Raw genomic sequence first — 42,515 nt, 5'->3', positions numbered from 1 at the left:
GGTCAGCACCGCGTAAATAAGGTACGCGATCGAGAGACCGATCAGGATCAGCAGCCGCTGCGCCATCCCGCGCGCGAACACCGCGACGCCGCCCACGCACAGCACGGTGACGAGCGCCATCCACGATTCGAAGCTGCTGCCCATCACGCCTTTCACCGCGATCGGCGCGAGATTCAGCCCGATCACGCAGACGATCGCGCCCGTCACGACCGGCGGCATCAGCGCTTCGATCCACTTCGTGCCGACCGCCGCAACGATCAATCCGATGATCGTGTAAGCCACGCCGCACGCAATGATCCCGCCGAGCGCCACCGGTATGTTCAGGTTCGGGCCGTGACCGCTGTATCCCGTCACCGCGATCACGAGACCGATGAACGCGAAGCTCGAACCGAGATAACTCGGCACGCGCCCGCCGACCAGCACGAAAAACAGCAAGGTGCCGATGCCCGACATGAAGATGCACAGATTGGGATCGAAGCCCATCAAGAGCGGCGCGAGCACGGTCGAGCCGAACATCGCGACGACGTGCTGAACGCCCATCGCGATCATCTGCGGCCAGGCGAGGCGCTGGTCGGGCCCGACGACGCGACCCTCCTGGGCGTCCGGCTGGACCGGCCAGCGCGGGAAATAGGAATCGGACATCGGCGGGGCTCCTTGGCGGCGGTGAGGCGCCGCTCCGTGCGGCGCGCTCGATCTGAAAAAATCAGGCGCGAGTGTACGGAGCGGGCTCTCGGGTGGCAAGCGAGCCGATATTACGACCGTTTGGCCGTCGCATGCCCGCGACGCGTCACACTTTTCCCGCGCCGGAGACGTCGCGCTCCAGCTCGAAAACCGCGACCGCGCTCTTCAATTGCTCGGCCTGATCGGCCATCGCGCCCGCCGCGGCGGCGGCCTGTTCGACGAGCGCCGCGTTCTGCTGCGTCACCTCGTCCATCTGCGCGACCGCACGATTCACCTGCTCGATGCCCGCGCTCTGCTCATGCGATGCCGACGAAATCTGCGCCATGATGTCCGTCACGCGCTGCACGGCCTGCGTGACTTCGGCCATCGTCGCGCCGGCACGCTCGGCGAGCGCCGCGCCGCTGTCCACGCGCGCCGTCGACGCTTCGATCAGCTCCTTGATTTCCTTCGCCGACGTCGCGCTCCGCTGCGCGAGCGAGCGCACTTCGCCCGCGACCACCGCGAAGCCGCGCCCTTCCTCGCCGGCGCGCGCCGCTTCCACGGCCGCGTTCAGCGCGAGTATGTTGGTCTGGAACGCGATGCCCTCGATCACCGCGATGATGTCCGTCATGCGCTTCGAGCCCGACGCCAGTTCGCGCATGTTGTCGACGACCTCGCCCACGAGCTCGCTGCCGCGCGCCGATACATCCGACGCGCCGCGCGCGAGCCCGCTCGCTTCGTCCGCGTTGCTCGCGTTCTGCCGCACGGTCTGCGTGAGCTGCTCCATGCTCGACGCCGTCTCTTCCAGCGATGCCGCCTGCTCTTCCGTGCGCTGCGACAGATCGGTGTTGCCCTGCGCGATTTCGCGCGATGCGTACAGGATCGAATCGCTCGAATGCCGAATCCCGCCGACGATGTCCGCGAGCTTCGCGCTCATGTTGCCGAGGCTCGCGAGCATGCTGCTGTCGTCGCCGGGACGCGTGGCGACGCGCGTCGCCAGATCGCCGCGCGCGATGCGGTCGGCGATATCCGCCGCGTACGCCGGCTCGCCGCCGAGTTGCGCCGACAGACGCCGCCCGATCAGCACCGCGAGCAACGCGCCCGCGACCATCGCGCCGAACACGAGCGCGAGCATCACGACGCGCATCGTTTCATACTCCGATGCCGCGCTGCTGCGCGCCTCGGTCGCGCGCTTGCGCTTGAAGTCGGCGAGACGCTCAAGCGATTCGCGCGCCTTCTCGCTCGCGGCGATCGCGCGCGCGATGAGGCCCATCTGATCGACGTCGACGGGCATCGCTTTCTTGCCCATCTGCATCAGCACGATGTCTTCCCACGCGGCGACGGACTTGCTGGCCGCATCGTAGAGCGCGAGGCTTTCTGCCGAGCGCATCGTCGGGCGCATGCGCTCGAACGCGCGGTGCATGCTGTCGAGCGATCCGGCCATGCCTTCCTTCAGCTTTTCCTTGCCGGCATCGTCGGCGAAAGTGAGGTTGGCGGCGGCGAGATCCGTGTTGAGCTTGTGCTTGTTGATTTCCTCGACCCAATAGAGGCCGTCCATGTGACGGTCGCCGATTTCCTCAATCAGGAAGTTCATCTTCGAGAGCGAAACCACGCCGGTGGCGCCCACGCACGCAGTGAACAGAATCACGACCGCGAAAGACAGCAAAAGCTTGCTGAGCACGGACAGGCGGTCAAACCATTTCATCGAAGTCTCCTCTTTCACGCCCCGCGGACGACGCCCGCGGACGGCGCGGCGCAAACTTCGGTTCGCGCACAGAGTGGCTTTACGGCGCTCGCTGCAAAATTCTTGAGCGCGTATGAAGGAGATAACGCCGGCGAAATGGACGCTGAAACGAGGACGAAAGAACTGCGAAAGCTCGTCCGAAAGAAATCCGCAAATTGCTGCTAAGTAGCAGACAACCTAAGCAAATTCCTAATTGGGAATTTTCTGATTTGGGCGCCCAACGCTGCAACGTATGCTTTGTCCATGCGTGTTCCATGTACGCGCATGTCGTTGCAACTCTCCGATTTCCGCCCTTGGCACCCGGCTTGGGCGGTTCTTTTTTTTGGGCGCCCGTTTTCGTCGATGCGATTTTCGAACGCATCGATATCGAACCGACGCCCGAGTTCCTCGGGCGTCATCCGCCTTACTGCCGCACCGGTTTCTTCGCCAATTTGCGCTGCAGCGTGCGCCGATGCATGTTGAGCGCGCGCGCCGTCGCGGAAATATTGCCGTTGTTCTCCGCCAGCGCGCGCTGGATGTGCTCCCATTCGAGCCGCGCGACCGAAAGCAGCGTCGGGTTCTCGATCGCCTCTTCGGCCGTCTGCTCGCTCGCCTGCTCGTGCAGCGCGGAAAGAATCGATTCGACGTTCGCCGGTTTCGCGAGATAGTTGTCCGCGCCGTCCTTCACCGCCTGCACGGCCGTCGCGATGCTCGCGTAGCCGGTCAGCACGAGAATGCGCGCGTCCGGTTGCAGGTCGCGCAGCGGCGCGACGAGGCGCAGGCCGGAATCGTTGCCCAAGTGAAGATCGACGGTGATCATGCCGAATTTGTGCTGGTTGGCGAGCTTCAGCGCTTCGTCCGCATTGTGTGCCTGATGCGGCGTGAAACCGCGCCGTGTCAGGCCGCGGGCGAGAATGCCGGCAAAGACTTCATCGTCGTCGATGATCAGGAAGTTGGTATCGCTCATGTGTTTCTTCTCCAAAATGCCGCTCGCGTGCGCCTGAGTTCGAGTTCAGGCCGCGCCGCTTCGTTCAGTTCTTGCCGTCTGCGCGGGCGCCGCCACCGCGCCGCGATTCGGCAGGCGCAACACGGCGCACGTGCCGCGCGGCTTGCCGTCGATCAGTTCGATCGAACCTGCGAGCCGCGCCGCCGCCGCGAACGCCAGATATAACCCGACGCCGTGTCCGCCCTGCGTGCTGTCCACCGGTCCGGCGCCCAGCGTGCCGCGCAGCGCGGCGGGAATGCCCGGACCGCGGTCGCACACGTCGAAGCGCACGTAATCCAGTTCGTCGACGGTTTCCGCCGACGCCTGCAGCGTCACCGATTCGCTGCTCGCGCGCGCGGCGTTGTCGAGCAGGATCGTCAAAATCTGTCCGACGGCGACGGCATCGTCGATCGATGCATCCGCGGGCGTCCGGTCGATTTGCGCGAATTTCACCTGCGGATGCCGCAGACGCCATTGCTCGATGAAACTCGACAGCCACTCGTCGAGCGCCTGGCGGCTCGACGGCCCGGTCGCGCGGCTGCGCAGGCGCGCGAGCGCGGACGTGCACAAAGCCATCTGCTGTTCGAGCAATTCGAAATCGGCCGCGTAGGGTGCGAGGTTCTTGTCGTGCGCGGCGGAATCGCGCAATTCCTCCGACAGCATCGCGATGGTCGAAAGCGGCGTGCCCATTTCGTGCGCGACGGTCGCCGCCTGCACGCCGAGCGCGACGGCCCGCTCATCGCGAAGATGACGCTGCTGCGCGTCGGCAAGCGCGGCGTCGCGCACGCGCAGCGCCCGCGACATGCGCGCGACGAACCAGCCGATCAGCACGACGCTCACCATGAAGTTGACCCACAGGCCCGTGCGGAAATAATCAAACAGATTGGCCGGATTCTCGATGTTGAGCGGCACATAGTTGTAACTAAGCAGCGCGTAACAGGTGACGGCGAAGAGCGCGAGGCAGGTCATCATCGTCCACGGCAGGACGGCGGCGGCGATCGCGAGCGACGGCAGATAAAGCGTGACGAACGGATTGGTCGCGCCGCCGGACAGGAACAGCAGCGCCGACAGCGCGCCGAGGTCGACGAGCATCTGCCCGAACAGTTCGAGATTGGTTTCCGGACGCGCCCGCGCGACGCGCATCCACGTGAGGCCGTTGAAGACCATTTCGAGCGCGATGACGAGCAGCATCGCGGGCAGCGGAAGCTTCGCGCCGAAGAATATCTGGACGACGGCGATGGTCGTCAGCTGGCCGATGATCGCGAGCGAGCGAAGCCAGAAAAGATGACCGAGATTGACCCGTCCGGTGTTGGTTATGCGATGCATCTGATTGAGTGCGTGTTAGCGCGTGCGCGCTCCGTGCGACATTATCCCGTTTGCATCCCGCCTGCTGCGACATCTGGCGCGATTTGTCGCACCTCGGCACGCGCTCTGCTAACTGGAAGTCGTGCCGCGCCCGGCTTCCGTTGTGAGACACGCGGGACACAGACAACGAATGCCGGGCCGCAATCGATCCAGCGGCAACGCGGGCAGCGACGCGCACCAGCAGGACGCATCGCCCGCGAGCGCGCCGCAGCGAAACGTCGCGCCGCAGCGTTCGCAAACCTGCGCGCCCGGCGCTTCGCGTTCGTTCGTTTCCGTGGATGGGTTCATCATCTTGTCATCAATCTGCCGAAACGATGATCGCACGCCGGAACGCCCGCCGGAAAACGTGGCGCGACCGCGGCAATTCGTCCTGCCGCGGAGCGTCGGTCCTGTACAATTCGGCGTGTTTAAACGCTCCTCGCCTCATTTGCCGCCATGTCCGAGCTACCCGACCTCACGCAAATCGCGCCGACCCTGAAGGCTGAAATCCTGGCCGAGGCGCTGCCCTACATCCGTCAGTATCACGGCAAGACGGTCGTGATCAAATACGGCGGCAATGCCATGACCGAAGAGCGCCTGAAGCAGGGCTTCGCGCGCGACGTCATTCTGCTGAAGCTCGTCGGCATCAATCCGGTGATCGTGCATGGCGGCGGCCCTCAGATCGATCAGGCGCTGAAGAAGATCGGCAAGCAGGGCACCTTCATTCAAGGCATGCGCGTCACCGACGAAGAGACGATGGAAGTCGTCGAGTGGGTGCTCGGCGGCGAAGTGCAGCAGGATATCGTCACGCTCATCAATCACTTCGGCGGCCACGCGGTCGGTCTGACCGGCAAGGACGGCGGCCTGATCCACGCGCGCAAGCTGATGATGCCGGACCGCGACAATCCGGGCCAGTTCATCGACATCGGTCAGGTCGGCGAGGTCGAGGCGATCAATCCGGCGGTCGTCAAGGCGCTGCAGGACGACGCGTTCATCCCGGTCATTTCACCGATCGGCTTCGGCGAAGACGGCCTCTCGTACAACATCAACGCGGACCTCGTCGCGGGCAAGCTCGCCGTCGTCCTGAACGCGGAGAAGCTCGTCATGATGACGAACATCCCCGGCGTGATGGACAAGGAAGGCAATCTGCTCACCGATCTTTCCGCGCGCGAGATCGACGCCCTCTTCGCCGACGGCACCATCTCCGGCGGCATGCTGCCGAAGATTTCGTCCGCGCTGGATGCCGCGAAGAGCGGCGTGCGCTCGGTGCACATCATCGATGGCCGCATCGAACATTCGGTGCTGCTCGAAATCCTGACCGAGCAGCCGTTCGGCACGATGATCCGCTCGCATTGAGCTCGTTCCCTTGCTAAAGACGCCCGCCTTCGCGCGGGCGTTCTTACGATAACGGCGCACGATGACCGCGCAACGCATTTCCCGCCGACGCCGCGTCAAGACGCGCGGCCCCGTCTGGCTCTTCGATCTCGACAACACGCTGCATCACGCGTCGCACGCGGTGTTTCCGGCGATCAATCGCGGCATGACGCAGTACATCATGGATCGCCTGAACGTCGACGTCGACGAGGCGAACCGGCTGCGCGTCGGCTATACCGTGCGTTACGGCGCGACGCTGCTCGGGCTCGTGCGGCATCACGGCGTCGATGCCGCCGACTTCCTGCACGAGGTGCACACGTTTCCCGATCTTGCGTCGATGCTGCGCGCCGAACGCGGCCTCACGCGCATGCTGCGCGCGCTGCCCGGACGCAAGATCGTGCTCACCAACGCGCCGACGCTCTACGCGCGCACGGTGCTCGCGGAACTGGGCATCGCGAAGTTGTTCGAGCGCGTGATTGCCATCGAAGACATGCGCAGCGGCCACCATTGGCGCGCCAAGCCGGATGCGCCGATGCTCCGCCACGCGATGCGCCGCGCGCACGTGCGTCTCGAGGACGCGATTCTCGTCGAGGACACGCGCGGGCATCTGAAGTCGTATCGGCGGCTCGGGATTCGCACCGTGTGGATCGTCGGACATCTGCCGGTCGCGAAAACGTCGAACGGCGGGCTGTCGATTCGCAAGCCCGGTTCCGGGCGGCCGCACTATGTGGATCGCACGGTGCGCTCGCTGCGCGCGCTGACGCAATCGCGCCGATTGCCGCTACATCCGAAATAAGCGGCGCGCGAGTATGTCTTCGAGGTCCGAGCGTGCATCGACGACGAGATGCACGTAAATCGTGTCGCCATCGACCTTGTAGATGATGCGGTTCGTGCCGCTCGGCACTTCGTAATAGCCCGACATGCGAAAGTCGACGAGCTCGGGCGGCGTCGAGCCGTTGCGCGGCGCGGCTTCGATCTCGGCAATGGTTTCCGCGAACTTGTTGCGCGTAGCGGCCCACGCCGTGCCGCCGAACTTGTTGATGACATAGCGCCGGAAATCCTGCAGATCCCGACGCACCGGATCCAGGAAAACGGTCTTCATTTGAAGCCTTCCTCGCGGTCCATGCGCTCGATCTCGGCGAAGACATCGCCGGCGCTCACGCAGTGGCCGGCTTCGATGGTCTTCTGTCCCATCGCGAGAATCTTCAGCAAGGCAAGCGTCTGATGCAGGTCTTCATAGGACTGCACATCCTGCACGACGACCCTGCCTTCACCGTTCTGCGTGATGAGCATCGGCTCGCGGCTCTCGACGATATTGCGGATCATCTCGGCCGCGCGGCTCTTCAGGTGACTGAGCGGTCTGACCCGGCTCGGTTTCATGTCCTTTCCTCGGGACGACGAGGCGATTAGACAATATAGACGCTAAAGCGGGCCGCATCCAAGGCGCGGCAGATGGCGGCATTATTGACGGCGTTATGACGTTTTCCGCTATACTTCCCCGCTAACGAGATTTTCTCGAACATGAACAGTGCGCCGATTTGCTGACTCGATTGCGGGCGCGCGAACCTCAGTGATCTTTCGCGGGGTTCACTATAAATGCGGCTAAAGAGGTCGTCAGCCGCGCTCGATTTCTCAGGCAGCGCATCGCCGACACCGTTTAGCCGCCAGGTCAAAGGCGGAATGAATGGAATCGATCGGCATCGTCACTCCCCAAACAATGCGCTTCACCGAGCCGCTGCGGATGCAGAACGGCTCGTCGCTCGGCGACTACGAACTCGTCGTCGAAACCTATGGCGAACTGAACGCCGCGCGCTCGAACGCCGTGCTCGTGTGCCATGCGCTGAACGCGTCGCATCACGTCGCCGGCATTCACGCCGATAACCCGAAGAACGTCGGCTGGTGGGACAACATGGTCGGCCCCGGCAAGCCGCTCGACACGAACCGCTTCTTCGTCATCGGCGTGAACAATCTCGGCTCGTGTTTCGGCTCGACCGGACCGATGAGCATCGACGGCGCAACCGGAAAACCGTATGGCGCGAGCTTTCCCGTCGTCACCGTCGAGGACTGGGTGAACGCGCAGGCGCGTCTCGCGGACCGCTTCGGTATCGAGCGCTTCGCGGCCGTGATGGGCGGCAGCTTGGGCGGCATGCAGGCGCTCGCGTGGAGCATGATGTATCCGGAGCGGCTCGCGCATTGCATCGTGGTGGCGTCGACGCCGAAGCTGTCCGCACAGAACATCGCGTTCAACGAGACGGCGCGCTCCGCGATCCTCTCGGACCCCGACTTCCACGGCGGCGATTACTACGCGCACGGCGTGAAGCCGCGCCGCGGCTTGCGCGTCGCGCGGATGATCGGCCACATCACGTATCTGTCGGACGACGACATGGCCGTGAAATTCGGCCGCGCGCTGCGCCGTGCCGAAGGCGCGCTCGACGCGTACAACTTCAATTTCGATGTCGAATTCGAAGTGGAGTCGTATCTGCGCTATCAGGCCGACAAGTTCGCCGAATACTTCGATGCGAACACGTATCTGCTCATCACGCGCGCGCTCGATTATTTCGATCCCGCGAAAGCCTTCGACGGCGATCTAACGAAAGCGCTCGCCAATACATCGGCGAAATATCTCATCACCAGCTTTACGACCGACTGGCGTTTCGCGCCGGCGCGCTCGCGCGAGATCGTGAAGGCGCTGCTCGACAACAAGCGCACGGTGAGCTACGCGGAAATCGACGCGCCGCACGGCCACGACGCCTTCCTGCTCGACGACGCGCGCTATCACAATCTGATGCGCGCCTACTACGAACGCATTGCCACGGAGATCGGCGCATGAACCAGCACACTCTCGATTCCCTCGCGCTGCGCTCGGACTTTCGCGCGATCGCCCGCTGGGTCGAACCGCGCTCGACGGTGCTCGATCTCGGCTGCGGCGACGGTTCGCTGCTGTCGCTGCTCGGTGAAGAACTGGAAGTGAAGGGCTACGGCATCGAAATCAACGATGCCGGCGTGCTCGCGTGCGCGCAAAAAGGCGTGAACGTGATCCAGCAGAATCTCGAAGACGGCTTGCGTCTCTTCGAAGACGACAGCTTCGACTTCGCGATCCTCTCGCAGACGCTGCAGACGATCCATCAGACCGCCGCGATCCTGCGCGAAACGGTGCGCGTCGGACGCGAATGCATTGTGTCGTTTCCGAATTTCGGTTACTGGCAGCATCGGCTTTCGGTGATTCAGGGACGCATGCCGGTGTCGAAATCGCTGCCTTATCAATGGCACAACACGCCGAACGTGCGCGTGCTCACGATCAAGGACTTCGAGGCGCTCGCGCCGGAAGTGGGCATCGAGATTCTGGATCGCGTGGTGCTGCACGGCGGGCAGTCGGTCCGTTGGGGCGCGAACTGGCGTGGTAGTCTTGCGGTCTATCGCGTGAAGCGCCGGTAACATCGACCGGCGGGTTCCCGCATCGACAACTGCCCGTTATCTGACATGCCCGATACGCCACACGAGGCGCCCGCTCTAACTGCTCACGAAGATCATCCCGGATGGCGCGCGTTCCTCAACAAGCGCATCCTCATTTGCGTCTTTCTCGGCTTTACGTCCGGATTGCCGCTCTTCACGCTTTATAGCCTGTTGCAGGCGTGGCTCACGACCGCGCACATCAACGTCAAGGAGATCGGTCTCTTCGCGCTGATCGGACTTCCGTACACGTGGAAATTCGTCTGGTCGCCGCTGATGGACCGTTTCATTCCGCGCTTTCCCGGCTGGAGTCCGGGCAGGCGGCGCGGCTGGATGTTCGTCACGCAAGTGCTCGTGATGATCGCGATCGGCTCGTTCGGCTTCTTCTCGCCCGAGCAGAATCTCTGGGCCGTCGCCGCGATCGCCGCGCTCGTCGCGTTCTTCAGCGCGAGTCAGGATATCGTCATCGATGCCTATCGCCGCGAGCTCCTCGCCGACACCGAACAAGGGCTCGGCAACGCGGTGCACGTCAACGCATATAAGGTCGCGGGACTCGTGCCCGGTTCGCTGTCGCTGATTCTCGCGACCGTCCTGCCGTGGAAAAGCGTCTTTCTGATCACGGCCGCGTTCATGCTGCCGGGACTCATCATGACGCTCGTCGTGAAGGAGCCGCAGATTCATGGCGCGCCGCCGAAAAATCTGCGCGAGGCGATCGTCGAGCCCTTTCACGAGTTCGTCACGCGTGACGGCTGGCGCGCGGCGCTGCTCGTGCTCAGTTTCATCTTCCTGTACAAGCTCGGCGATACGATGGCCACCGCGCTCGCGACGAAGTTCTTCATCGACGTCGGATTCTCGCTCGCGCAGATCGGCGTGATCGCGAAAGCGGTCGCGTTCTGGGCGAGCATCGCGGGCGGCTTGCTCGGCGGCATCGCGCTCGTGAAGATCGGCATTGCGCGCGGATTGTGGATCTTCGGCATTCTGCAGATCGTCGCGACGCTCGGCTTCGCATGGCTCGCGAAGATCGGGCCGTCGCCGTTCGCGCTCGGCGTGCTGTACGGCTTCGAAACCTTCGCGACGGGTCTCACGCTCGCGACCTTCACGGCGTATATCGCGAGCACGACCGACCCGCGCTACACCGCGACGCAATTCGCGCTCTTCACGAGCCTCGCGGCCGTGCCGCGCACCTTCGCGGCGGCGGGCAGCGGCTACATCGTGAATGAAACCGGCTGGTTTCCGTACTTCATGATCTGCGTCGCGCTGTCCATTCCGGGCATGTTACTGTTGCCCAAGATCGCGCCCTGGAGAATTCGACGATGACGGTTTCTTTCAAGCTTCGCGCCTTGGTTTGCGCATGGACATGGGCGTCGCTCGCGCCTTCGTCCGCGCATGCCCAGGACGAACAAAAGACGCCGCCGCCGTACTCCGCACCGAACAACCAGATCCGTTTCGGCAATACGGCGCTGTTTCGCAACTTGATTGCGCCCGCGACGCTCGAAGCGCAGGCCGCCGACGAATACGCGCAGGTCATCCACGATGCCGAGCGCAACAAGACGCTGCTCCCCGATACCAACCCGCTCGTCAAACGCGTGCGCGATATCGCGAATCACGAGATTCCGTTCGCGCTCAAGTGGAACGATCGCGCGAAGAGCTGGAAGTGGGAGATCAACGTCATCAAGTCGGCCGACGAGCGCATGGTCTGCCTGCCGGGCGGGAAGATCGTCGTGTACAGCGGGCTGATCGACAAGCTGCATCTGAACGACAACGAGATCGGCATGATGATCGGCCATGAAATCGCGCACGCGTTGCGCGAACATGCGCGCGAGCGGCTCGGGCGGCAGCAGGCGGCGCAGCTCTCGTCGAACGGCATGCCGCAGCTTTTCGGCTTTTCGAATTACGCGTCGCAGCAGCCCGATATCGGCGATGAACTGCTGACGATGCGCTATTCCCCCGCCGACGAAACCGAAGCCGACGTGATCGGCAGCGAGATCGCGTCGCGCGCGGGCTACGATCCGCGCGCGGCCGTCACGTTGTGGAACAAGATCGATTCGGGCACGCGCCGCGCGGACGATGGCTTCATCTGGCTGCATCCGTACGGGCCGGATCGCCGGCAGGATCTGCTCAAACGCATGCCGGACATGATGCCGCTCTATGCGAAGGCGGTCGGCAAGACCATCGATCAGTTGCCGAATTACGCGGGAATGGGGCGGTTCAAGAAGAGCGGGCGCTAGCTCACTTCTTCTTCGCGATCTTCCAGTCGTAATCGATCGTCAGCGGCGCGTGGTCGCTGAACTTGATATCCCGGAAAATCGACGTCTTCTTCGCGGTCGCGGCGACTTCCTTCGTCGCGATCTGATAATCGATACGCCACCCGACGTTCTTCGCATACGCCTGGCCGCGATTGCTCCACCACGTATATTGCTCGGGACGCTGATCGAGCGTGCGGAATACATCGACATAACCGACGTCGTCGAAAAGCTTCGTGAGCCACGCGCGTTCTTCGGGCAAACAACCGGAATTCTTCTGGTTGCTCTTCCAGTTCTTGATGTCGATTTCCTTGTGCACGATATTCACATCGCCGCACAGGATGACTTCGCGCTCCTTCGAAAGCGCGTCCAGATGCGGCATGAACTCGTCCATGAAGCGATACTTCGCCTGCTGACGCTCGTCGCCGCTCGAACCCGACGGCACATACACCGAAACGACCGACAACTTGCCGAAACGCGCTTCGACATAGCGCCCTTCCGGATCGAACTCTTCCGAACCGAAGCCGATGATCACGTCATCCGGTTCGTGGCGCGTGTACAGACCGGCGCCGCTGTAGCCCTTCTTCACCGCGTGCTGGAAATAGCCCTGGAAACCGTGCGGCGCGAGAAATTCCGGCGTCAGATCGTCCTGCGAGCATTTGATTTCCTGAACGCACACGACGTCGGATTTCTGCTCTCCGAACCAGTCGAAGAAACCTTTCTTGGCGGCCGAACGGATGCCGTTGAGATTGGCGGTTATCACGCGAAACATGTTCTTCCTTTTTGATCTTGATTATTCGACCTTCACGCCCTTCAGCGATTCTTTCGCCGGCGGGAATTCGAGCTTCATGTCCTGCATCGTGCGCAACAGCAGCTCTGCGACCATCACGTTGCGATGCGTCTTCGAATTGCCCGGAATGATGTACCAAGGCGCGTAATCCGTCGATGTCGCCGCGAGCGCGTCGGCGTATGCGGCCTGATAGTCGTCCCATTGCTTGCGCGCTTCGAGATCGGAGACGTCGAACTTCCAGTGTTTCGTCGGATCGTCGATGCGCGCCTGCAGTCGCTCGCGCTGCTCGTCCTTCGAAATGTGCAGGAAGCATTTGACGATGGTGGTGCCGCTGTCAGCGAGCAGCGCCTCGAATTCGCGAATATGCCGATAACGCCGTTCGCATTCGTCGGCATCGATCGACTTCAGCACGCGCGGCACGAGCACGTCTTCGTAGTGACTGCGGTTGAAGATCGCGAATTCGCCGGCCATCGGCGCCTGCGCGTGCACGCGCCACAGAAAATCGTGCGCGGCCTCGCGCTCGGACGGCGCGCGAAACGGCACGATGCGCAAGCCGAGCGGATCGACATCGTGAAACACCGCGCGCACCGTGCCGTCCTTGCCGCTCGTGTCCATGCCCTGCAGCACGAGCAGCACGCGCCGGCGGCGCTGCGCGTGCAGTTTCTCCTGAAGATCGTCGAGCTGCACGCCGATCGCCGTGAGACGCTCGCGGTCGATGTCCTTCGTGCCGCTGGAAAACGGCTTCGCGGACGGATCGATCGCGCTCAGGTCGAATGGCTTGCGCTTCTTGCCGGCGTCGAAGAAAGGCACACGGAAGTCGTCGAGTTCGGGTTTTTTTGCCATATTTTTGTGATCACCAAAAAGAAAGGCCGTCGCCTAGCTTAACCGGCAACGGCCCTGTCTTTCACGCACCGAAACAATCAGCCGAGTTTCTTCTTCAAAAGCTCGTTCACCTGCTGCGGATTCGCCTTGCCCTTGGTCGCCTTCATCGCCTGGCCGATCAGCGCGTTGAACGCCTTCTCCTTGCCCGCGCGGAATTCCTCGACCGACTTCTGGTTTGCCGCAAGCACCTCGTCGATGATCGCTTCGAGCGCGCCGGTGTCGGAAATCTGCTTCAAACCCTTCGCGTCGATGATGCGATCCGCGGCGGCCTCGTCGGTCGCCTTCTCTTCCCAGATCGTCTGGAAAATGTCCTTCGCGATCTTGTTGGAGATGGTGCCATCGGCGATGCGCTGAATGATGAGCGCGAGCTGCGCGGCCGATACCGGCGATTCGCTGATATCGAGCGATTCGCGATTCAGTTGCGCGGAGACGTCGCCCATCATCCAGTTCGCGGCGATCTTCGCCTGGGCCGCGCCCGCCTTCTGCACGAGCGCTTCGAAGTAGGACGCCATCGCCTTCGACGATGTCAGCACGCCCGCGTCATACGGCGTCAAACCGTACGTGTCGACGAAACGCTTCTGCATGTCCGCCGGCAGCTCGGGCATCTCGCCCTTCACGCGATCGATCCACGATGCATCGATCACGAGCGGCATCAGATCGGGATCGGGAAAATAGCGGTAATCGTGCGCGTCTTCCTTGCTGCGCATCGAACGCGTTTCGCGCTTGTCCGGGTCATAAAGACGCGTTTCCTGAACCACCGTGCCGCCGTCTTCGATCAGCTCGATCTGACGGCGCACTTCGTACTGGATCGCTTCTTCGAGAAAGCGGAACGAGTTCAAGTTCTTGATCTCGGCGCGCGTGCCGAATTCCTTTTGGCCGACCGGGCGCACCGAGACGTTCGCGTCGCAACGGAACGAGCCTTCCTGCATGTTGCCGTCGCAGATGCCGAGCCACACGACGAGACCGTGCAGTGCCTTCGCATACGCGACCGCTTCCGCGGCGCTGCGCATTTCCGGCTCAGTGACGATTTCGAGCAGCGGCGTGCCCGCGCGGTTCAGGTCGATGCCCGTCATGCCCGCGAAGTCTTCGTGCAGCGACTTGCCTGCGTCCTCTTCGAGGTGCGCGCGCGTCAGGTTGATGGTCTTCTCGTACGCTTCCTTGCCCGCCTTCTCGTTGGCCGGCACCTGAATCGTGATCTGCCCGCCCTGCACGACCGGAATCTCGTACTGGCTGATCTGATAGCCCTTCGGAAGATCCGGATAGAAGTAGTTCTTGCGCGCGAAGATGCTGCGCGGCGCGATGTGCGAACCGATCGCGAGACCGAAGCGGATCGCGCGCTCGACGGCGCCGCGGTTCATCACAGGCAACACGCCGGGCAACGCGAGATCGACGGGACTCGCCTGCGAATTCGGGCTCGCGCCGAACTGCGTGGGCGCGCCGGAAAAAATCTTGGAGACGGTGGAAAGCTGCGCGTGCGTTTCCAGACCGATGACGACTTCCCACTGCATGTTCACACTCCCGATGCCAATGCCGATGCAGGTGCCTTGCGGTGCCAGTCGGTCGCGCGCTGATAAGCGTCGGCGACCTGGAGCATCCGGGCTTCGTTGAAATAGTTGCCGATGATCTGCAGACCGACCGGCCGATTCGCATTCGCGCCCGCGCCGAAACCGCACGGCACGCTCATGCCGGGCAGGCCCGCGAGGCTCACGGAAAGCGTGTAGATATCGGCGAGATACATCTGCACGGGATCGTCGGCCTTCTCGCCGAGATTCCACGCGACCGACGGCGCGACCGGTCCCATGATGACGTCGCACTGCTTGAACGCTTCCTGGAAATCGCGCGCGATGATGCGGCGAATCTTCTGCGCCTGCAGGTAGTACGCGTCGTAATAACCGTGCGACAACACGTACGTGCCGACGAGAATCCGCCGCTTCACTTCCGGCCCGAAGCCTTCCGCGCGCGACTTCTTGTACATGTCGAGCAGATCGCGGTACTCGGCCGCGCGATGCCCGTAGCGCACGCCATCGAAGCGCGACAGATTCGACGATGCCTCCGCCGGCGCGATGATGTAGTACACGGGAATCGAAAGCTCGGTCTTCGGCAGCGACACTTCGACGAGCGTCGCGCCGAGCGCTTCGTATTGCTTCAATGCGGCGTCGATGGACGCGCGCACGTCGTCGGCGAGACCCGCGCCGAAATACTCCTTCGGCATGCCGATGCGCAGGCCCTTCAGCGGCTGGCCGGCATCATCGCTGCCGTTCCACGTCTTGCCGAGATAGCGCGTGTAGTCTTCGTTCTCGCGTTCAAGGCTCGTGGAATCGCGCTCGTCGAAGCCGCCCATCGCGTTCAGGAGCAGCGCGCAGTCGTGCGCCGTTTGCGCCATCGGGCCGCCCTGATCCAGCGACGACGCGAACGCGATCATTCCATAACGCGAAACGCGGCCATACGTCGGTTTGATGCCGGTGATGCCGGTGAACGAAGCGGGCTGGCGGATGGAGCCGCCGGTGTCCGTGCCGGTCGCGGCGGGCGCGAGACGCGCGGCCACGGCAGCAGCCGAACCGCCCGACGAACCGCCCGGCACGGCCTTCATATCCCACGGATTCTTCACCGCGCCGAAGTACGAATTCTCGTTGGACGAGCCCATCGCGAACTCGTCCATGTTGGTCTTGCCGAGCGTGACCATACCGGCGTTCGCGAGGCGATCGACGACGGTCGCATCGAACGGACTCGAATAGTTTTCGAGCATGTGCGAGCCGGCGGTCGATGTCCAGCCGCGCGTGACGAAGACGTCCTTGTGCGCGATCGGCAAGCCGGTGAGCGCGCCCGCGCGGCCTTCGCCGATGAGCGCGTCGGCGGCTTTCGCCTGTTCGAGCGTGAGCGCGGCGTCGACGCCGATGAACGCGTTCAGTTCCTTCGCGCCCTCGATGCGCCGCAGATACGACTGCGCCAGTTCGACCGCGGATACTTCCTTCGAGTCGAGCGCGGCGCGCAGTTCGGTCAAGCTTTTCTGATGCATTGCAGTTTCCTGATGAGCGCGGTCTGAATCACGCGCTGACGCTGAATGTTTGATGCTTATTCGATGACTTTGGGCACGAGATAGAGTCCGTCTTGCACGGCGGGCGCGCAACGCTGGAACTCTTCGCGTTCGACACGCTCTGAGACAGCGTCGTCACGCAGACGCAGCGCGACTTCCTCGATCTGCTCGATCGGGTGCGCGAGCGGTTCGATGCCGGTCGTGTCGACGGCCTGCATCTGCTCGACGAGACCGAAAAAATCGTTGAGCCGCGTGAGCGTGGGCTCGGCTTCGTGGTCGGGCAATTCGAGCCGCGCGAGGTGCGCGATGCGTTTTACGTCGGTCAGGGTCAAAGACATGGATTCACCGGAGAAAGCGTGGACAGCCTCAATCTCGAAAACTTTCGCTGCAGCAGCCAGTTGCGATCTTGAAAGGAGCCCTCGGAAACAGGTCTGGCGATGGCAAAAACTGCCATCCTTTTCCTATAGATACCCACAAATTATAAGGTATCATTACACGTTCGACTCACCTCTGGAACGGCTTGTCGGCGGCTTTCTCCCGCATTTGATGGATTCCGAGAAACGTTTGCGTCCAGCGTTCCGTTCTGCAGTAGATTTCTTCCCGGATTTGCCCTTCCCGGCGAGCGTTCGCCGCCCCGGCAAACCGTTATTTTTTCCGCTGCCGTCCCCGGCGCTCCTCGCGACGAACGGCCACCCAGCGAGACAGGATTTTTGAATGTTCGGTTTTTTGCGCAGCTATTTCTCCAACGACCTGGCGATTGACCTCGGCACCGCCAACACGCTGATCTACATGCGCGGCAAGGGCATCGTCCTCGACGAACCCTCGGTCGTTTCGATTCGCCAGGAAGGCGGCCCCAACGGCAAGAAGACCATTCAGGCGGTCGGCAAGGAAGCCAAGCAGATGCTCGGTAAAGTGCCGGGCAACATCGAGGCCATTCGCCCGATGAAGGACGGCGTGATCGCCGACTTCACCGTCACCGAGCAGATGATCAAGCAGTTCATCAAGACCGCTCACGAATCCCGCATGTTCTCGCCGTCGCCGCGCATCATCATCTGCGTGCCGTGCGGCTCCACTCAAGTCGAGCGCCGCGCGATCAAGGAAGCGGCACACGGCGCGGGCGCCTCGCAGGTCTATCTGATCGAAGAGCCGATGGCCGCGGCAATCGGCGCGGGCCTGCCGGTTTCGGAAGCAACGGGCTCGATGGTCGTCGACATCGGCGGCGGCACGACGGAAGTCGGCGTCATCTCGCTGGGCGGCATCGTGTACAAGGGCTCGGTGCGCGTCGGCGGCGACAAGTTCGACGAGGCCATCGTCAACTACATCCGCCGCAACTACGGCATGCTGATCGGCGAGCAAACAGCCGAAGCCATCAAGAAGGAAATCGGCTCGGCGTTCCCCGGCTCCGAAGTGAAGGAAATGGAAGTCAAGGGCCGCAATCTGTCGGAAGGCATTCCGCGCAGCTTCACCATTTCGAGCAATGAAATTCTCGAAGCGCTGACCGACCCGCTGAACCAGATCGTGTCGTCGGTGAAGATCGCGCTCGAACAGACGCCGCCGGAACTCGGCGCGGACATCGCGGAGCGCGGCATGATGCTGACGGGCGGCGGCGCGCTCCTGCGCGATCTCGACCGCCTGCTCGCGGAAGAAACCGGCCTGCCGGTGCTCGTCGCCGAAGATCCGCTGACTTGCGTGGTGCGTGGCTCGGGCATGGCGCTCGAGCGCATGGACAAGCTCGGCAGCATCTTCTCGTACGAGTGATCTGCTGCTTCGGGCGTCCGGATATCGACGCAACGCCGAAGCACGCTTGCAAGCACCCGCGTAACGCGACGCGCGCACGGCCCGGCCTCTGTCCGGGCCGTTGTCGGAACAGCGTAGGGCAGGTTTCGCCGCCGGCGAAGTGACCTGCAGCATCGATCCATCCGTTCACGCCCTCGGCGCCGACCATGGAATACAGTCCGCCGCCCCTTTTCAAGCAAGGCCCTTCCGCGCTCGCGCGCCTGATCTTCTTCGTGGTGCTCGCCATCGCGCTGCTCATCTCGGACGCTCGCTTCAGCACGCTGGAAATCGTTCGCGGGATGCTCGGCGCCGGGCTGTATCCGTTGCAGCGCGCGGCGCTGGTGCCGCGCGACATCTTCATGGGCGCCGCCGATCTCGCCGTGACCAGCGCGACGCTGCGCAGCGAAAACCGCAAGCTCAGCGACAAGAATCTGGAGCTTTCCGTCAAGGCGGGCGACGCGGCCCAACTCGCCATCGAGAACGCGCATCTGCGCGCGCTGCTGAATCTGCAATCGCGCGCAACGACCGAAGAAACGCCCGCCGAAATTCAATACGACACGCGCGATCCGTTCACGCAGAAAGTCGTGATCGGCAAGGGTTCGCAGCAGAATATCCAGGACGGCGCGCCCGTCGTCACCGAAGACGGCGTGATCGGTCAGGTGACGCGCGTGTTTCCGCTGCAATCCGAAGTCACGCTGCTCACCGATAAAGACCAGGCCGTGCCCGTCCAGATCTCGCGCACCGGCTTGCGCAGCGTGATTTACGGCACGCCGAAGGGCGACACGCTCGATCTTCGCTTCGTGCCGATCAGCGCCGACGTCCAAGCCGGCGACGAACTCGTGACGAGCGGCCTCGACGGCATCTATCCGCCGGGACTGCCGGTCGCGAAGGTGCTGCGCGTCGACAAGCAGGCGGATACGGCGTTCGCGCGCGTCGTCTGCGTGCCGATCGCGGCCGTGCGCGGCGCGCGCCAGTTGCTCGTGCTGCACTACAACTTGAATCAGCCGCCGAATCCGGTCGAAGTCGAAGCAGCCGCGGCCGCCAAGGAAGCGAAGGAAAACAAGGGCAAGAAGAAGCCCGCGCCGAAGGCTGCCGCCGCAGCGGGCGCGAGCGGCGCTTCCGCTCCGGTGCCGGGTTCTGCGCCAGCGGCTGCAACACCGGCAGCGCCCGCGCCCGCGAAGCCGTCGGAGAAGGTGGCCGAGCCGAAAGCTGCATCGGGCGCGGCGGCGAAACCGTCGAAGAAGGCGCATGCGCCGAAACCCGCATCATCGGGAGCCGCGCGATGAACCGCCCGCAATACATCCTGCAGCCGGTCAATCCGTACTTCATCACGTTCAGCCTGGCCGCCGCGTTCCTGCTGAACCTCATGCCGTGGGGACGGCTCATCGGCGTGCCGGATTTCGTCGCGCTCGTGCTGCTGTTCTGGAACGTGCATCAACCGCGCAAGGTCGGCATGGGCATCGCGTTCATGCTCGGCATCCTGATGGACGTGCACAACGCGAATCTCCTTGGCGAACACGCGCTGGCCTACACGCTGCTTTCGTACGGCGCGATCACGATTCATCGCCGCGTGCTGTGGATGACACTGCCCGTGCAGATGTTCGTCGTCGCGCCGCTGCTGGTGGGCGCGCATCTCGTGCCTTTCATCATCCGCCTGATGACGGGCGCCGCGTTCCCCGGCTGGAGCTATCTCATCAACGGATTCGTCGAAGCGCTGCTCTGGCCGATCGCGAGCTTCCTCCTGCTGATGCCGCAACGCCGCGCCGCCGACCCGGACGATACGCGTCCAATCTGAGTCTTGCCGCGCGGCGCCGGGTCGGCGAAAAAACCGCCGCGCGCGAACTACACTTGAATCGCGAGCACACCGCGAAAGCTGCATGACCGAAATCAAGAACACCGAGCAACAGTTGTCGAAGTTCCGCCTGCGCGTCGCGGCGGCGGGACTGTTCGTGTTCATCTGCTTCGGGCTGATCGGGCTGCGCTTCCTCTATCTGCAGGTCTGGCATTTCAGCAAATACTCGTTGCAGGCAAACGAGAACCGCATTTCGGTCGCGCCGATCGTGCCGAATCGCGGCATCATCACCGACCGCAACGGGGTCGTGCTGGCGAAGAACTATTCGGCGTACACGCTCGAAATCACGCGCTCCAAGATCAACGGCACGCTCGACGAAACCATCGACGAGCTGTCGCAAGTCATTCCGATCGACGCGCGCGACCGCCGCCGTTTCAAGAAGCTTCTCGAAGACTCGAAGAATTTCGAAAGCCTGCCGATTCGCACGCGTCTCACCGACGAGGAAGTGGCCAAGTTCACGGCGCAGCGTTTCCGCTTTCCCGGCGTCGAAGTGCGCGCGCGCCTGTTCCGCCAATATCCGCTCGGCACGACCGCAGCGCATGTGATCGGCTATATCGGGCGCATTTCGCAGCGCGATCAGGAGCGCATCGACGACGCGAGCGACGCCAACGACGAAAGCTCGGATCACTACGATCCGCGCCTCGACGCCAACAATTACAAGGGCACGGATTACGTCGGCAAGATCGGCGTCGAGCAGAGCTACGAAACGGAGCTGCACGGCCTGACCGGTTTCGAGGAAGTGGAAGTGACCGCGGGCGGCCGTCCGGTACGCACGATGTCGCGCACGCAGGCGACGCCGGGCAACAATTTGCAGTTGTCGCTGGATATCGGCTTGCAGCAGGTCGCGGAGCAGGCATTCGCGGGCAAGCGCGGCGCGCTCGTCGCGATCGAGCCATCGACCGGCGACGTGCTCGCATTCGTCTCCGCGCCGAGTTTCGATCCGAATTCGTTCGTCGACGGCATCGATCAGCAAACCTGGGACGCGCTCAACAATTCGCCGGATCATCCGCTCTTGAATCGTCCGCTGCACGGCACGTATCCGCCGGGCTCGACTTACAAGCCGTTCATGGCGCTCGCCGCGTTGTCGCTGCACAAGCGCACGCCGGGCTGGGGCTTCCAGGATCCGGGCTACTTCACGTTCGGCGGCCACACGTTCCGCAACGACGTGCGCTCGGGTCAGGGCTGGGTGGACATGAACCGCGCGATCGTCGTGTCGAACGACACGTACTTCTACATGCTCGCGCGCGATCTCGGCGTCAATGCGATGGCCGGCTTCATGAAGCCGTGGGGCTTCGGCCAGATCACCGGCATCGATATCGCGGGCGAGGCGAAGGGCATTCTTCCGTCGACGGAATGGAAGCGCAAGGCGTACCGCAAGCCCGAACAGCAGAAATGGTACGAAGGCGAAACGATCAGCCTCGGCATCGGACAGGGCTACAACTCGTTCACGATCCTGCAACTCGCGCACGCGACGGCGACGCTCGCGAATAACGGCGTCGTGATGAAGCCGCACCTCGTGCGCAACATCGAGAATCCGATCAACAAGGACCTGCGCGCGGTCGTGCGCGATCCGAGCAACAAGATTCCGGTGCAGCAGAAGGACATCGACGTCATCAAGCACGCAATGGAAGGCGTCGTGACGAACGGCACGGCAGCGAAGGTTTTCGCGGGTGCGCCCTATCTCGCGGCGGGCAAGACGGGCACGGCACAGGTTTATTCGCTGCAGGGCGCGAACTATCGGGGCCACGGCGGAACGGCCGAGCATCTGCGGGACCATGCGTTGTTCATCGCGTTCGCGCCGGCGGAGCAGCCGAAGATCGCGATCGCGCTGATCGTCGAAAACGGCGGCTGGGGCGCGGAGTCCGCCGGTCCGATCGCGCGCAAGGTGCTCGACTATTACCTCGTCGACCGTCTCAAGCCGGGCGCGGAAGCGGCGGCGGTCGCAGCGGCGGCTTCGGCCACGACCGAAGCGACCGTGCCGGTCATCGGCGGCACGCAACCGCCCGCCGCCGTCGCGCTGCCCGCGTCAGTCGCGAATTCGTCGCCGGCGTTTTCGCCGCAAGCGGCGTCGAATCCGGATGTCGCGAAGGCGGCGTCGGCGCCTGCGGCATCCGCTCCGAAAGTCTCGAAACCGCGCGCTGCGTCGGCGCCGCCCGCTGCGCCTGCGGCTGCGGTGCCTGCATCGACGCCCGGCCGATCGCCCGCGCCGAAGAAGCGCCCGAGCGAGCCGACGCCCACCATGGTGCGCAGCAACGAAAACGACGGGGTGCGCGTTCTCGCGCCGTCCGGCGGCATCGACGAGTAAAGGAAACCGCCATGCAACTGCACGTCCAATTCGACAAGCGCGAGCTGCTGGACCGCGCCAAGCGCATGTTCGCGGGCTTCGACAAGCCGCTCGCGCTGATCGTGTTCCTGCTGCTCGGCGTCGGAATCGTGACGCTCTATAGCGCCAGCCTCGACATGCCGGGCCGCGTCGAAGACCAGTTGCGCAACATCATGCTGACCTTCGGCCTGATGTGGATACTCGCCAACATTCCGCCGCAAACGCTGATGCGCTTCGCCGTGCCGCTCTATACGGTCGGCGTCGCGTTGCTGATCGCGGTCGCCGCGTTCGGCCTGACGCGCAAGGGCGCGAAGCGCTGGCTCAATGTCGGCGTGGTGATCCAGCCATCGGAAATCATGAAGATCGCGATGCCGCTGATGCTCGCGTGGTACTACCAGAAGCGCGAAAGCAACATTCGCTGGTGGGATTACATCGTCGGCTTTCTCATTCTGATGCTGCCCGTCGGCCTGATCGCGAAGCAGCCGGACCTCGGCACCGCCGTGCTCGTGTTCGCGGCGGGCATGTTCGTCATCTATTTCGCGGGGCTGAGTTTCAAGCTGATCCTGCCGGTGCTGATCGCGGGCGTCATCGCGGTGGCGGGCGTCGCGACCTTCCAGGAAAAGATTTGTCAGCCCGAAGTCGTCTGGCCGATGATGCACGACTACCAGAAGCATCGCATCTGCACGCTGCTCGATCCGACTTCCGATCCGCTCGGCAAAGGCTTCCACACGATCCAGGCGGTGATCGCGATCGGCTCCGGCGGCACGCTCGGCAAGGGCTGGCTGAAGGGCACGCAGGCGCACCTCGAGTTCATCCCCGAGAAACACACCGACTTCATTTTCGCCGTGTTCTCCGAAGAGTTCGGGCTCGCGGGCGGGCTCGTGCTGCTCTTTCTTTATATGGCGCTCATCGCGCGCGGACTGTTCATCGCGGCGAACGGAGCGACCTTCTTCGGGCGATTATTGGCGGGATCGCTCACGCTCGCGTTCTTTACTTACGCGTTCGTCAACATCGGCATGGTGAGCGGGATTCTGCCGGTGGTCGGCGTGCCGCTGCCCTTCATGAGTTACGGCGGAACCGCGCTGACGACGCTCGGCGTCGCGGCCGGGCTCATCATGAGCGTCGCGCGGCAAAAGCGGTTGATGCAGAGTTAGCGGGCTATCTTCCGCCACATGAGCCGCGGCTTCGACCGCGGTTTTTTTTATCGACGCGCGCCGTCACTGCGGCTTTTGCTGCTCGAGTTCGGTGCTGAGCTGCAGATACTTGAGCTTCGCCGCCGGATCGCCCTGCGCGGCCGCTGCCGCGTAATAAGCCCGCGCGACATTCAGATTGCGTTCGACGCCATCGCCGCCGCGCTCGTAGAACGATCCCGCGACGTATTGCGCCGTCATGTCGCCGCCTTCCGCAGCCTTCTTGTACCAGGTGAACGCCTGTGTGTTATCGCGCGCGGTGCCGCGTCCGTCGAGGAACTGGTTGGCGAGCGCGAGTTCGGCCTGTACGTGACCCTGATTCGCCGCGCGCAGGAACCAGCGATGCGCCTCCGCCGGATCTTTCTCGACGAACTGGCCGTCGTCGTACATCTTGCCGTACACGTATTGCGCGTGCGTCATGTTGGCGTCGGCGGCGCGGCGCAGCCATTTCTTGCCTTCGGGCACATCCGCCGGGCCGCCCTCGCCGTTGAGCAGCATCATCGCGTAGTTGAATTCGGCGAGGCGGCTGCCTCTTTGCGCCGCACGCCGAAACTCCGAGCGCGCCGCGACGAAATTGCCCGCGTTGTAATCGGCGACGGCGTTTTGCGTCGCGATGTCGGTCGGCTTCGGCGCGTTGTCGGCGCGGGCCGCACCGGCGAGCGCCAGCGCGATGATCGCAGCGGCGGCGGCTTTCATGATCTCGCCTCCTGCAACGCCTGACGCGTCGCCTTCAACAGCCACATTACATCCGCGCCGATCGCGACGAGCTTGACGCCCGCCTGCGCGTACTGCTTCGCGCTCGCGGCATCGAGTGCGAAGATGCCGCTCGCGATGCCCGCGCGATTCGCCGCGTCGACGATCTTCGTGATCGCCGCCTGCACATCCGGATGCTTGCCGTCGCCGAGATGACCGAGGCTCGCGGCCAGATCCGCCGGCCCGATGAACAGGCAATCGACGCCCGGCGTCGCGGCAATTTCATCGACGGCTTCGAGCGCCGCGACCGATTCGATCTGCACGATCGTCGCAATCTGCGCATTCGCGCTCGCCATGTAATCGCGACGCATACCGTATGCCGCCGCGCGCACCGCGCCCGCCACGCCGCGCAGGCCGTGCAGCGCCGCTTCGGTCGGATATTGTGTCAGCCTCACGATGCGCGCCGCCTCTTCCGCCGATTGCACGTTCGGGAACATCAGCGTGCGCGCGCCGGCGTCGAGCGCGCGCTTGACGAGCCAGCCTTCGTTCGCCGGCACGCGCACGATCGGCTCGCTCGGCAGATGCGCGGCGGCGATCGCGCGCAACTGGGCGACGACGTCGGCGCTATCGTTCGGCGAGTGCTCCATGTCGATGCAGAGCCAGTCGAAGCCCGCGTGCGCGAGCGCTTCGGCGGCATCGGCGCTGCCGAGCGACAGCCACAGGCCGAACAACGTGCCCGGTTCGGAGAAGCGCTGCTTGAGGGGATTGGTGAAGGTGCTCATCGCGCGTCTCCTTCGAGCGGTTGAACGACGGCCACGCGCGGCCACTGGAAAAACGGATGAAGTGACGGCATGCGTGCGCTCCGTGTCTCGCCGCCTCGGAGGATGGGCGACTCATCGGACGATCATACCGTGACAAAAGCACGCGCGCCGGAGGTGCTTCCGGCCGCGCGCACGCCTGAAATCAGCCGCGCGCGACGTCGGCCCAGCAGTTCGGCGTTTCGTACAGACGCACGCGCTTCAGCTTGAGATTGACGCCGTAGTGCGCGTCATAGACTTCCGCGAGAATGTTGAACGCGACGGCCGCGAGGTTCTCGACGGTCGGAATGCGATCGAGCACGACGGTCTTGTGATCCGACAGCGTCTGCAGAAATTCGCGCACCTTGACATCGCCCTCGTAGACGATGAACGCGTGATCCCATTTGTTGACGAGATGCTCCATCGCGAGCGCTTTCACGTCGGCGAAGTCCATCACCATGCCGCGATCGGGCGCGCCTTCCACATCGACGAGATCGCCTTGCAGCGTGATTTCGAGCACGTAGCGATGCCCGTGCAGATTGCGGCACTGGCTGCGGTGATCGGGAATGCGGTGGCCCGCATCGAATTCGAGTTTTCGGGTAATCGTCTGCACGGCGTTCAGGGGATATTCAGGTATTTGTGCGTCTGCATCGACAGGCGCCACTTCGGATGCCGCTTGCACCAGTCGATCGCGAGCCTCGTATTGATGTCGCGCGATGCGTTGTCCATCGGTTGCACGAGAAAGTATTCGAAGTCGAGCTTTTCGTACTCGGCAAGACGCTGGTTGTCCTGCGGCACCACGACTTTCAGCTCGTTGCCTTTCGTCACGACGAGCGGCGCGTCGGCTTTCGGACTCACGCAGATCCAGTCGATGCTCTCGAGCACCGGCAGCGAACCGTTCGTTTCGATGGCCATTTCGAAGCCGGCTTCGTGCAGCGCATCGACGAACGGCTGGTCGATCTGCAGCATCGGCTCGCCGCCCGTGCACACGACGAACTTGTGCGCCTCGCCTTCCGGCCACAGCGATGCGATCTTCGCGACGAGTTCCGCCGGCGTTTTGTACTTGCCACCGTTTTCGCCATCGGTGCCGACGAAATCGGTGTCGCAAAACTGGCAGACGGCGTCCGCGCGATCTTCCTCGCGCCCCGACCACAGATTGCAGCCCGCGAAACGGCAGAACACGGCCGGACGCCCGGCATTGGCGCCTTCGCCCTGCAACGTGTAGAAAATTTCCTTTACCGCGTACGTCATGACTGCTCTGTGAACCTCTAAAAAAATCAGACCGGCGCGGTATCGACCTGCTCGCCCGCGCGATACGCCTCATAACCACGTTTGCGCAGTTTGCATGCCGGGCATTGGCCGCAGCCGAAGCCCCAGTCGTGCAATTCCGCGCGCTCGCCGACATAGCAAGTGTGCGTCTCGACGCGCACCAGTTCGACGAGCGCCTCGCCGCCGAGCGTTTCCGCGAGCCGCCAGGTATCGGCCTTGTCGAGCCACATCAGCGGCGTTTCGAACGCGTAGCGCGTTTCCATGCCGAGATTGAGCGCGACTTGCAGCGCTTTCATCGTGTCGTCGCGGCAATCCGGATAGCCGGAGAAGTCCGTCTCGCACATGCCGCCGACCAGCACCTTCAGCCCGCGCCGATACGCCACTGCTGCAGCAATCGTCATGAACAGCAGATTGCGGCCCGGCACGAACGTGTTGGGCAGGCCGTTCGCGGTCGCCTGAATCTCGATCTCGCGCGTCATCGCGGTATCGCTGATCGCGCCGAGCACGGACAGATCGATCATGTGATCTTCGCCCAGCCGTTCGGCCCACTGCGGAAACTCGCGCACGATCGCGGCGCGAAAGCCTTCGCGGCACTCGAGTTCCACGCGATGGCGCTGTCCGTAATCGAAACCGAGCGTCTCTACCGTCTTGTAACGTTCGAGCGCCCAGGCGAGGCACGTGGCCGAGTCCTGGCCGCCGGAGAACAGCACGAGCGCGCTGTCTTTAGCGTCTATCCGAGTCACCGTGAAAACTCCGTACTCCGTGAATTTGATGGCGTCGCACGCCGCACAGGCAGTCGGAGTGACCGGACTTCGCGACGAGCGGCGCGGGCAAGACGCCCGCGAGTCCAGTATAGGCCGGCGGCCTTCGCCCGGAAGCGCACGCCTTTTATGCCGCCGATAGCGGAATGCGAGACGGATGACCAGCGCCGGACGAATGTTCCGGCGCGTCGCACGAGCAATTCGGAGCGCCGAAAAGAAAAGGACTTGCGGGGTCCGAGGACGAGGCAAGTCCTTAATTCGGCGCGAATTTTAACACGGAGGGCGGTTGTTCGCCGAACTCGGCGCGCTGGCGCGCGGGGAAACGGTAATTCGTGCCATCATCGGAAGAAATAAATCGGCAATTCCGACGAAGTCTCTAAACCCGCCACCGCGCGCGCCGTTATACATGTAACAAAATGGCGCGGCCTCTTACAGTTTCAGGTATTTTTTTCCTTTCGTTGCAGGACACTGGCGCGCCATCAAAGCCCCGTCGACTGACGGCCGCCGTTAATTCGCACTTCGAAATTACTCGGCTTGAAACCCTCCCGCAGGGTTAAGCGGGACCGCAGGTCCGTTTCCGATCCGCCCTTTCGGCTCACGGCGCTCCTGAAGACGTACCTACTTCACCGATACACAACATCTCCATCAGTAGTACATACAATGAAAAAATACATTCAGACCAGGTTGCGCGTCATTGACGCAATACGGGCGCCCAAGGCGAGCCTTATCACCGCTGCCGTGGCAACCAGCGTGTTGCTGGCAGCGTGCGGAGGCGGCGGCAACGACGCGCTCGACACCGCATCGACCACAGCCGCGGCGAGCCGCAAGGCGGCGGCCGCGACAACCACGAGCACGATCTTCTACGGCGCCAACGGTCACAACAACGAAGGCGGCGCGTACGACATCTCCAGCCCGGCAGTGCAGCTCTCGCAGTTGCAGGATCTCGGCGTGAAGCTGTATCGGAACGAGGTGTACAACCAGTCATCGGCGAACAAGCTGGCAGGCATCGCGAAGACGATGGCAGCGGGCGGCGTGACCGTGTATCCCGTCATGCTGATGAGCATCGACTTCAACACCGAGACCGACGCGTATAACGCCGGCTATCAGTTGGGCGTCTGGACGGCCACCGCCTACAAGTACCCGTACTACGAAGTGTCGAACGAACTCGACGCGATGACGATTTACAACAACGTCGACGGCGTCTATCCGCAGCAGTTCGACAACGCGAAATTTCAGATCGCGCGCGGCGTCATTCGCGGCATGATCGCCGGCGTGAAGTCGGTCGATACGAACGGCAAGATCATCATGGGCGGCGGTACGTGGATGCATTACGCCGTGGATCAGATGCTCGCGGCCGGCACGCAGCCGGACGGCACGACGGGGCACCCGGTCGTGAACTGGGACATCACCGCGTGGCACTGGTATTCGGATATGGGCGACATCACCAACGCGTGCGGCGGCACGGGTTGCCATGACGTACTCGGAACACTGCAGCAGTTCGGCAAGCCGATCTGGCTCAACGAATACGGCGTGCGTCCGTGGTATGGCTCGGATCAGCAGATCGCGTCGTATCTCGTCGGCAACAAAATGATGGCGCAGTTCGTCGCGCTGGCGTCGAAGTACAACATCCAGGCGATTCAGACGTACCAGTTGTATGACGATCCCGCAGGCGGCGAAGGCGCGTACGGCCTGCTGAAGAACGACGGCAAAACGCAGAAGGCGTCTTACACCGCGTTCAAGAATTTCGTCGCGGCCAATCCGAAGTAAGCGCCGGATCGCTGAAAAAAGAACGCGCAGTCGGCTTACACGGACTGCGCGTTTTTCACATGCGAAAAATGAAAAAGCCCGAGAGCGATAACACTCTCGGGCTTCTTGCATTCTGGTGGCCTGGGACGGAATCGAACCATCGACACGCGGATTTTCAATCCGCTGCTCTACCAACTGAGCTACCGGGCCAACGAAGAGGTGAAACTATAGCAGAGACTATCCCGCGCCTCAAGCCCCTTTGCGCATTTTTCTGAAAATGTCCGGGGCCGCGCTCACACCTCGTTCTTGTTCTTCCCAAGATCGACGCCGAGCTGCTTCAACTTGCGATACAGGTGCGTGCGCTCCAGCCCCGTCTTTTCGGCGACGCGCGTCATGCTGCCGTTCTCGCGCGCAAGGTGATATTCGAAGTACGCGCGTTCGAACGCATCGCGGGCGTCGCGCAACGGAATATCGAACGAGATCGACGCCGTCTGCCCAAGCTGATTCTGCGCCGCGCCGCTCGCCGCCGCATCGTTCGATGCATTCAGCGCCGATGCCGTCGGCAGCGCAGCCGCGACCGGCACGCCCGATGCGTTCACGCTCGACGGAGGCTTCGCCGCCGTCGCCGCGGGCGCCGCCGCAGTGCCGTGCGCGAGTCCCTGCTCGACGGCCTTCAGCAGTTTCTGCAGCGCGATCGGCTTTTCGAGGAAGTTGAGCGCGCCGATCTTCGTCGCCTCGACGGCCGTGTCGATAGTCGCATGCCCCGACATCATGATGACCGGCATCGTGAGCTTGCCCTGCGCGGCCCATTCCTTGAGGAGCGTTACGCCGTCGGTATCGGGCATCCAGATGTCGAGCAAAACGAGATCGGGCGTTTGCTGTAGACGGTAGTCGCGCGCGTGCTGCGCGTTTTCCGCCACTTCCACAACATGGCCTTCGTCGCTCAGGATCTCGGAGAGCAGTTCCCGGATCCCCATTTCATCGTCTACCACCAGGATGGTTGCCATTTACGCTGCCCTTGTCTGCACTGTTGCTTTTGTCGTTCCATGATTCGCCGGCGCACCGGAGCCAGGCGTCGCGCCGGGCGCCGCGGTATCGTCCGCGAGTTGTAGAAACAGAATCGATATCTGCGCGCCTTCGATCACATCCGCGCTCTTCGAGCGGTTGCGTATGTCGATGCGCGCGCCGTGCTCGTCGACGATCTTCTTCACGGTCGCAAGTCCCAGGCCCGTGCCTTTCGCTTTCGTCGTCACGTAAGGCTCGAAAGCACGCGAAAGAATACGCGCCGGAAAGCCCGAGCCGTTGTCCGACACAGTCAGGCGAACCGCGACGCGCGCATGACCCGATGCATCGGGCTCGCCATATTCTACTGTCCTCGTTTCGAGCAGCACGCGCGGCTCCGCGACTTCGGCCACCGCATCCTGCGCGTTCTGCAACAAGTTGTGGATGACCTGGCGGATCTGCGTCGCATCGCCGCGTATCACCGGCAGCTTCGCGAGATCGACTTTGATCGGCGTCTTGCCGTCCTCGATGCCGTACAACGTCAGCACTTCCGCGACGAGATCGTTCAGTTGCAGATTGCCGAGCACCGCGGGCGGCGTGCGCGCGTATTCGCGGAAGTCGTCGACCATCTGCTTCATCGCCTGCACCTGATTGACGATGGTCGTCGATGCGCGCTTCAGCACGTCCGCATCCGGCGGCGCGAGCTTGTCGGCGAGCTTCATCTGCAGACGTTCGGCTGAAAGCTGAATAGGCGTGAGCGGATTCTTGATCTCGTGCGCGAGACGCCGCGCGACTTCGCCCCACGCGACGGAACGCTGCGCGGAGATGACATCCGATATGTCATCGAACACGACGACGTAGCCCGTGGTTTCCGCGTCGTCGGTGTCGCTCTCGGTCACGCTCAACAACTGCGTGCCGCGCACGAGCAACGTGAGCGGATCGCTCTCGCCCGGCACCGTCACCGCGACCTGCTGCTGCCAGTGACCGCGATCGCCGACAGGATGATCGCTGCCGACCGCCGCCGCGTCGCGCTCGGCGAACGCCTTTTTGACCATCGCGCCGAACTCGGCGAGCACCTCGATCTGATCGAGCGGCTGATTCAGCAACGCGGCGAACGGTTGGCGGAAGATGCGCTCCGCGCCGCGATTCGCGGTGGAGAGACGGAACTGCCGGTCGAACACGAACACGCCCGCGGTGAGGTTCGCGAGAATGCTCTCCAGATACGCCTTCGAATGCTCCAGTGCGATGCGATTGTTCTCGACCGCCGCGCGCGCCTCGGAAAGCTGGCGCGTCATCGCGTTGAAGGACTGCGTGAGAAAGCCGAGTTCGTCGCGTGAATTGATCTCGCGTTTGGGCGTGTAGTCGCCTTCGGCCACTTCCTTCGTGCCCTGCGCCAGCAGGAACAACGGCCGCGCGAGCTGATTGCCGAGCGCGAGCGCGAGCATCATCGCGATGAAGGTCGCGAGAAAAAGCGCGAGCGTCAGCGTGCCGATATACATCTTGCGCAAGCCGGTGCGCCCGAGCCGCTTCTCCTGATATTCGCGATACGCGCGCTGCACGGCGTCGGCGTTGCGCGCGAGCTCCTGGCTCACGGGCTGCTCGATCTGCAGGAAACGGTCGACGTGCTGAAATTCGGTGGTTGTCGTCGGATCGGGAATCTTCGTGAGCACGCGCAATCGCAATGCGCCCTTCGGCCCGTTCGATTTCGGATCGCCGTCGATCTCGCCTTCGATCGCGCCGTACGGATGATCCTGCGCCTCCCGCAGCATCGTGCCGGTCGGCTCGTTGGCCGGCAGGAGCGCGTAGTAATTGCCCGATGCCTGCGCGACCGTGCGCAATCCGGGCACGCGTTGCGAACTGTTGTTCGCCGCGAGATCCTCGCGGTTGTACTGATCGCGCGGCCGCTCGAACACGACGGCGTCCTGCACGCCGTACTGATCGCGCAGCCGCAAAAGCGACAGCGTGAGACTCGATGGATCGGCGCTCGCGAGCTGATCGCTCATCTGCCGGCCGCGGTTCTTGAAATCGGCGAGCGATGTCTGGAGCATGCCGCGCCCGAGCGTCAGACCGGAGGTGAGCGCGGTTTCGACATTCACGTCGAACCACGACTCGATGCTGCGCGACACGAACTGATACGAAACCACATAGATGATCGCGCCCGGCACCACGCCGACGAGCGCGAAGATGAACGCGAGCTTGGCGAGCAGGCGCGTGCCGAAGCGCCCTTGCCTCACCCTCGACACGATGATGATGAACAGGCTGATGACGATCAGCATGAAGACCATCGCCACCGCGACATTCGCCGCGTAGAGCCAGCCGTAGTAGCGGTCGAAGAACTCGGTGTTCGCGCTCGCGAGCGCGAGCATCACGAGCAGCAGGACTGCCGTGAGCGCCACCGTGGAGACCAGCAAGCGGACGACGAAACTCTTCATGTCCGTGCGGCCGCGTCGAAATCTATTTCGCACGTTCTGCCGCCGTAAAAGTAAAACGCTTCCAGTCCGAGGAAAGGTTCCAGTCGCGATTGTTCACCGCGTCGATCTGGAACGGCTTGGGCATCAATGCGATGTCGAGCTGCATACGCACCGATGCGGTATAGGTTTCGCCGCCATGCACCTGATTACGGTCGATGACATGCCACGAAGTCACATGCTTGATGACCGCGAGCGCTTCGTTCAACGATGCGAAGCGCAACTGCAGGCCGCCCGTCGACACGCGATATTCGTTCGTGAGCGGTTGAAATGACAGACGGATGCTCTGCGACACGTTGACCGGCTCTTCATCGAACCAGTACCAGCGCGGTCTCGACAGGTTGAAGTCGATCGTGAAATAGAGCGGCACGCTGCGGTTCACGGCATCTTCGAGGCTGTTGTTCAGGTCGAAGTCGAAATGCGCGTCCAAGCTCCAGCCGGCATTGTCCGCTTGCAGCGACGCGCGCTGCACGGCGATCGTCTCGGCGAACGCGGAATCGGCCGCGGCGAACGTCAGCCAGAGCGTCAGCGCAGTCCAGATGACGGCCGCGAGCCGAAGCGGAAAAAAGCGTTTGATCGTCACCGTTTCTGAAAGCGCGCGTAGAAGAATCCGTCGTGGTCCGCGAGAGTCTCCGCGTCCCGATGCGGGCTCGCGAGATTTGTACTGTCCGGTGAACCTTGCGCCGCGACCGCGCTTGCGCGCGCCGCTGTCGGCAACAATTGGCCCGGCGCGTCCAATCGTACCGCATCTTCATGTGCGGTTCCAAACCAGCGGGCCTGCTCTTCGCCCTCCTCGGGAAAGATGGAGCACGTCACGTAGAGCAACTCGCCGCCCTTCGCGACGAGCGGCCACAGCGCGCTCACGATGCGCCTTTGCTCGGCGACGAGCGCATCGATATCCGATGCGCGCCGCAGCCAGCGAATATCCGGATGACGCCGCACGATGCCCGACGCCGAGCACGGCACGTCCGCGAGAATGCGGTCGAAGGGCGCGCCGTCGAACCATTGCGCGGGATCGCCCGCGTCGCCAATCTTGATTTGCGCGTCGAGTTTCAGACGCTGCAAGTTTTGTCCGATGCGGCCAGAACGCTCGGCGTCGCTTTCGAGCGCGATCAGATCGACGTTCGCGAGTTCGAGAATGTGGCCCGTCTTGCCGCCCGGCGCGGCGCAGGCATCGAGCACGCGCATGCCGTCCTTCACGCCGAGCAGTTGCGCGGCGAGCTGCGCGCCGGCGTCCTGCACCGACACGACGCCTTCGTCGAACCCGGGAATGCGATCGACGGGCATCGGCGTTCTCAGGCGCACCGCGTGCAGGCCGGCGGCGTCGGCTTCGATATGCGCGTCGCGGAGGCGCGCGAGATAGTCGTCGACGCTCGCGTGCCGCGCGTTCACGCGAAGCGTGAGCGGACCTTGCGCGTTGCCCGCTTCGAGGATGCGCTCCCAGGCATCCGGCTGGCCGCGCTTCACCGCGTCGATCCACCATTGCGGATAATTCCAGCGCGCGACTTCGCTTGTGCGCGTTTCGTCGATCAGCGTGTCGCGCTCACGCAGAAAATTGCGCAGCACCGCGTTCACCAGGCCCTTCGCAAACGCGAATTCGCGGCGCGCGGCGATCGCGCTCACCGCCTGATCGACCACGGTGAAGGGCGAGTAAGCGGCATGCGCTTCGTCGTCGGTCAGCAGCGCGAACGCGCAGACGAGCACGTTCGCCACATGCGGCGGCGGCGCCTTCTTCACGAGCCTGTGCAGCAGCGCATCGGCGAGCGCGAGACGGCGCATCGTCCGATACGCGATGTCCTGCACCGCCCCGCGCGCGCTCGCGTGCTTCGCCGACGCGACGACCGTCTGCAACGCCGCCGGCAGCGCCGAGCCCGCGCGCACCGCGCCGACGGCCTGCGCCGCGCTGTCGAGCGCGAACGCGAGCGAATCGGGCGCGAGACGCAACGCGCTCAGACGGAAATGCGCGGCGGCGGGCCGGCGGGAAGGCTTGTCGGTCATGGCGAAACGGGGACGGTCAACGGCGACGCGCAGAGTTCGCGCGAACGGGGAATTGTAACGTGCGGGAATTGCGCGCCCGGACGGCGGCGGCCGAACAAGAAAAAGGCCGCTCCGGCGTAACCGGAACGGCCTTGCTTTACGACGTTGCAGGTTTTAGAAGCGGCCGGTGCGCGCCATTTCCATCAGGCGGGCGACGCGCTCTTCGGTCGCCGGGTGCGTCGAGAACAGATTCGCGATGCCGCCGCCCGACAGCGGATTCATGATCATCATCTGCGCAGTCGCCGGATGCTGCTCGGCGGTCGGGAACGGCACGCCGGTCGCGTATGCGTGAATCTTCTCGAGCGCACTCGCGAGCGCTTGCGGATCGCCCGAAATTTCCGCGCCGCCGCGATCGGCTTCGAATTCGCGCGCGCGGGAAATCGCCATCTGGATCAGCGCACCCGCGATCGGGGCGAGAATCGCCACCAGAATGCTCGCGATGGGATTCGCCGGACGACCTTCGTCGTCGCGACCGCCGAAGAACATCGCAAAGTTCGCGAGCGCCGAGATCGCGCCGGCCATCGTCGCGGAGATGGTCGAGATGAGGATGTCGCGGTGCTTCACGTGCGCCAGTTCGTGGGCCATCACGCCGCGCATTTCACGCTCGGACAGCACGCGCAAAATGCCCGTGGTCGCCGCGACCGCCGCGTGCTCGGGATTGCGGCCCGTGGCGAACGCGTTCGGCGCGTCTTCGTTGATCAGATAGACGCGCGGCATCGGCAATTGAGCGCGCGTCGCGAGCTCGCGCACCATGCGATAAAACTGCGGCGCGGTGGTTTCGTCGACTTCCTGCGCGTTGTACATGCGCAGGACCATCTTGTCCGAGAACCAGTACGAAAAGAAATTCATGCCGAGCGCGACGATCAGCGCGAGCATCATGCCCTTCGATCCGCCGATCATTCCGCCGATCACGACAAAGAGGGCCGTGATCGCAGCCATCAGCATCGCGGTTTTGACCCAGTTGAACATGTCCGGAGCTCCTCTCCCTGTATGCAGTGCGCGAAGTGCGCGGTTGCCCCGGCCAACATGACCGGGACGACAATTGTAAGCAAAATGTTAGATAGTGGCAGCCGGCAATAATTCAATCCGAGATTGCGCGATTTATCGATGCGTCGTCGCGAGTTTGATACCGAGTCCGACGAACGCGCTGCCGACCCCGCGATCCAGCCACTTCTTCACGCCCGATTTGCCCGCGAAGCGCTCGGTGACGCTGCCCGCGATCCACGCGACGAAGCTGTTCCAGACCGTGCTCATCGCGATGAACACGACCCCGAGCGCGAGAAACGCGAGCGTCTTGTGCTGGCTGTCGGCGGCGACGAACTGCGGAAAGAACGACACGAAGAACAACACGACCTTCGGATTCAGCACGTTCGTGACGAAGCCTTGCGCGAAAAGCTGGCCGAGCGATTTCGGCGTGGCTTTTTCGTTTTGCGTCTCGCGCGCGGTTTCGGTGTCGTCGTGCTTCGCGAAAATGAGGCGCACGCCGAGATAAATCAGATAAATCGCGCCGGCAATCTTGATGACCGTGAACGCCGTCGCCGATGCAGCGAGAATCGCCGTCAACCCGAAGGCGCACGCGAGCGTATGGACGATGCAGCCAGCGGAAATCCCGAGCGCCGAAACGATGCCGGCGCCGCGTCCTTGAGCGACGCTGCGTCCGACGATGTAAGCCGTATCGGGGCCGGGCGTGGCGTTTAGAAGAAAGACGGCGACGAGAAAGAAGGTGAAACCGGTAATGCCGAGCATCGAAAAACTCCAGACAGACAGGCGCGCGTTGACAACGATTTATTTTAGCGCTGCGTCTGTCCTGCCGTCCTTCACTGCAGCGTGAAACGCTGGCCCTTCGCGAGCGGCGCGCCCGCGAGAAATTCCCGCGCGGGCAAGCGCTTGCCGCCCGGTTTCTGAAGTTGCGTGAGTTTCAGCGCGCCGCTGCCGCACATAACGACGATACCGTCCGGGGAAACATCGGCGATGGCGCCCGGTTCGCCCGCACCGTCGACCGGTTGCGCCGCCCAGATCTTGATCGGCGCACCGTCGAGCGTGCCGAACGCGCCGGGAAACGGATCGAACGCGCGAATTTGGCGCTCGAGCTCTTCCGCCGGACGACGCCAGTCGAGCGCGGCTTCGTTCTTCGCGATCTTTTCCGCGTAGGTCGTGCCTTCGTCCGGCTGCGGCGTGGACGGCAATGCGCCATCGCGTTCGAGATCGCGCAGCGCGGCGACGATCAATTCCGCGCCCATCTGCGCGAGCCGGTCGTGCAGCGTGGCGGTCGTGTCGTCGGCGAGAATCGGCGTGCGCGCCTCACGGATCATCGCGCCGGTGTCGAGGCCGGCGTCCATCTGCATCAGCGTGATGCCGGTTTCTGCGTCGCCCGCTTCGATCGCGCGATGGATCGGCGCCGCGCCACGCCAGCGCGGCAACAGCGAAGCGTGAATGTTGATCGCGCCGCGCGGCGGAATATCGAGCACCTCCTGCGGCAGGATGAGCCCGTACGCGGCGACGACCATCACGTCGTGCGGCGTGGCCTTCAGCAAATCGATGGCTTCCGCCGCTTCCTGCGGATACTTGCCCGCGCGACGCAGCGACGTTGGCTGCGCGACCTTCAGACCATGCTCGACGGCGAAGCGCTTGACCGCGCTCGCGGTCAGCTTCATGCCGCGTCCGGCGGGCCGGTCGGGCTGCGTCAAAACCAGCGGCACGCAAAAACCGGCTGCGTGAATGGCCGCGAGCGCGGCGGCAGCGAATTCCGGCGTACCGGCGAAAACCACGCGCAGCGATTGAGTCATCGGTTACAGCGCCTTTTCCAGCTTTTTCATCTTGCCGCGAATGCGCGTCTGCTTAAGCGTCGACAGATATTCCACGAAAACGTGGCCAGCCAGATGATCCATCTCGTGCTGGATGCACACCGCGAGCAAGCCGTCGCAATCGAGCTCGAAGGTTTCGCCCTTCTCGTTCAGCGCCTTCACGCGCACCTTGTCAGGGCGCTCGACGAAGTCGTAAATGCCCGGCACCGAAAGACAGCCCTCTTCCCATTCCTTCTTCTGCTCGCTCGTCCAGACGAGCTCAGGGTTGATGAAGACCATCAGCTGGTCGTGCGCGTCCGAGACGTCGATCACGATCACGCGCTCGTGCACATCCACCTGCGTCGCGGCAAGGCCGACGCCGGGCGCGGCGTACATCGTCTCGGCCATGTCGGCGACGAGCTTGCGGATGCGGTCGTCGACCACGGCGACAGGTTTCGCCACCTTGTTCAGTCGCTTGTCCGGGTAGTTGAGTATCTTGAGCAGAGCCATGATTCGGATTGTCTACGCGCGCCGCGACGCGTGTAAATCGGCCATTCGGCCAGGTTGCGGGTAATGGGGCGGCATGCCGAAGATATGCGGGTGAATCCAGTGGATTCAACGCCGCCGGCAAGCGGCCGATGGGCGTCGCTGCGGGCTTTCAAACGTGCCTGAGCGACCTTTCTTTATCTATTCCGGATCAAAAATCTTAACATGACGACCGCCGACCTGCCGACCGAGGAAGCCGCCTCCACACTCGATGCCGACGAACTGCGCGCCTGGCTGCGGCTCGCGCACGCCAAAGGGCTGCGCCCGCTCGCGCTGCGCACGTTGCTCGGTACTTTCGGCGGTCCGCGCGAGGTTTTGTCGGAGAGTTTTGCGACGCTCGCGGAAACCACCGACGCCCGCACAGCCGAAGCCGTGCTCGCGCCACCCGCGGACATCGAAGGCGTTTCGTTCGACCACTATATTGAAGCGGCTTTGGCGTGGGCATCCGAACCGGGCAACCACGTCCTGACGCTCGCCGACGCCGCCTATCCGCAAGCGCTGCTGACGATGCCCGATCCGCCGCCGTTGCTCTATGCGAAGGGCCGGCTCGATCTGCTGCAGGCGCGCGCGGTGGCCATCGTCGGCAGCCGGCATGCGACGCCGCAAGGTCTGGAGGACGCGCGCCGCTTCGCCCGCGTGCTGTCGGATGCGGGACTTGCGGTCGTGTCGGGGCTCGCGCTCGGCATCGATGCGTCCGCGCATCGCGGAGCGCTGGAGGGTGCGACCGGCACGGTGTCGGTCATCGGCACGGGCGCCGATCTCGTGTATCCCGCCGCGCATCACACGCTCGCGCACGAAATCGCCCGCGACGGCGCGATGCTCTCCGAATGGCCGCTCGGCACGCCCGCGCGCTCCGCCAACTTCCCACAGCGCAACCGGCTGATCGCGGGATTGTCGGGCGGCGTGCTGATCGTCGAAGCCGCGATGCGCTCCGGCTCGCTCATCACCGCGCGGCTCGCCAACGAAATGGGGCGCGATGTTTTTGCGATGCCTGGCTCCGTCCACGCGCCGCTTTCGCAAGGTTGTCATCGGCTGATAAAGGAGGGCGCGAAGCTCGTCGAAACGCCGGAAGAAGTGCTCGAAGAGTTCGGCTTCTCGTCGGCGCAGGCAAGCGCGGCGGGGTCGGCGGCAAAGCGCGGGAGGCTGCGGCCGGTGAGCGCATCGTGGGCATCGGCGGCATTGCACGACACGCCGATGAACGCCGATGCCGCGCGCGTGCTCGGCGCGCTCGGCCATGCGCCCGCGACGCTTGAAATCCTCGCGACGCGCACCGATCTGGACGGGGCGGCGTTGCAAGGCGCGCTGCTGCAGCTCGAATTGTCGGGCCAGGTGGCCGCGCTCGCGGGCGGTCGCTACGCGGCGGTGCAGCGCTCGTGATTCCTCGTCGTGCTACATTCGCGGAAAAATGAGCCGTCCCCGCAGCCGATACCAATAAGGATCTCGCACCCGTCATGTCCGCGCTGAATCTCGATACCGACGCCGATCTCATCGCGGAACGCATCGCCGTGCCCGGCACGCTGTTCGTCGCCTGCCTGTGCGCGGAATGGTGCGGAACGTGCCGCGAGTATCGCGAAGGGTTCGACAAGCTGGCGGACGCGCATCCGGACGTCTGCTTCGCGTGGATCGACATCGAGAATCACGCCGACCGTTTCGACGATCTCGACGTGGAAAATTTTCCTACCATCCTGATCGAGGACTCGGTCACGACGCGATTCTTCGGCACGGTTCTGCCGCAGGCTTCCATCGTCGACCGGATGCTCACCGATCTGACCGCGCTGCCGGGCATGGTCGGTGCGCCGAAACTGCGCCCGGCGCTTGCTACGGCCTGATTGCGACGCCCGCGAAACGCACCTTTCGCGTCTCTCGCAACGCGCTTCGCGGGCCGGATATCGAAACGCCCGGATTCGCGGTTCGGCGCCCGCCGCGCAAAGCGTGTGCTATAAAGCGGTCGTTAAAGCAGTCCAAACCGGGCCGCTGCCAGTTACCAACCCTTTTGAGTCATGTCCAAAGCCCTGATCATCGCTGAGAAGCCTTCCGTCGCGAACGACATCGCGCGTGCGCTGGGCGGCTTCACCAAGCATGACGAGTACTACGAGAGCGACGACTACGTGCTCTCGTCCGCGGTCGGCCATCTGCTCGAGATCGCGGCGCCCGAGGAGTACGACGTCAAGCGCGGCAAATGGAGCTTCGCCAATCTGCCGGTCATTCCGCCGCATTTCGACCTGAATCCCATCGCGAAAAGCGAGTCGCGCCTCAAGGTGCTGACGAAGCTGATGAAGCGAAAAGATATCGACCGCCTCATCAACGCATGCGACGCGGGGCGCGAGGGCGAGCTGATTTTCCGTCTGATCGCGCAGCATGCGAAGGCGAAGCAGCCGGTCCAGCGCCTGTGGCTGCAGTCGATGACGCCCGCCGCGATCCGCGAAGGCTTCGCGAACCTGCGCAGCGATGCCGACATGCAGCCGCTCGCCGACGCCGCACGCTGCCGCTCGGAAGCGGACTGGCTCGTCGGCATCAACGGCACGCGCGCGATGACCGCCTTCAACAGCAAGGGCGGCGGTTTCTTCCTGACGACCGTCGGCCGCGTTCAGACGCCAACGTTGTCGATCGTCGTCGAACGCGAAGAGAAGATTCGGCGATTCGTGCCGCGCGATTACTGGGAAGTGCGCGCCGAGTTCATCGCCGCGAAGGGCCTGTACGAAGGCCGCTGGTTCGATCCGAAGTTCAAGCGCGTCGAAAACGATCCGGAGCAGCGCGATTCGCGCCTGTGGAGCCTGCCGGCGGCGGAATCCATCGTCGCGGCCTGCCGCGGCAAGACCGGCACCGTGACCGAGGAATCGAAGCCGTCGACGCAAATGTCGCCGCTGCTGTTCGATCTGACCAGCTTGCAGCGCGAAGCCAACAGCCGCTTCGGCTTTTCGGCGAAGAACACGCTCGGCCTCGCGCAAGCGCTGTACGAAAAGCACAAGGTTCTCACCTATCCGCGTACCGACGCGCGCGCGCTGCCCGAGGACTACCTGAACACGGTCAAAGACACGATGACCATGCTCAAGGAGAGCAACAACTATCTGCCGTTCGCGAAGCAGGTGCTCGACAAGGGCTGGGTGAAGCCGAACAAGCGCATCTTCGACAATTCGAAGATCAGCGACCACTTCGCCATCATCCCGACGCTGCAGGCGCCCAAAGCGCTGTCCGAGCCCGAGCAGAAGCTGTATGACCTCGTCGTCAAGCGCTTCCTGTCGGTGTTTTTCCCGGCGGCCGAATATCTCGTGACGACGCGCATCACCGAAGTTTCCGGGCATCACTTCAAGACGGAAGGCAAGGTGCTGGTCGAGCCCGGCTGGCTGCAGGTCTACGGCCGCGAAGCCGCGGGCGAGGAAGGCAATCTCGTGCCGGTGCAGAAGGACGAAAAGGTCGATGTCGAAAAGGTCGAGGCGCACGGTCTCGTGACCAAGCCGCCCGCGCGCTACAACGAGGCGTCGCTGCTTTCGGCAATGGAAGGCGCGGGCAAGCTCGTCGAAGACGAGGAACTGCGCGACGCGATGGCCGCGAAAGGTCTCGGCACGCCGGCGACGCGCGCGGCGATCATCGAAGGTCTGCTCGGCGAGAAGTACATGGTGCGCGAAGGCCGCGAGCTGATCCCGACGGCCAAGGCATTCCAGTTGATGACCTTGCTGCGCGGTCTCGGCGTCGAGGAGCTCACCGCGCCCGAATTGACGGGCCAGTGGGAGCACAAGCTTTCGCAGATGGAGCGCGGCAACCTGCATCGCGATGCGTTCATGCAGGAAATCGCGCGCATGACGCAAACCATCGTCAAACGCGCGAAAGAGTACGACTCCGACACGATCCCCGGCGATTACGCGACGCTCGAAACGCCGTGCCCGAATTGCGGCGCGCAGGTGAAGGAGAACTATCGCCGGTTCGCCTGCACGAAGTGCGAGTTTTCGATTTCGAAGATTCCGGGCGGACGTCAGTTCGAGATTCCTGAAGTCGAGGAATTGCTGCGCGAGAAGACCATCGGGCCGCTGTCGGGCTTTCGCAGCAAGATGGGCCGTCCGTTCTCGGCGATCCTCAAGCTCGCGTTGGACGACGAAATCAAGAACTACAAGCTCGAATTCGACTTCGGTCAGGATTCCGGCGGCGAAGACGGCGAACCGCCCGATTTCTCCGAGCAGACGCCGGTCGGCGCATGTCCGAAATGCCAGTCGCGCGTGTTCGAACACGGCATGAGCTATGTGTGCGAAAACTCGGTGTCGAATCCGAAGACTTGCGACTTCCGCTCCGGCAAGGTGATCCTTCAGCAGGAAATCACCCGCGAACAGATGGAAAAGCTGCTGGGCGCGGGCCGCACCGATCTGCTGACGAACTTCAAGTCGTCGCGCACCGGACGCAACTTCAAGGCATTCCTCGTGAAGCAGCCGGATGGCAAGATCGGCTTCGAATTCGAGAAGAAAGAGGCCAAACCGGGCGCGAAGACGGCGGCGAAGCGCGGCGCGACAGCGGAAGCTCAAGCCGACAGCGGCGACGACAACGGCGACAGCGATGTCGCAGTCGCCGCCAAGACCACGTCCGCGAAGACTGCAGCCAAGAAAGCGCCCGCGAAGAAGGCGGCAGCGAAGAAAGCTCCGGCGAAGAAGACGAGCTGATCGTTCTCGGAGTCCGTCAGAAAGAAAAACCCCCGCGAGAAATGAACTGCACCCCAAAAGTTGGACACCCGTTCAACGATTTGGGGTGTTTTTTCATGAGCAAGTACAGCGCACGACTCAAGAGCAGAGTCGTTCAAGACT

The 42,515-nt window shown here is 63.4% G+C and carries 40 protein-coding genes and 1 tRNA gene; 15 read left to right on the top strand and 26 right to left on the bottom strand.

Annotated elements, in window-relative coordinates; all coding sequences use genetic code 11:
• The 5 genes from QCE49_RS00205 to QCE49_RS00185 all read right to left on the bottom strand — a co-directional run.
• The coding region (locus QCE49_RS00205) for a solute carrier family 23 protein (protein ID WP_309805611.1) at positions 1 to 642 on the bottom strand (642 nt) is incomplete at its 3' end.
• 145 nt (positions 643 to 787) lie between these two features.
• On the bottom strand, positions 788 to 2,365 hold the full coding sequence (locus QCE49_RS00200; protein WP_250456655.1) for a methyl-accepting chemotaxis protein: 1,578 nt from the start codon (positions 2,363 to 2,365) through the stop codon (positions 788 to 790).
• A 442-nt stretch (positions 2,366 to 2,807) separates the two neighbouring features.
• Positions 2,808 to 3,350 carry a response regulator transcription factor gene (locus QCE49_RS00195; protein ID WP_008351997.1) on the bottom strand — a complete coding sequence of 181 codons (543 nt, stop codon included), beginning with the start codon at positions 3,348 to 3,350 and terminating at the stop codon, positions 2,808 to 2,810.
• A 45-nt stretch (positions 3,351 to 3,395) separates the two neighbouring features.
• Positions 3,396 to 4,694 (bottom strand): ATP-binding protein, encoded by a 1,299-nt coding sequence (locus QCE49_RS00190; RefSeq protein ID WP_008351999.1) that lies wholly within the window; start codon positions 4,692 to 4,694, stop codon positions 3,396 to 3,398.
• A 108-nt stretch (positions 4,695 to 4,802) separates the two neighbouring features.
• Complete coding sequence (locus QCE49_RS00185; RefSeq protein WP_008352000.1) at positions 4,803 to 5,024, bottom strand: cysteine-rich CWC family protein; 222 nt, start codon at positions 5,022 to 5,024, stop codon at positions 4,803 to 4,805.
• 144 nt (positions 5,025 to 5,168) lie between these two features.
• Between QCE49_RS00185 and argB the strand changes: the two genes are divergently transcribed.
• Together argB and QCE49_RS00175 are read left to right on the top strand one after the other, a co-directional pair.
• Entirely contained in the window at positions 5,169 to 6,068 is a 900-nt protein-coding gene (argB, locus tag QCE49_RS00180) for an acetylglutamate kinase (protein WP_008352001.1), read from the top strand.
• Between the two features lie 61 nt (positions 6,069 to 6,129).
• Positions 6,130 to 6,882: a pyrimidine 5'-nucleotidase gene (locus QCE49_RS00175; protein ID WP_008352002.1), complete on the top strand. Its 753-nt coding sequence runs from the start codon at positions 6,130 to 6,132 to the stop codon at positions 6,880 to 6,882.
• Here QCE49_RS00175 and QCE49_RS00170 read toward each other — a convergent pair.
• The gene (locus QCE49_RS00170) at positions 6,868 to 7,188 is read right to left on the bottom strand and encodes a type II toxin-antitoxin system RelE/ParE family toxin (RefSeq protein ID WP_008352003.1); all 321 of its coding nucleotides are present in this window, start codon (positions 7,186 to 7,188) and stop codon (positions 6,868 to 6,870) included. The genes QCE49_RS00175 and QCE49_RS00170 overlap by 15 nt on opposite strands.
• Positions 7,185 to 7,466, bottom strand: coding sequence for a type II toxin-antitoxin system Phd/YefM family antitoxin (locus tag QCE49_RS00165; RefSeq protein ID WP_034470337.1), 282 nt, complete (start codon positions 7,464 to 7,466; stop codon positions 7,185 to 7,187). The genes QCE49_RS00170 and QCE49_RS00165 overlap by 4 nt, the downstream gene beginning before the upstream one ends.
• Before the next feature lie 304 nt (positions 7,467 to 7,770).
• Here QCE49_RS00165 and QCE49_RS00160 point away from each other — a divergent pair, with 304 nt between their 5' ends.
• From QCE49_RS00160 to QCE49_RS00145, 4 genes are read left to right on the top strand one after another with little or no spacing between them, the layout of a single operon-like run.
• A complete protein-coding gene (locus QCE49_RS00160; RefSeq protein ID WP_008352005.1) occupies positions 7,771 to 8,916 on the top strand; it encodes a homoserine O-acetyltransferase in 1,146 nt (381 codons plus the stop codon).
• A complete protein-coding gene (gene metW / locus QCE49_RS00155; RefSeq protein WP_008352006.1) occupies positions 8,913 to 9,521 on the top strand; it encodes a methionine biosynthesis protein MetW in 609 nt (202 codons plus the stop codon). The genes QCE49_RS00160 and metW overlap by 4 nt, the downstream gene beginning before the upstream one ends.
• Positions 9,522 to 9,566: 45 nt before the next feature.
• Entirely contained in the window at positions 9,567 to 10,853 is a 1,287-nt protein-coding gene (locus QCE49_RS00150) for an AmpG family muropeptide MFS transporter (protein ID WP_008352007.1), read from the top strand.
• Positions 10,850 to 11,764, top strand: a complete 915-nt coding sequence (locus QCE49_RS00145) for a M48 family metallopeptidase (protein ID WP_250435426.1) — start codon at positions 10,850 to 10,852, stop codon at positions 11,762 to 11,764. The genes QCE49_RS00150 and QCE49_RS00145 overlap by 4 nt, the downstream gene beginning before the upstream one ends.
• A gap of 1 nt (position 11,765) precedes the next feature.
• On the opposite strand, the gene QCE49_RS00140 is transcribed toward QCE49_RS00145, so the two are convergent.
• The 5 genes from QCE49_RS00140 to gatC form a co-directional block, all read right to left on the bottom strand.
• Positions 11,766 to 12,551 (bottom strand): exodeoxyribonuclease III, encoded by a 786-nt coding sequence (locus QCE49_RS00140; protein ID WP_008352012.1) that lies wholly within the window; start codon positions 12,549 to 12,551, stop codon positions 11,766 to 11,768.
• A gap of 21 nt (positions 12,552 to 12,572) precedes the next feature.
• Positions 12,573 to 13,412, bottom strand: a complete 840-nt coding sequence (locus QCE49_RS00135; RefSeq protein WP_175979711.1) for a PPK2 family polyphosphate kinase — start codon at positions 13,410 to 13,412, stop codon at positions 12,573 to 12,575.
• A 77-nt stretch (positions 13,413 to 13,489) separates the two neighbouring features.
• A complete protein-coding gene (gene gatB / locus QCE49_RS00130) occupies positions 13,490 to 14,959 on the bottom strand; it encodes an Asp-tRNA(Asn)/Glu-tRNA(Gln) amidotransferase subunit GatB (RefSeq protein ID WP_250435423.1) in 1,470 nt (489 codons plus the stop codon).
• 2 nt (positions 14,960 to 14,961) lie between these two features.
• Positions 14,962 to 16,467, bottom strand: a complete 1,506-nt coding sequence (gatA, locus tag QCE49_RS00125; RefSeq protein WP_175979709.1) for an Asp-tRNA(Asn)/Glu-tRNA(Gln) amidotransferase subunit GatA — start codon at positions 16,465 to 16,467, stop codon at positions 14,962 to 14,964.
• A 56-nt stretch (positions 16,468 to 16,523) separates the two neighbouring features.
• Positions 16,524 to 16,823, bottom strand: a complete 300-nt coding sequence (gene gatC, locus QCE49_RS00120) for an Asp-tRNA(Asn)/Glu-tRNA(Gln) amidotransferase subunit GatC (protein WP_008352020.1) — start codon at positions 16,821 to 16,823, stop codon at positions 16,524 to 16,526.
• A 376-nt stretch (positions 16,824 to 17,199) separates the two neighbouring features.
• Here gatC and QCE49_RS00115 point away from each other — a divergent pair, with 376 nt between their 5' ends.
• From QCE49_RS00115 to rodA, 5 genes are all read left to right on the top strand, one after another.
• Positions 17,200 to 18,243 carry a rod shape-determining protein gene (locus tag QCE49_RS00115; RefSeq protein WP_004189550.1) on the top strand — a complete coding sequence of 348 codons (1,044 nt, stop codon included), beginning with the start codon at positions 17,200 to 17,202 and terminating at the stop codon, positions 18,241 to 18,243.
• A gap of 185 nt (positions 18,244 to 18,428) precedes the next feature.
• Complete coding sequence (gene mreC / locus QCE49_RS00110) at positions 18,429 to 19,547, top strand: rod shape-determining protein MreC (protein WP_250456656.1); 1,119 nt, start codon at positions 18,429 to 18,431, stop codon at positions 19,545 to 19,547.
• Complete coding sequence (gene mreD, locus QCE49_RS00105) at positions 19,544 to 20,056, top strand: rod shape-determining protein MreD (RefSeq protein WP_008352165.1); 513 nt, start codon at positions 19,544 to 19,546, stop codon at positions 20,054 to 20,056. The genes mreC and mreD overlap by 4 nt, the downstream gene beginning before the upstream one ends.
• An 82-nt stretch (positions 20,057 to 20,138) precedes the next feature.
• Positions 20,139 to 22,418 carry a penicillin-binding protein 2 gene (gene mrdA / locus QCE49_RS00100; protein WP_008352166.1) on the top strand — a complete coding sequence of 760 codons (2,280 nt, stop codon included), beginning with the start codon at positions 20,139 to 20,141 and terminating at the stop codon, positions 22,416 to 22,418.
• A gap of 11 nt (positions 22,419 to 22,429) precedes the next feature.
• The gene (gene rodA / locus QCE49_RS00095) at positions 22,430 to 23,590 is read left to right on the top strand and encodes a rod shape-determining protein RodA (protein WP_008352167.1); all 1,161 of its coding nucleotides are present in this window, start codon (positions 22,430 to 22,432) and stop codon (positions 23,588 to 23,590) included.
• Positions 23,591 to 23,653: 63 nt separating this feature from the next.
• Here rodA and QCE49_RS00090 read toward each other — a convergent pair whose 3' ends face one another.
• The 5 genes from QCE49_RS00090 to queC all read right to left on the bottom strand — a co-directional run bounded on the left by QCE49_RS00090 (position 23,654) and on the right by queC (position 27,128).
• Positions 23,654 to 24,322, bottom strand: a complete 669-nt coding sequence (locus QCE49_RS00090) for a tetratricopeptide repeat protein (RefSeq protein ID WP_034470327.1) — start codon at positions 24,320 to 24,322, stop codon at positions 23,654 to 23,656.
• Positions 24,319 to 25,101, bottom strand: a complete 783-nt coding sequence (locus tag QCE49_RS00085; RefSeq protein ID WP_175979707.1) for an HpcH/HpaI aldolase/citrate lyase family protein — start codon at positions 25,099 to 25,101, stop codon at positions 24,319 to 24,321. The genes QCE49_RS00090 and QCE49_RS00085 overlap by 4 nt, the downstream gene beginning before the upstream one ends.
• A 181-nt stretch (positions 25,102 to 25,282) precedes the next feature.
• Positions 25,283 to 25,729, bottom strand: a complete 447-nt coding sequence (gene queD, locus QCE49_RS00080; RefSeq protein ID WP_008352173.1) for a 6-carboxytetrahydropterin synthase QueD — start codon at positions 25,727 to 25,729, stop codon at positions 25,283 to 25,285.
• A 5-nt stretch (positions 25,730 to 25,734) separates the two neighbouring features.
• Positions 25,735 to 26,367, bottom strand: a complete 633-nt coding sequence (gene queE, locus QCE49_RS00075) for a 7-carboxy-7-deazaguanine synthase (RefSeq protein ID WP_250438799.1) — start codon at positions 26,365 to 26,367, stop codon at positions 25,735 to 25,737.
• Between the two features lie 26 nt (positions 26,368 to 26,393).
• Positions 26,394 to 27,128, bottom strand: coding sequence for a 7-cyano-7-deazaguanine synthase QueC (queC, locus tag QCE49_RS00070; RefSeq protein WP_250456657.1), 735 nt, complete (start codon positions 27,126 to 27,128; stop codon positions 26,394 to 26,396).
• 678 nt (positions 27,129 to 27,806) lie between these two features.
• Here queC and QCE49_RS00065 point away from each other — a divergent pair.
• Positions 27,807 to 28,913, top strand: a complete 1,107-nt coding sequence (locus QCE49_RS00065; RefSeq protein WP_250456658.1) for a lipopolysaccharide biosynthesis protein — start codon at positions 27,807 to 27,809, stop codon at positions 28,911 to 28,913.
• 113 nt (positions 28,914 to 29,026) lie between these two features.
• Here the strand turns inward: QCE49_RS00065 and QCE49_RS00060 are convergent.
• The 9 genes from QCE49_RS00060 to def all read right to left on the bottom strand — a co-directional run bounded on the left by QCE49_RS00060 (position 29,027) and on the right by def (position 37,692).
• Positions 29,027 to 29,102: transfer RNA gene (locus tag QCE49_RS00060), tRNA-Phe, on the bottom strand.
• 83 nt (positions 29,103 to 29,185) lie between these two features.
• The gene (gene esaR, locus QCE49_RS00055; protein ID WP_250456659.1) at positions 29,186 to 29,899 is read right to left on the bottom strand and encodes a response regulator transcription factor EsaR; all 714 of its coding nucleotides are present in this window, start codon (positions 29,897 to 29,899) and stop codon (positions 29,186 to 29,188) included.
• Positions 29,900 to 32,326 carry a PAS domain-containing sensor histidine kinase gene (locus QCE49_RS00050; RefSeq protein ID WP_284502244.1) on the bottom strand — a complete coding sequence of 809 codons (2,427 nt, stop codon included), beginning with the start codon at positions 32,324 to 32,326 and terminating at the stop codon, positions 29,900 to 29,902. It lies immediately after the preceding gene.
• A 22-nt stretch (positions 32,327 to 32,348) separates the two neighbouring features.
• Positions 32,349 to 32,945: a DUF4390 domain-containing protein gene (locus tag QCE49_RS00045; protein WP_008352184.1), complete on the bottom strand. Its 597-nt coding sequence runs from the start codon at positions 32,943 to 32,945 to the stop codon at positions 32,349 to 32,351.
• The gene (rsmB, locus tag QCE49_RS00040) at positions 32,942 to 34,360 is read right to left on the bottom strand and encodes a 16S rRNA (cytosine(967)-C(5))-methyltransferase RsmB (protein WP_250456661.1); all 1,419 of its coding nucleotides are present in this window, start codon (positions 34,358 to 34,360) and stop codon (positions 32,942 to 32,944) included. Before rsmB ends, QCE49_RS00045 begins: the two co-directional genes overlap by 4 nt.
• A 153-nt stretch (positions 34,361 to 34,513) precedes the next feature.
• Positions 34,514 to 35,368, bottom strand: coding sequence for a zinc metalloprotease HtpX (gene htpX, locus QCE49_RS00035; protein ID WP_008352188.1), 855 nt, complete (start codon positions 35,366 to 35,368; stop codon positions 34,514 to 34,516).
• 132 nt (positions 35,369 to 35,500) lie between these two features.
• Complete coding sequence (locus QCE49_RS00030) at positions 35,501 to 36,145, bottom strand: LysE family translocator (protein WP_250456662.1); 645 nt, start codon at positions 36,143 to 36,145, stop codon at positions 35,501 to 35,503.
• Between the two features lie 71 nt (positions 36,146 to 36,216).
• Positions 36,217 to 37,185: a methionyl-tRNA formyltransferase gene (gene fmt / locus QCE49_RS00025; protein WP_250456663.1), complete on the bottom strand. Its 969-nt coding sequence runs from the start codon at positions 37,183 to 37,185 to the stop codon at positions 36,217 to 36,219.
• A 3-nt stretch (positions 37,186 to 37,188) separates the two neighbouring features.
• Entirely contained in the window at positions 37,189 to 37,692 is a 504-nt protein-coding gene (gene def, locus QCE49_RS00020) for a peptide deformylase (protein ID WP_008352192.1), read from the bottom strand.
• Between the two features lie 201 nt (positions 37,693 to 37,893).
• On the opposite strand from def, the gene dprA reads away from it, so the two are divergent.
• The 3 genes from dprA (at position 37,894) to QCE49_RS00005 (ending at position 42,374) form a co-directional block, all read left to right on the top strand.
• Positions 37,894 to 39,105, top strand: a complete 1,212-nt coding sequence (dprA, locus tag QCE49_RS00015) for a DNA-processing protein DprA (RefSeq protein ID WP_250456664.1) — start codon at positions 37,894 to 37,896, stop codon at positions 39,103 to 39,105.
• A 74-nt stretch (positions 39,106 to 39,179) separates the two neighbouring features.
• Positions 39,180 to 39,557, top strand: a complete 378-nt coding sequence (locus QCE49_RS00010; RefSeq protein ID WP_175979698.1) for a thioredoxin family protein — start codon at positions 39,180 to 39,182, stop codon at positions 39,555 to 39,557.
• A 171-nt stretch (positions 39,558 to 39,728) separates the two neighbouring features.
• Positions 39,729 to 42,374 (top strand): DNA topoisomerase III, encoded by a 2,646-nt coding sequence (locus QCE49_RS00005; RefSeq protein WP_034470315.1) that lies wholly within the window; start codon positions 39,729 to 39,731, stop codon positions 42,372 to 42,374.
• Positions 42,375 to 42,515: the final 141 nt, after the last annotated feature.

Origin of the sequence: Caballeronia sp. LZ008, from assembly GCF_031451435.1 — a bacterium.
GTDB classification, from domain to species: domain Bacteria; phylum Pseudomonadota; class Gammaproteobacteria; order Burkholderiales; family Burkholderiaceae; genus Caballeronia; species Caballeronia zhejiangensis.
Note: the sequence above shows the minus strand (reverse complement) of the source record. Positions and strands in the feature narration are given on the sequence as shown.

Coding starts and splice junctions, on each gene's coding strand:
- QCE49_RS00085 (WP_175979707.1), bottom strand. CDS start 25,101: ATGAGCACCTTCACCAATCCCCTCAAGCAGCGCTTCTCCGAACCGGGC.
- QCE49_RS00050 (WP_284502244.1), bottom strand. CDS start 32,326: ATGAAGAGTTTCGTCGTCCGCTTGCTGGTCTCCACGGTGGCGCTCACG.
- QCE49_RS00185 (WP_008352000.1), bottom strand. CDS start 5,024: ATGATGAACCCATCCACGGAAACGAACGAACGCGAAGCGCCGGGCGCG.
- gatC (WP_008352020.1), bottom strand. CDS start 16,823: ATGTCTTTGACCCTGACCGACGTAAAACGCATCGCGCACCTCGCGCGG.
- argB (WP_008352001.1), top strand. CDS start 5,169: ATGTCCGAGCTACCCGACCTCACGCAAATCGCGCCGACCCTGAAGGCT.
- rsmB (WP_250456661.1), bottom strand. CDS start 34,360: ATGACCGACAAGCCTTCCCGCCGGCCCGCCGCCGCGCATTTCCGTCTG.
- QCE49_RS00175 (WP_008352002.1), top strand. CDS start 6,130: ATGACCGCGCAACGCATTTCCCGCCGACGCCGCGTCAAGACGCGCGGC.
- QCE49_RS00005 (WP_034470315.1), top strand. CDS start 39,729: ATGTCCAAAGCCCTGATCATCGCTGAGAAGCCTTCCGTCGCGAACGAC.
- QCE49_RS00165 (WP_034470337.1), bottom strand. CDS start 7,466: ATGAAACCGAGCCGGGTCAGACCGCTCAGTCACCTGAAGAGCCGCGCG.
- QCE49_RS00065 (WP_250456658.1), top strand. CDS start 27,807: ATGAAAAAATACATTCAGACCAGGTTGCGCGTCATTGACGCAATACGG.
- QCE49_RS00140 (WP_008352012.1), bottom strand. CDS start 12,551: ATGTTTCGCGTGATAACCGCCAATCTCAACGGCATCCGTTCGGCCGCC.
- queE (WP_250438799.1), bottom strand. CDS start 26,367: ATGACGTACGCGGTAAAGGAAATTTTCTACACGTTGCAGGGCGAAGGC.
- mreC (WP_250456656.1), top strand. CDS start 18,429: ATGGAATACAGTCCGCCGCCCCTTTTCAAGCAAGGCCCTTCCGCGCTC.
- QCE49_RS00160 (WP_008352005.1), top strand. CDS start 7,771: ATGGAATCGATCGGCATCGTCACTCCCCAAACAATGCGCTTCACCGAG.
- esaR (WP_250456659.1), bottom strand. CDS start 29,899: ATGGCAACCATCCTGGTGGTAGACGATGAAATGGGGATCCGGGAACTG.
- QCE49_RS00145 (WP_250435426.1), top strand. CDS start 10,850: ATGACGGTTTCTTTCAAGCTTCGCGCCTTGGTTTGCGCATGGACATGG.
- dprA (WP_250456664.1), top strand. CDS start 37,894: ATGACGACCGCCGACCTGCCGACCGAGGAAGCCGCCTCCACACTCGAT.
- QCE49_RS00030 (WP_250456662.1), bottom strand. CDS start 36,145: ATGCTCGGCATTACCGGTTTCACCTTCTTTCTCGTCGCCGTCTTTCTT.
- QCE49_RS00115 (WP_004189550.1), top strand. CDS start 17,200: ATGTTCGGTTTTTTGCGCAGCTATTTCTCCAACGACCTGGCGATTGAC.
- gatB (WP_250435423.1), bottom strand. CDS start 14,959: ATGCAGTGGGAAGTCGTCATCGGTCTGGAAACGCACGCGCAGCTTTCC.
- fmt (WP_250456663.1), bottom strand. CDS start 37,185: ATGACTCAATCGCTGCGCGTGGTTTTCGCCGGTACGCCGGAATTCGCT.
- QCE49_RS00135 (WP_175979711.1), bottom strand. CDS start 13,412: ATGGCAAAAAAACCCGAACTCGACGACTTCCGTGTGCCTTTCTTCGAC.
- metW (WP_008352006.1), top strand. CDS start 8,913: ATGAACCAGCACACTCTCGATTCCCTCGCGCTGCGCTCGGACTTTCGC.
- def (WP_008352192.1), bottom strand. CDS start 37,692: ATGGCTCTGCTCAAGATACTCAACTACCCGGACAAGCGACTGAACAAG.
- mreD (WP_008352165.1), top strand. CDS start 19,544: ATGAACCGCCCGCAATACATCCTGCAGCCGGTCAATCCGTACTTCATC.
- QCE49_RS00090 (WP_034470327.1), bottom strand. CDS start 24,322: ATGAAAGCCGCCGCCGCTGCGATCATCGCGCTGGCGCTCGCCGGTGCG.
- mrdA (WP_008352166.1), top strand. CDS start 20,139: ATGACCGAAATCAAGAACACCGAGCAACAGTTGTCGAAGTTCCGCCTG.
- QCE49_RS00200 (WP_250456655.1), bottom strand. CDS start 2,365: ATGAAATGGTTTGACCGCCTGTCCGTGCTCAGCAAGCTTTTGCTGTCT.
- QCE49_RS00150 (WP_008352007.1), top strand. CDS start 9,567: ATGCCCGATACGCCACACGAGGCGCCCGCTCTAACTGCTCACGAAGAT.
- QCE49_RS00010 (WP_175979698.1), top strand. CDS start 39,180: ATGTCCGCGCTGAATCTCGATACCGACGCCGATCTCATCGCGGAACGC.
- QCE49_RS00190 (WP_008351999.1), bottom strand. CDS start 4,694: ATGCATCGCATAACCAACACCGGACGGGTCAATCTCGGTCATCTTTTC.
- QCE49_RS00195 (WP_008351997.1), bottom strand. CDS start 3,350: ATGAGCGATACCAACTTCCTGATCATCGACGACGATGAAGTCTTTGCC.
- htpX (WP_008352188.1), bottom strand. CDS start 35,368: ATGTTCAACTGGGTCAAAACCGCGATGCTGATGGCTGCGATCACGGCC.
- QCE49_RS00170 (WP_008352003.1), bottom strand. CDS start 7,188: ATGAAGACCGTTTTCCTGGATCCGGTGCGTCGGGATCTGCAGGATTTC.
- gatA (WP_175979709.1), bottom strand. CDS start 16,467: ATGCATCAGAAAAGCTTGACCGAACTGCGCGCCGCGCTCGACTCGAAG.
- rodA (WP_008352167.1), top strand. CDS start 22,430: ATGCAACTGCACGTCCAATTCGACAAGCGCGAGCTGCTGGACCGCGCC.